At 60.1% G+C, this 42,004-nt stretch carries 31 protein-coding genes; 17 read left to right on the plus strand and 14 right to left on the minus strand.

Annotation, left to right across the window (positions count from 1 at the left end; genetic code table 11):
• Positions 1-243 precede the first annotated feature (243 nt).
• From PLZ73_09940 to PLZ73_09955, 4 genes are all read right to left on the minus strand, one after another.
• On the minus strand, positions 244-765 hold the full coding sequence (locus tag PLZ73_09940) for a hypothetical protein (protein HOO78195.1): 522 nt from the start codon (positions 763-765) through the stop codon (positions 244-246).
• A 107-nt stretch (positions 766-872) separates the two neighbouring features.
• On the minus strand, positions 873-1,127 hold the full coding sequence (locus PLZ73_09945) for an acyl carrier protein (protein HOO78196.1): 255 nt from the start codon (positions 1,125-1,127) through the stop codon (positions 873-875).
• A complete protein-coding gene (locus PLZ73_09950) occupies positions 1,120-2,889 on the minus strand; it encodes an HAD-IIIC family phosphatase (protein ID HOO78197.1) in 1,770 nt (589 codons plus the stop codon). Before PLZ73_09950 ends, PLZ73_09945 begins: the two co-directional genes overlap by 8 nt.
• A 5-nt stretch (positions 2,890-2,894) precedes the next feature.
• Positions 2,895-3,971 carry a GNAT family N-acetyltransferase gene (locus PLZ73_09955; GenBank protein HOO78198.1) on the minus strand — a complete coding sequence of 359 codons (1,077 nt, stop codon included), beginning with the start codon at positions 3,969-3,971 and terminating at the stop codon, positions 2,895-2,897.
• Between the two features lie 98 nt (positions 3,972-4,069).
• Between PLZ73_09955 and PLZ73_09960 the strand changes: the two genes are divergently transcribed.
• Together PLZ73_09960 and PLZ73_09965 are read left to right on the plus strand one after the other, a co-directional pair.
• The gene (locus tag PLZ73_09960; protein ID HOO78199.1) at positions 4,070-5,845 is read left to right on the plus strand and encodes a glycosyltransferase family 39 protein; all 1,776 of its coding nucleotides are present in this window, start codon (positions 4,070-4,072) and stop codon (positions 5,843-5,845) included.
• A 4-nt stretch (positions 5,846-5,849) separates the two neighbouring features.
• Positions 5,850-7,268: a radical SAM protein gene (locus PLZ73_09965; GenBank protein ID HOO78200.1), complete on the plus strand. Its 1,419-nt coding sequence runs from the start codon at positions 5,850-5,852 to the stop codon at positions 7,266-7,268.
• A gap of 1,475 nt (positions 7,269-8,743) precedes the next feature.
• On the opposite strand, the gene PLZ73_09970 is transcribed toward PLZ73_09965, so the two are convergent.
• Positions 8,744-9,064, minus strand: coding sequence for a hypothetical protein (locus tag PLZ73_09970; GenBank protein ID HOO78201.1), 321 nt, complete (start codon positions 9,062-9,064; stop codon positions 8,744-8,746).
• Between the two features lie 259 nt (positions 9,065-9,323).
• Between PLZ73_09970 and PLZ73_09975 the strand changes: the two genes are divergently transcribed.
• From PLZ73_09975 to PLZ73_09990, 4 genes are all read left to right on the plus strand, one after another.
• Positions 9,324-10,211 carry a hypothetical protein gene (locus tag PLZ73_09975; protein HOO78202.1) on the plus strand — a complete coding sequence of 296 codons (888 nt, stop codon included), beginning with the start codon at positions 9,324-9,326 and terminating at the stop codon, positions 10,209-10,211.
• Between the two features lie 121 nt (positions 10,212-10,332).
• On the plus strand, positions 10,333-11,055 hold the full coding sequence (locus PLZ73_09980) for a glycosyltransferase family 2 protein (protein ID HOO78203.1): 723 nt from the start codon (positions 10,333-10,335) through the stop codon (positions 11,053-11,055).
• Positions 11,048-12,250: a hypothetical protein gene (locus PLZ73_09985; protein HOO78204.1), complete on the plus strand. Its 1,203-nt coding sequence runs from the start codon at positions 11,048-11,050 to the stop codon at positions 12,248-12,250. The genes PLZ73_09980 and PLZ73_09985 overlap by 8 nt, the downstream gene beginning before the upstream one ends.
• Complete coding sequence (locus PLZ73_09990; protein ID HOO78205.1) at positions 12,247-13,365, plus strand: radical SAM protein; 1,119 nt, start codon at positions 12,247-12,249, stop codon at positions 13,363-13,365. Before PLZ73_09985 ends, PLZ73_09990 begins: the two co-directional genes overlap by 4 nt.
• Before the next feature lie 63 nt (positions 13,366-13,428).
• On the opposite strand, the gene PLZ73_09995 is transcribed toward PLZ73_09990, so the two are convergent.
• From PLZ73_09995 to PLZ73_10015, 5 genes are read right to left on the minus strand one after another with little or no spacing between them, the layout of a single operon-like run.
• Positions 13,429-14,271, minus strand: coding sequence for a class I SAM-dependent methyltransferase (locus PLZ73_09995; protein HOO78206.1), 843 nt, complete (start codon positions 14,269-14,271; stop codon positions 13,429-13,431).
• A 41-nt stretch (positions 14,272-14,312) separates the two neighbouring features.
• The gene (locus PLZ73_10000; GenBank protein HOO78207.1) at positions 14,313-15,011 is read right to left on the minus strand and encodes a glycosyltransferase family 2 protein; all 699 of its coding nucleotides are present in this window, start codon (positions 15,009-15,011) and stop codon (positions 14,313-14,315) included.
• Positions 15,001-15,849, minus strand: a complete 849-nt coding sequence (locus PLZ73_10005; GenBank protein ID HOO78208.1) for an NAD-dependent epimerase/dehydratase family protein — start codon at positions 15,847-15,849, stop codon at positions 15,001-15,003. Before PLZ73_10005 ends, PLZ73_10000 begins: the two co-directional genes overlap by 11 nt.
• A gap of 16 nt (positions 15,850-15,865) precedes the next feature.
• Positions 15,866-16,864 carry a GDP-mannose 4,6-dehydratase gene (locus PLZ73_10010; GenBank protein ID HOO78209.1) on the minus strand — a complete coding sequence of 333 codons (999 nt, stop codon included), beginning with the start codon at positions 16,862-16,864 and terminating at the stop codon, positions 15,866-15,868.
• Positions 16,864-17,580, minus strand: a complete 717-nt coding sequence (locus tag PLZ73_10015) for a nucleotidyltransferase family protein (protein HOO78210.1) — start codon at positions 17,578-17,580, stop codon at positions 16,864-16,866. The genes PLZ73_10010 and PLZ73_10015 overlap by 1 nt, the downstream gene beginning before the upstream one ends.
• Positions 17,581-17,699: 119 nt before the next feature.
• Between PLZ73_10015 and PLZ73_10020 the strand changes: the two genes are divergently transcribed.
• Positions 17,700-18,674 (plus strand): polysaccharide deacetylase family protein, encoded by a 975-nt coding sequence (locus PLZ73_10020; GenBank protein HOO78211.1) that lies wholly within the window; start codon positions 17,700-17,702, stop codon positions 18,672-18,674.
• 975 nt (positions 18,675-19,649) lie between these two features.
• A complete protein-coding gene (gene budA / locus PLZ73_10025; protein ID HOO78212.1) occupies positions 19,650-20,429 on the plus strand; it encodes an acetolactate decarboxylase in 780 nt (259 codons plus the stop codon).
• A gap of 14 nt (positions 20,430-20,443) precedes the next feature.
• Here budA and pbpC read toward each other — a convergent pair whose 3' ends face one another.
• From pbpC to PLZ73_10045, 4 genes are all read right to left on the minus strand, one after another.
• Positions 20,444-22,609: a penicillin-binding protein 1C gene (pbpC, locus tag PLZ73_10030; protein ID HOO78213.1), complete on the minus strand. Its 2,166-nt coding sequence runs from the start codon at positions 22,607-22,609 to the stop codon at positions 20,444-20,446.
• 8 nt (positions 22,610-22,617) lie between these two features.
• The gene (locus tag PLZ73_10035; GenBank protein ID HOO78214.1) at positions 22,618-28,020 is read right to left on the minus strand and encodes an MG2 domain-containing protein; all 5,403 of its coding nucleotides are present in this window, start codon (positions 28,018-28,020) and stop codon (positions 22,618-22,620) included.
• A gap of 110 nt (positions 28,021-28,130) precedes the next feature.
• Positions 28,131-29,591, minus strand: a complete 1,461-nt coding sequence (locus PLZ73_10040) for an ATP-binding protein (protein HOO78215.1) — start codon at positions 29,589-29,591, stop codon at positions 28,131-28,133.
• 30 nt (positions 29,592-29,621) lie between these two features.
• Positions 29,622-30,368 (minus strand): response regulator transcription factor, encoded by a 747-nt coding sequence (locus tag PLZ73_10045; protein ID HOO78216.1) that lies wholly within the window; start codon positions 30,366-30,368, stop codon positions 29,622-29,624.
• Positions 30,369-30,560: 192 nt separating this feature from the next.
• Between PLZ73_10045 and ilvE the strand changes: the two genes are divergently transcribed.
• From ilvE to lexA, 9 genes are all read left to right on the plus strand, one after another.
• Entirely contained in the window at positions 30,561-31,412 is an 852-nt protein-coding gene (ilvE, locus tag PLZ73_10050) for a branched-chain-amino-acid transaminase (protein HOO78217.1), read from the plus strand.
• A 9-nt stretch (positions 31,413-31,421) separates the two neighbouring features.
• Positions 31,422-31,895: a UvrB/UvrC motif-containing protein gene (locus PLZ73_10055; protein HOO78218.1), complete on the plus strand. Its 474-nt coding sequence runs from the start codon at positions 31,422-31,424 to the stop codon at positions 31,893-31,895.
• Positions 31,892-32,941, plus strand: a complete 1,050-nt coding sequence (locus tag PLZ73_10060) for a protein arginine kinase (protein HOO78219.1) — start codon at positions 31,892-31,894, stop codon at positions 32,939-32,941. Before PLZ73_10055 ends, PLZ73_10060 begins: the two co-directional genes overlap by 4 nt.
• Positions 32,942-33,076: 135 nt before the next feature.
• A complete protein-coding gene (locus PLZ73_10065) occupies positions 33,077-35,527 on the plus strand; it encodes an ATP-dependent Clp protease ATP-binding subunit (protein HOO78220.1) in 2,451 nt (816 codons plus the stop codon).
• Entirely contained in the window at positions 35,490-37,046 is a 1,557-nt protein-coding gene (locus PLZ73_10070) for a tetratricopeptide repeat protein (protein ID HOO78221.1), read from the plus strand. Before PLZ73_10065 ends, PLZ73_10070 begins: the two co-directional genes overlap by 38 nt.
• Before the next feature lie 108 nt (positions 37,047-37,154).
• Complete coding sequence (locus PLZ73_10075; protein HOO78222.1) at positions 37,155-38,861, plus strand: proline--tRNA ligase; 1,707 nt, start codon at positions 37,155-37,157, stop codon at positions 38,859-38,861.
• Between the two features lie 16 nt (positions 38,862-38,877).
• On the plus strand, positions 38,878-39,687 hold the full coding sequence (locus tag PLZ73_10080; protein HOO78223.1) for a BtpA/SgcQ family protein: 810 nt from the start codon (positions 38,878-38,880) through the stop codon (positions 39,685-39,687).
• A gap of 21 nt (positions 39,688-39,708) precedes the next feature.
• Complete coding sequence (locus PLZ73_10085; GenBank protein HOO78224.1) at positions 39,709-40,986, plus strand: hypothetical protein; 1,278 nt, start codon at positions 39,709-39,711, stop codon at positions 40,984-40,986.
• 95 nt (positions 40,987-41,081) lie between these two features.
• A complete protein-coding gene (gene lexA / locus PLZ73_10090) occupies positions 41,082-41,720 on the plus strand; it encodes a transcriptional repressor LexA (GenBank protein ID HOO78225.1) in 639 nt (212 codons plus the stop codon).
• The last annotated feature ends 284 nt before the right edge of the window (positions 41,721-42,004 follow it).

The raw sequence follows: 42,004 nt of genomic DNA on the forward strand, positions 1-42,004 counted from the left end.
TCAGAGTTAAGCAGAGTAATCAGGTGCGATAAGGGTTCAGGGTTCGGGGTTCAGGGTTCAGGGTTCAGGAGGAAAGCATAGAGCATAGGGCATGGCGTGCCCCTCGACCTCACCCTCTTCCGTCCCCCTTCATGATCTTCATGTCCTTCATGGTCCTTTCCCAATGCTTCCCCAATCAGAGTTAATCAGAGTAATCAGGTGCAAAATCTTTCAATTTTTCAATCTGTGAAATCTGTGGACTTCTTATGTCGGCCAGGTGGGTCCGAAAACGATTTTCGAACCTATCCGCGTTTGCCGCAAGCGTCCGACCGGTTCGAACCCGGCCCCCAGGTGAGTCCCCAGGGATTTACGGTTGCGGGGATCGACCGCCGCGTATACCGAAATCCCCCGCGCGGTTTCGTCGCGGAGAAGATGGAGAAGAAAAAATCCATAGAGACCGCGCAGCCTCAGATCTTCGCGGATCACTCCGTTGTAGAGATAAACGGCGTTTTCCTCCAGCGGCATGCTCACATTCATTTCCGGGATGATCGCCTCGCGGCGGTTGAGCCAGGCGTATCCGACCAGGCTTCCTCTGAGCCGGATGCCGATGCCGGCATCTCCCGATTCCAGCCTGCGCCGGAAAACGTCGGGACTTTTTCCCTCGATCCCGGCGCAAGCGGGGATATCTTCCGGAGTGAGGGAGGAGAGTTCGACTTCCGGCAGCTCGGCCGGAATCTCCTCTCCCGGCGCCCGGCAACGCAGAAGCAGGTAATCGACTCGCCGCATCCCCCAACGAGAAAGATTCAGAGAGAGCGATTCCCTCAGGCCTTGAGTATCTCTTCGCCTGAGCAGGTTCCGGAAAGAGCGTTGTTTCCGCCGGAGGACGGAGAGTTTCACTCGGGTGCCTCCGGAAATTCCACGCCCTTATTCCGAAGAAAACATTTGATAGCGGAAACCGAATCCATGGAAAGGATTTCCCCGATCGAGAATGTTACCCCGAATTCCTGTTCCAGGGCGTGGTAGAGGGCCAGATGCGATATCGAATCCCAGGCCGGGACCGATGAAGGGGAGAGGTTGTCGCCGAAGTCCTTTTCGGAGACATGGAGAAGCTCCCGAAAAATCCGGCGCAGTACGGCCTGGTTATCCATCGTGTATCGTCGCGGGTTTGGCAAGCGGCTCCCGCAGTTCCAGTTCATAGACGATTTCGGATTCGGTCTCGCTCACGAGCGCGAACCCGAGCCGGGGATACAATCGAGCCGCAGGGGCATTTCTGGAGGTGGGTCGGAAGATTCCCCGCAGTCGTGAATAACCGCGGTCCAGGCACAGTCGTGAGATTTCCCCAAGCAGATAGTCTTCGGCGCCCCGGCCGATGACGCGGCAGCTCAAAACCAGGGCTTCGACGACGGCGCCGCCGTCTTCGGGAGAGAACCGAAGCAGGGCCAAGCCGGTCAATCCGAGTTCTCCGAAACGATCCCGAAGGGACAATCGGAGAAGGAGAGAACGGGGGTCGTGAAAAGTTTTTTCCAGGTCTTCCCGGGTATAGCGAATCGTGGTCAGATTGAACTGATTCGCGCGCTGGAACAACTGAACCGCCCGCTCGATTTCCTCGGGGACGACCGGACCCACCCGGGCCTCCGTGCGAAGATCGAGGAGAAATTCCTCCAGGGTTTTCGATTTTTTTTTCAGTTCCTCGGCCCGCGTGCGAAAGCGATAGCGCTCGTTTCGGCGGAGGTCCTCTTCGGTGGTTTTCTCGGGGAAACACAGCAAGGCGCCGAGAAAAGCGGGCCGGTCGCGGGGGTCCGCGGGCAACGAAGGCACCAGAACCCGGGGGAGGGCGTTGCGGACCAGGTCCCGTTGCCTGGGATCGTCGTCGATGAACACAAACGATTCCAGCCCCAGCCCGAGTTCGGCGGCCAGCTCGGCGATCATCACGGGCTTCTCCTCCCAGCCGACTTTGACGGCGGCAAAGTCGTCGAGTCGGAGAGGACCGCTTGCGCCTGCGGCCAGCGCCACCCGCGTATCTTCGAAGTTGTTTCGGCTGGCCAGGGCCAGGAGAATCCCCCGCTCCGCCCAGGTCCGCGCCCGGTTTTGGATCCCCATGAATGTTTCCTTCAGGGGGCTCTTGCCGGGGTCGAAGGTTTCCTCCCCGGCAATGCCGTCCCAGAGCGTGTTGTCGGCGTCGAGGATGACGGCTTTACGCCTGGGGCCGGCCACCTCCAGGACGGATTCCAGGCATTCGCCGGCCAGATGGGCGAGAAAATCATGGGAAAACGGAATCCCGGAAATGCTCTCGAGTCTGCGGTCGAAAGCTTGCTTGGCTCCGAATTCCGAAATCATTCGAGGCAGGTCCAGCAGCTTGATATCCCGGCGTTCCCCATGCCACTTTCTGATAACGCCGTTGAGTGGGGAAGGGGAAATCTGTGAAGAATCGGGGGGGAGATCGGTCATCACGATCCGGCACGCGGGGAATCGCTCGCGAAAGAAATCGATTACGTCGAGAAGACACCCGGCTAAAGCGTCAGGATCCGGGTCGGCTCCGGGTCCGACGCTGAGGAAGGCGTTCCCTGCCGTGAAAATGGCTACGGTCGGCCGGAATTCGTGCAGCGGGCTTTCGGGGGCCAGAATTTCGCCGCCTAAGTTGGCGTGTCCGCCCGGATAGACAGCCGCTTCCAACATTCTTTCCCGGGCCAGGACGGCCAGGCATGCCGCCAGCGGTTCCATGGGAAAATCGCTCAACAAGGCGATTCTTTCCGCCGGGTCGGGCGGGGAGAACGCTTCGTCGCCCAAAAGACGGAAACGCCGATAGCATTCGAGAAAATCCCGCGGCCGCCTCCCGCCTTCCTTCCCGTCGTTTTTTTCGAGTAAGGAGGGGAAGCAGAAATTTTTCTTATCGTGCGCCGCCGTCTTCACTGTGGTTATGCCCAGATCTCCCTCAACGACTGGGCTCGGCCGTAAAGCCGGCCGGCCGGCCGGCGATTGATGATCCTGACGGAGGTTATCTTCCTGAACTCGTTGGAAAACCGTCGCTTATAGTCTTCGGCGGCCGCCAGAAAGTCGAACGTGGCGATTCTCTTTCCGATGCATTCTTCGATGATCATGGCGATCAGCGCCTTCATTACCTCGTATTGCCCCAGGCGGGGATCGAATCCCGTCTGATAGAAATAAAGAGTGTTGTTGAAGAGGAAGCAGTACGCCGCGGCCACGGTCTTTCCGTTCAGTTTGAGATCGCGGGCGAAAAGCCATTTCTTCTCGAAAAACCGCCGGGAAATCTCCTGGTGAAATTCCCGGTAGCCCGGGTTGGCGAACTTTCCCGGTTGCCCTTTTTGCCGCCAGCGCCAGGTATGCAGGGACTCGAAAATCTTCAGCCATGAAGGCACTTCGTCCGGAGTTTCGAGGCGGTGGTATTCGACCGTGAATTCCCGTTCGAGCCGCCGCCGGCGATAAAGCAGGGCACGCCGCTTCTTCCGGTCGAGTCCGTCGAGATAATCATCGAACGAAGCGGGGACGTTGATCCGGTAGCAGAGCGACTCGCTCAACACCTGGATAGGCAGACTGGTGGAGGAAGACAGCAGCGAAAAAAGAAGCCGCCGGCGGGCGTCGGTGAGAATCATCGAATGCCAATCGTTCCTGCCTTCCCAAAAAGCCAGAGTCGATTCGACGCAGGAAGAATAGGAATTTTTCGCGGCAATGATATCCATATCTTCGGAGCGGACCGTCGCCCCGGCCCCGACCGGGAGAACTTCCCGGATATTCAATAGCGGGGAGATAGCGCGTCGGCGGATGTAGAGAGGGGCGATTCCGACGATGTCGGAACCTTCGCGAAACACCAGAATCGAAAGGCGATGGCTTTCCCCGAATATGCGCCACCAGGTCGTGAGCCATTCCCTGGTTAGAAAGATGCTGGGAAGAGGCGAGTCGACTACCAGCTTGTTCCAGATTCCTCCCAGGTCGGAGAAGACGTTAGGGGAGTCATATTGTCTGATAGAGGGCATCCGAATTGAAAAAATTGCGCTGTAAAGGGATTTTTGAGATAGTACTATCCTTATCGATCACCGGCCAAACCGTCTCTTACAGGAGAAAACTTTCGTTTATGACATCCCCCGCCCGGAAATTCGCTCATCCCGGGGCCGTCGTCGCCCTAGGAGGCATTCTCCTGCTCGCTTTTTTTGCTCGAATCTGGGGAGTGGATTTCGGTCTTCCCGCCATTTACCACCCCGACGAGGAGCGGTTGGTCCATCACGCCTTAGCGTTCGGATTGGGCGACCTCAACCCCCATTATTTCAACTACCCCTCCTTGGCCATGTACCTTCTCTTTGCTCAATACGCCGGTTTTTACGCCCTCGGCCGATTGTTCGGAATTTTTTCCGGAGTGGGAGATTTCCAATCGCTTTTTTTCTCCGATCCGAGCGCATTTTACCTTATCGGCCGGGGAACATCCGCTTTTTTAGGCGCGGTTACGGTTTATCTGATCTACCGTTGGGGGCGCCGTGCTTACGGTCGCGTCGCCGGCCTGGTCGCGGCGCTTCTTCTGGGAATTTCCTTTCTGCACGTACGCAGCAGCCATTTTATCTGCACCGATATTCTTTTGACCCTGTTTGTGGTCTGGACGTATTTCCAGATCATGGGGATACTAGGCAAGGGCGATCTGAAATATTATGCGTGGGCCGGGCTTCTGGCCGGATTGGGTGCGGGAGCGAAATACAACGCTGCGACCCTGGCGGTCCCGATTATCCTTGCCCATTTCCTGACCCCTTCGCAGAAGGGAAATTGGGTCGCCAGATTCTTTTCCGCGAAACTGCTGGTATGCGGTGGCATGATGCTTGGAGCCTTCCTCCTGACATCTCCGTATATTGTCTTGGATTTTTCGAAATTTCTTAAGGACTTCATAGGCATTTCCACGCATATGCAAATCGGGGTTTATAGCACGGCCGGTGAATCGCAATGGATGGCATATTTCCCCGAATTTTTATTTAATGGAGTCTACTACCGCCCCGTGCGGCTCGATCCCGTTGGATTTCTTCTCGTCGCCGGGTTTGTCTGGGCGGTGCTCAGACACCGGAAACAAGAAATCGTGATCGCCAGCTATCCGATTCTGTATTTCCTGATGATCAGTTCCTGGGGGGTGGCCAACGCCCGTTATCTGATACCGGTATTCCCCGGTTTGATCGTTCTGACGGGCGGAGCTTTCCAGGAACTGTATTGTCAATCCAGAAATAGGGTGCCGCGCATAGTCCTCGTCGGCGGACTATTGGCGATATGCTCCGTCCCGGCATATAACATTGTTCTCCATGACATCATGCTCGACCGGGTCGATACCAGGACTTTGGCCAAACAATGGATAGAACGTCATATTCCGGAAGGAACCGGAATCGCATTGGAATGGGATAATAATTCCACGGTAGTTTTGGTCGAAAGCGATGAGATCATCAAAGACAAAATCGAGGGCTATGAGCGGGGAGAGTTACACACCATCCACCACCCGGCCGGTCAGATGATCGAGATCCATCAAGCCCGGCTTCGAGTCGACCGAGGGCCGAAGTATCGAATCGTCCGTCTGGGCGAGGTAGACGGATTAAAACTGATACCCGCTAATTATGATCTGGAACAATTATATCGTCTTGGGGTTGAATATATCGTATTGAGCCATGAAGTGTACCAATGGATTGAGTCCCCCAAAGGGCGGTCTCTTTATCCGGTTCACGCCGGTTTTTACGATCGGATTTTTTCTGAAGGAAAGCCGCTGATCATATTCAGGGGCGATAATCGCCATCCGCGGCTCCCGGGGCCGGAGATACGCGTATATCGTCTCGGCGATATCCTCTTACCAGGTTTTTCACAATCCGAAACACAAAAGAAATTGGATTAATGCGATGAAAGTTTTGTTGGTTGTTCCTCCGGTCGGGGAAAAGCAACTGTCGGTGCAGACCGACGCGGTACTTTCCCGCTGCGCCGGGATTATTCTCAAATCGCATTATGTTCTTCCCCCGATCGGGCTGATGTATCTCGCCGCTGCCTTGAAGGAATGGAGCCCGGCGGAGGTCGAGGTGCTGGATTGCATGGTGGAGGGCTTGAGGGAGGAAGAATCGATAAAACGGATCGAGGCCAAGGCTCCTCAATTGCTTTTTTTCGTTTTGGGGACCCCATCGGTGAAGTTTATCCGGGGATGGCTGCTGAGGATACGGGCCGCGGTTCCGGGTGTTAAAACCGTTGCCGTCGGGCCCCACGTCACCGCTCTCTCCGGGGAAAGCCTGGAGGCGGTGGGGATGGATTTCGTCGTTCGCGGCGAACCGGAACGTACCGCCGCGGACCTGGCCGCCGCCCTGGTGCGAGGAGGGTCGCTTCGAGATATCCCCGGGTTGGCCTGGCTTGAAAACGGTAAATTGGTGGAGACCGCTCCGCGGGATTTGATTCAGGATATGGATTCGGTCCCGTTTCCCGCCCGGGAACTTTTCGCCAACGAACGCTACAGCGCCCCCTTCGCCAAATCGTCTCCTTTCGCTTTGATTTTGACGTCGCGTGGCTGCCCCTTCCAGTGCATTTATTGTGCCACCCGCGGGTATTACGGCCATTCCTGGCGTCCGCGGGGGGTGGATAACGTTCTCGACGAATTGACGCTGATGGTAGGAAAGTTCGGCCTCAAGGACATCGGTTTCTGGGACGATACCTTCACGGTCGATCGCCGCCGGGTGGTGGATATCTGCCGGGGAATCATCGATCGACGATTGGGGATCCGTTGGATCTGCCTTTCCCGGGTGGATACGGTCGATCCCGAAACGTTGGGCTGGATGAAAAAAGCGGGCTGCTATCAGATCCAATTCGGCGTCGAGTCGGGAGACGAACGCATCCTGAAAAACCTGGGAAAGAACATCACCGTGGCCCAGGTACGGAATGCATTTCGCTGGAGCAAGGAGGCGGGGATCGACCCGGCGGCGTTTTTCATGTTCGGGAATCCGGGGGAGGACGAGGAAAGCGTCCGGCTTACCATCAAACTGGCTTTGGAACTGCCCGCCAGTTTCGCTTCCTTCAACATCAACACGCCCTATCCCGGCAGCGAACTTTTCGGCCGGATGAGAGAGAAACTCGGAGACGATTGGACTGCTCTGGATGCTCGTCATTCGTCTTATCAGGAAGGTTTCGACGGTAAAAGCCTTGAGAAATATATCCGGGAAGCCTACCGCAAATTTTACTATCGCCCTCGTTATCTCCTCCGATCTTTGGGAAGGATCAGATCCACGGACGATCTCAAGCGCTATATGAAAGCCGGTTGGGATGTATTGCGAAGATTCTGACAGCCATGGTTGCGTGATGGGTCTCGGCTATGTAGGGACCATGCCATGAATCTGGTTATCCCCACCGGAGTAGTAGTACTGGTCCAAACGGCGGTTTTGATTTCACGAGTGACGGCCGCTATTCCCGGATACTCGACATACTTCGGCGGTTCCTCCGGAGAGAAAGCGTATGCCGTTACCCTCGATACCGACGGGAATAGTTATATTGTCGGAGAGACTCAGTCCGGCGATTACCCCACAATCGATTGTTATCAAAACCATATTGCCGGCAATACCGATATTTGTTTATCCGTTTTTTCGTCGGACGGTTCTAGCCTGCTTATCTCCGGATATATTGGTGGAATATCCAATGATTACGGCTACGCTATAGCACTCGATGCAGACAGAAATATCTACGTGTCAGGAAGTTCCAATTCCTATAATTTTCCGACCCTGAACTCGATTCAGTCTTATTTGGCAGGAAGCGATGACGCGGTGGTGGTTAAGTTCTTCGCGGACGGGTCCGACGTATCCTACTCGACGTTCTTGGGCGGATCCGGCAGCGATAAAGGGAAGGGGATAACGGTGGATTCAGGCGGAGGGGTTTATATAACCGGCTACACTCAATCTACCGATTTCCCGACGGAGGCGCCTTTTCAGGGAACTTATGGGGGAGGAAGTCAAGACGCTTTTTTGACGGAATTCGATTCTTCCGGTACTGCCCTCCTTTTTTCTTCTTATTTAGGGGGAAGCAACAATGACAGCGCCTGTAGTGTGAAGCTGAATTCGGCCAACTGGGTTTATCTGGCCGGGACTACCGACTCTGAAGATTTTCCGACAAAAGAAGCTTATCAGTCTGCCACCAACGGAATAGATAGCGACGCATTTGTTACTGTTTTTTATTCAAACGGAGCTTCGCTCGTTTATTCAACTTATTTGGGGGGGCAGGTAGGATATCCTCCCTGGGCCGATCCGGTCGATCAGGCGTATGACCTCGCGGTATCGTCCGCCGGCGAAGCATTTGTCACCGGATTGACGTGGTCTTTGGATTTTCCCACGCGGCACCCCTATCAGGCCGGCAAAGGTTATTTAACCAATTTCGACGCCTTTCTCAGCAAGTTCGATTCCACCGGGTGGTTGGAATATTCGACATACTTGGGGGGAGGAGATCGTGATTCGGGAATCGGTGTGGATATTGATTCCTCGGGTTGCGCTTATGTAACCGGTTATACCTATTCTTTCGATTTCCCTACCAAGAACCCTTGGCAAGGGCACCACGCCGGTGGGTTTTATTCCTATGATGCTTTTGTTACCGGTTTCTCCGTCAACGGAACATCCCTGCTGTATTCGACCTATCTGGGCGGAAGCGGCACCGATATCGGTTATGCACTTGCCGCTGATGGTGGTGTCGGCGTGGTGGCGACCGGTTACACCGGTTCTCTGGATTTTCCGACATATAGACCATATCAGGCCGGAATAGCGGGCAGCAGCGATATTTATTTGGTTAAGCTTAACCGGACCGCCCCCACCCCCCCGCCCACCTGTACTCCGAGTCCGAGAGAAGGAAGTTCTCCTACTCCCTCGCCGATATGTTCTCCCAGCCCTTCGAAGACGCCTACCCCTACGCCAACGCCCAGTCCGACCCCCAGTCCGACCCCGAGCCCGACACCAAGTGCGACGCCCAGTCCGACCCCCAGTCCGACCCCCAGTCCGACCCCGAGCCCGACACCAAGTGCGACGCCAAGTGCGACGCCAAGTCCGACCCCCAGTCCGACCCCGAGCCCGACGCCCAGCGCCACGCCGAGCCCGTCCCCCACGCCGAGCCCGACACCCAGCGCGACGCCGAGTACGGCGGCAAGCTCTTCACCGACGCCGTCAGTCGGTGTAACTCCCTCGATTTCCCCTTCTCCCACCCCCTCCATTACCCCGTCCGCCAGTCCGACCCCCACCATCATCAATTGCTTCCATGTCGCTGGAACGGTTTACGGCGAAGATGGGGAAAAACTTTCGTCCGCTTGGGTCAGGCTGGTCTTCCCGGACCGCCGCACCGCCCCGGACGTAACCGATGGCGAGGGAATGTTCGATTTGAGGGGTTGCACCCATTTTCCTTCCCAGTCTCTGCGGGTCGAGGCCAGGAAAGCGGGGTATTACCCCTGGTATTCCCAGACCGACTATTTCGACTGGACGGACGTCGCCGGCATGGAAGTCTCGCTGTGCCGTCTCCCCCGGCCGTTGGGAGGCTCGAACAGCGATTTCGACGGGGACGGCTTCAGCGAGGTTGCCGTTTTCCGTCCTTCCACGGGGATGTGGGCGGTCAGGATGCTCACCCGCGTCTATTTCGGCGGGAATTTCGATCTGCCGCTCCCCGGCGATTATGACGGGAACGGCACCGCCGAATTCGCTCTTTATAAGGAATGGAGCGGAGTTTGGATCGTCCGAAATCTCACCCGTTGTTATTACGGCAATTTTATGGATCTACCGGTTCCGGGAGATTACGACGGCGACGGCACGGACGATCTCGGAGTTTTCCGCCATCCCCGGGGGACGTGGTTCGTCAGGGCAACGACCCGGGTTTATCTGGGCCGCTCCTGGGATTATCCCCTGTCCTGGAAAGAAACCATCGGCATCGTTCCCTGTATTTTTAGACCGGCTTCGGGGCTCTGGCAGACGTCGAATGGGACGCGTTTTTATTTCGGGAAGACGGGGGATGTGCCCATCCCCGGGATCTACGGGGAGAATGGTTGTCTGGGAGGGGTCTTCCGCCCCGGGGGGCCCTGGATCATACGAGGCCTCACCCGGTTTTATTGGGGCGGCAGCGGGGCCGTACCGGTTCCGGGCCTTTATCAGGGAGGCGGCGAAGCCGTTCTCCCCGCTGTTTTCAACCAGCCCGACGCCCGCTGGCGGCTGCGGGGGCTGACCGAGATGAACTACGGCCAACCCGGAGATATCCCGGTTACCCGCTAGACGTGCGCGCCCGCGCCCGGAGCGGTCGCCAGGCAGTGTCAAGTATTTGCATTTGTATTATTTCCCGGGCGGTGCTAACGTCTTTCCCTCATCGATACAACGTACCGCAAGGAGTCTTCGGATGTACAAAGAACAAAAAATATCCATGGTCATTCCCTGTCATAACGAGGAGGAGGGAGTTTCCCAACTGATTCCCCTGCTCAACGACGTTCCCATCGTCGACGAGATAGTCATCGTCGACAATAACTGCACCGACCGAACAGCCGAAATCGCCGCGGACCTCGGAGCCAGGGTGGTCAGGGAAACGATTCCCGGCTACGGGGCCGCCCATCGGGCTGGGATCACGGCGGCGGCGGGGGATATTATCGTGACCATGGACGGCGATTGCACCTATCCGGTGGAAAGCATCTCCCGACTGGTCAAGACCCTGATCGACGGCGGGTTCGACTTCATAACCTGCCGGAGGATGCCCGACCGCTGGCGGAATTTCAACGGTTTGCTCCGCCTGATCGGGAACGTAGTTTTGACCGCGACCACCAAGATCCTGTTTTTCCGCAAGATCATGGATTCCCAATCGGGGATGTGGGTTTTTAAAAAATCGGTTTTTTCCCGCATCGAGCCGATCAGCGATGGAATGGGGTTTTCCGAGGAGATCAAGCTTCGGGCTTTCATTCGCGACGATGTCAAATCGCTGGAGCTGCCGATTTTATATTTCGACCGGGTGGGAATGAGCGCTCTCAACCTTTGGCACGACGGCTTCACCAACTGGATATTTCTTTTTCAGTTGCGCTTCAAGGGGATAACCCGGTGGGAACGCCGCCACGTTGTCTCCAAGGATGCGTAAGCGCCTCCCGCTCAATCTGCTGCTTTTTCTCTTCAGCCTGGGGGCGTCGATCCTGATTCTCGAAGTGGTCTTGCGGGTGGTTTCCCCCGAAGCCTCGGACCTGGGCGCCGTCGCTGGGTCGGAACCCGCCCGTTTTTTTCCCGATTCCGATTCGGCCGACTCGCTCACGGGGTACGATCCCGATATCGGTTGGCGCAATGTCCCCGGGGTTTCCGGAACCTACCGCGGTCCCGATGAAGCGGTTTGGAGGGTGAAGATCAATTCGCGGGGGTATCGCGACCGCGAGCACGACCCGGTCAAGGAAGCGGGAGTCCGCCGGGTGGCCTTTCTCGGAGATTCGTTCGCCTGGGGCTATGGTTTGCGCGATGAAGAACGTTTATCGAATCTGACGGCGGCGGCCTTTCCCGGGATCGAGGTTTTTAACTTGGGATTGGTGGGGACCAGCACCGATCAGCAGTGCCTGATCCTGGAGCGGGCCGCGCCCGCCGTCGCTCCCGACGGTGTCGTGCTTCTGGTGCACGACACCGATATCTGGCATAACGCGCTGTCGGCCAACTACGGCAAACCGAAACCTCATTTTGTGTTCGAGGATGGGCGCCTCGAACTCCGGGGAATTCCGGTGCCGACTTCGCCGTCTCCGGTTGGGGAAACGATCGCCGGCGGAGAAAACGGGGCCAAGGAAGCGGGAGTAGGTATAAAAGGATTTTTAGGGCGGCATTCCCGGCTCTATCGCCTGGTGGCGGAGCGGTTGAAAAGAGTAGGGCCGGTGCGGGATATTCTTGAAGCCGTCGGCGCGGTTGAGCCGGCGCCGGATTCGGAATACAATGTCACTTTAACGGCGGCGATCATCGGCCGGATGAGAGAATCGGCGGAACTGGTGGGCGCGGAGAGCTTCGTAGTGATCTTGATCCCCTCCAAGGAATTGATCGAAAGTTGCTCGGGGCATTATCTGATCAGGGACATGGAACTGATTCGCCGGGAAGAGGAATCCGCGGCCTTGGCCGTCCGTCTCCGAGATGTCGGGTTCGATGTGATCGAATTGGGACCGGAATTCATAGACCATGCCCGGAAAGGGGAAACGTTGTATTTCGACGGGGACAACCACTGGAATGCCCGCGCCAATCAACTGGCTGTCGAACGTTTGATCCCGGTTCTTCAAGAACTCGGTTACGGGGGAACGGGGCGGAAGCGATGATCGGATTGCTCAAGGATATCGTTTTGACCGACCTGGGGATGCGCCTCAAGAACGACCGCCTGCTTAGGCCGGTTATCCTTCATGTCACCACCACCAACCGCTGCAACATGAAGTGCCAGATGTGCAATATCTGGAAACAACAACCGAAAATAGATCTCCCCGAGCAGGCCCTGGTCAACCTGAACCGTTCTCCGCTGTCCCGGGGGCTCCGCGTTCTGGACATCACCGGCGGCGAACCGTTTTTAACCGATATCGAGCGGCTGATCGATCTGGCCGGCGGACCGCGCTACGAGACGGTATTGTTTTCCTCGAACGGCACCTTGACCGACAAGACCCTGGAATGTATCGGGAATCTGGCCAAGCGGTTTAAATTCACCTTGGTCGTCGATATTTCCCTGGACGGCCTTGAGGAAGTTCACGACCGCGTCCGCGGCGTTCCGGGTACCTTCAAGCGGGCCGTCGCCACCCTGCAGGGGCTGGTCGAATTAAGCCGGGCATATCCCCGGCTCAAACCCACGGCCAAATTCACCATCATGCGGGATAATTACGACCAGCTCCTCCCCGTTTACGAACTGGCTCGGGAGATGGGCGTCGAGTTTACGACCAAGCCCGCCAGCGAGTTCGGCTTTACCGATAATCTGGGGGACAAGAGTTACATCTTCACCCCCGGCGAAACCCGGGAAATAATCGATTCCCTGCGCCGGATTACGGCCTCCCAGCAAACGACGCCTCTTCAACATGGCACGTTCATGCACCGGCTCTACCGTCAGGCGGAGATCATTTTCCATACCGAGCTGATCGGCTATATGGACCGGACTTTTATCAAAGGGGAAAAAGTTCCGGCCAGCCGTTGCTTTTCCTCGTCCATATCCATTTTGGTCCATTTCGACGGGAAGGTTTATAACTGCCCCACGTTGTTGCGGCCGATGGGGGATCTGACCGTTCAATCGCTGGATGAAATCTGGTACGGCCCGACCATGAGGAAGATGCGCCGTTTTATCGCCCAGGGCCGTTGTGCCTGTTATTCCCAGTGCGATCTGATGCCGGCGCTGGTTTTAGGGCATAAATTCGATTTGATTCGGGGCTTGATCCGGACTTATCCGAAGCCGAGCTGAGTGGAAACGGTTTCTGCTGAAAACTCCGACCGGTTTCGAATCGTCGGCGAACCGTCCTTCTCGCTAAGCCGTGTCGCCGGTTCGACGGCTCGGGTCGAGCCGCCTGGCGATGTAGTAGCGGATATCGAATAAGTTTAGATAAAACGCCCATCGATCCCAGCCCAACCGATGCAGGACTCGCGGCAGAATGGATGGAAGGCGCTTTTCTCGGGCAAGCATATGCAAAACGAAATCGATGCTGCGGTAGCAACCGCAGGTACGATCGAAAATAATCTCGAACCCCCGCTCTCTCAACAATCTTCCGACGGTCGCCGAGGTGAAATAATGAATATGCGTCGGCGGATAGATCAACCTCCAACGCTGTTTGCTCAGCCGGGCGTTGAGACTGCCGATGTCGCCTGTGGTCAGCGCCAGGAGCGCCCCCGGTTCGGTCGCGGTCGCGATCTTATCGATGATCAGGTCGGGCCGGGGAAGATGTTCGATCGTGTCCCATAGGCAGACCACCTCGTAGCGGTTTTCCGAGAAATCGAGGGAAAGGAAATCCCCGCCGACGGCGTCGAGCCCAAGTGTTTCGCGGGCGTATCGGGTCCCGTCTTCGCAGATATCGATGCCCGCGACCCGTTCGAATCGTTGTTGGGCCAACTCCAGAAAGAAACCGTAGGCGCAGCCTATTTCCAGGAGCGAGCGATGTCTATCCCGCTCAAGAAAGCGGGTCAAGACTTTCAGGCGCAGCTTGAAATTTTTTTGAATGACCCGCTTATCGGAGAGGTAGTCATGATATTCGTCGCCGAAAAAATAACCGCGCTGGTAGAGCGAATGATAGTCGGAAGGTTGCAGGCTTAGATCGGCATAGATATGTCCGCAGGAAGAACATTTCAGCAGACCCGGATAGAAAGGTCGGCCCATCGAGTCGCCGCAGATAACACATCCTGGCCGCTGCTCCGCTATCATGGTTTTTTTATTCGGGCGATCACCAGGTTGGAGACGAACTCTCGGATCGTACGCCAATTCACATTGGATTCTCCGCCTTTTCTGATATTGAGTTGAAAGGGGAAAAATCCCGTTTTCAGGTTCAATCTTTTGGCCTTGATCATCAATTCGGCGTCGATGAACCAGTCGTGCGAGGAAAGACCGAGCGGTCGTAAGAAACGAGAGCGGAAGAGTTTCGGTTTCCCGTTGATTGACCGATACCGGCTCAGGTAAAGCAGGTTGAAAAGCAAAAGAAACATTGCCGAAACCGCCTTTCGCCGACAGGAACGATCGGCGGTGAGAACCTGGCCGCAGCAAAGATCGAGTTCGGCTTCTTGCAGGAAACGGTAGGCGCCGACCACGGTTTCCGGAGGAACTTCGTTATCTCCGTCGATCCATCCGATAATCTCCCCCCGGGCCGCCCGGAGGCCGGTGATAATTCCCCAACCATAGCCCCGGTTAACTGGGACGGCCACCTTTCTGATCGTCGGGAACCGGGAGGTACAGATATCGATCAACCGGTTGGTGTTATCGGAAGAACCGTTGTCGACCAGAATGATTTCATGGTCGGGAACGGACTCGGTCAGGACACGGACAAGTTTGCCGGCGAACTCCTCGACGTTTTCCTGTTCGTTGAAGAGAGGGACCGCCACGGAAAGCGAAAGCTCAGCGGGCATGCGTTTCTTTCTCCCATGTTTTCCGCAGGCCTTCGCCCAGGTCGATTCGGGGGAGCCAGCGGAGTTCCCTTTCCGCTTTTCCGATGTCGGCCCTGACTTCGTAAGCGCCGCCGCCTCCAGGCATCTCGGATATGGGAACGTCGATCCCGCCGACATCCCTCAACCGCCGGGCGATATCGAGGTTGGAAGAAGAAACGCCCGAGGCGATGTTGTAAACCGCGCCCGCCGCCGTATCCGAAAAAAGGGCCCGCGCGATAGCGGAACAGACGTCGTCGATGAATATATAATCGCGTTTCGATTGCGGTTCCTTCAGCTCGATGGGCCGGTTTTCCCGGAGGGAAGCGATGATGGAGGGAATTAAAAACGGTTTTTTCTGCCCCGGCCCGTAGGGATTGAACAGCCTCAGGGAAACGGTCCGGCACCGCCGGCGCCGTCCGAAATCCTTGATCAGTTTTTCCCCGATGTATTTGGAAGCGTGGTAGAGGGAAGCCGGTTGCACGGGGTGCTCCTCGTCGACCGGCAGATAGGCGGGAATGCCGTATACGTTGGTGTTCAGATAGACGAAGATGCGGGGCGCATTCCCCTCCAGGGCCGCGAGCAGATTGAGGGTTATCCGGATATTGGAATCCAGTATTTCAGTTTTCGGTCGGCCGGTATGCGGAGTCAACGCCGCCAGGTGAACGACTCCGTCGATGCCGGCTTCGGGGAGACGCGGTGGCCCCAGGGAGAGATCGAGGGTTTCCGGGAGAGTCATGATTTCGATCCCCTCCGGCGGCAGGGTTTCGAGCAAGCGGTTCCCGATAAAACCAGAATGGCCGGTTACCAAGACGCGAGTCATTTCGCTGCGACCTTCGTCAGACCGAACCGAAGCGGGAGTAATCTCCCAGGCGAATCAGTTTCGACGCCGGATTCTCGAAAACTTCGAGATATTCGCGATACCATTCGATGGTTATCTTCAATCCTTCTTCAAACGATACTTTCGGCTTCCAGTTCAGGATTGAGGCGGCCTTGCGGTTGGCCGCGGCCATTTTCCAGATCTCCGTGGGGCGGTGGGGCAGGGCGCCGATTTCGAGGGCAGAAGACGAGCCGCTCAGCGAGTGGATACGTTTGACGAGATCGCGGATGGCGATATCGCGGCCCGATCCGAGGTTGACGACTTCTCCCACCGCCCGGGGTTCGGCGCCGGCGGCGATTATCCCGTCCACCAGGTTCTCGACGTAGTTGAATTCCCGGGTCTGCAAGCCTTCGGTGGTCCTGATGGGTTTGCCTTTCAGGCAGCGGATGATCAATTCGGGGATGACGGCTTTGGCGCTCTGGTAGGGGCCGAAAGCGTTGAAGGGACGCACGACGGCAATGGGAAGGCCGTGGGCGTGTCGGCGCATGCGGCAGTAGAGTTCGCCCCCGTACTTGCCGATGGAGTAAGGGGAAATGGGAAGAGGGGAGGCCGTTTCCCGGAACGGTATCCCGGGCTGAAGCCCGTAAACCTCGGAAGAAGATATATAGACAAACCGCTGAAACCCACGGCAGGAATCGAGAAGGTTGGCCGTGCCCCGGGCATTGACGTCGAACGATTCGCCGACGTGCGTAAAACTGTCGCCGACGTGGTTATAGGCGGCCAGGTGGAAGATGACGTCGAATTTCTTCCGGCGCAGGGGCAGGCAGGAATCGAGGTTCCTGATATCGGCTTCGATCACCGTAAGTTTATCCCAGATCCCGGCCAAGCGGACATTTTCGAAGATGCTGTTGTACTTGGTGATGACCGCCACCCGAGCTCCCGCGGCGTATAATCTTCGTACCAGGTGAGAGCCGATGAAGCCGGTTCCGCCGGTGACCAGAATAGATGTGCCTTTCATCAGGTGGTCTCTCCTTCGATATATGTATAATAATGCGTCAACTGCTGCTCGGCGGTGGTGTGCTCCAGGGGCGTATTGAACGTGATCTGAAGCCCCTCGAACGAATAGGTGCCGACCTCGCCCCGCTCGATCAGCCGATGGAAGAGTTCCAGGAGCCCCTTGGAGTCGGGGGATCTCAGCATATCCTCGCTCACGAAATTGAAGATTTCCGCGTCGACCGCCAGGGTCCCGATGTAGTAGTCGAACTCGGGTTTCTCCCGGAAACGGGAGATCGTATCCCCTTGTTTCTCGATCAGTCCGAAGGGAATCCGCAACCGGGAAACGACCATGGTCATCAGTTTGTCGCTTCGCCGATGGGCCCGGCAAAGCTCGTTCAGATCCACTTTATTGACGGTGTCTCCATAAACGACGATAAAATCATCGGTCAGTTGGTTGCGCACGGCATGAATACGCTTGAGCATGCTGGCGTCTTCGCCGGCGTTGTCGAACCGACAACGGGCCCCTCTCCAGGACTGGAACTTTTCCCGGATCATCTCCCCGCGGTATCCGACGCAGAAGAGGTAATCGCGGAAACCCTGCGCATAATACTGTTCCAAGGACAGTTCCAGGATCGACTTGTTTCCCAAAGGGATCAGGGGTTTGGGAATATCTCCGGAATAATCGCGAATACGTACGCCCTTACCTCCGCAAAGAACAACTATCGGCGGTTTTTTCATACGGACTCTAAACTACTTGAGGTACTTTCCCGGAGCAAGCAAATAGAGCCGATTGCCGAAGGGGGGGAAGTGGCGGGAAACAGTTTCACAATTAGCGGCAATGGTTCAATAATACGGTCATGAAACGGCTGGGCGCGGCAATCGCTTTTCGAACGGGGATCACGAGGCTATGGGGGGCGTTCGACACGTTCAAACCCGGATTCCGGGTGCTCACCTACCATCACGTTCTCCCCGAGGCTTCTCCGTTTCTGCCCTCGCTGGCCCGGGATGAATTCGAGCGTCAGATCGAATATCTGCGCCGGGCGTACCGGATCATGCCGCTGTCGGAACTGGCGTCTCTTTGTTCGGGAGGCGGGGCGCTTCCGGCGCGGGCTTTGGCTTTGACCTTCGACGACGCTTTTTCCGATTTCCAATCCCAAGTCTGGCCCCTTCTCGCCGGATACGGGATTCCCGTCACCGTGTTCGTTCCCACCGGATTCATCGACACCGATCGGGTCCCCTGGCCCGATGAATTGGGGTATTTGTTTTCGAACGTCGCCGCGGCGGAGTCGGAGATCGAAATCGCCGGCGAAAACATGGCCCTGCGTTGGGATACCCCGGCCGAAGCCGTAGCCGTCATGCAGCGGGTAAAGGAGAGAATCAAAAAGAGGGCTCCGTTGCGGGCGGACGCGCTCGTGGCCGCCATCCGCGGCCGATTGGGGGTTTCGGCTCCCAACCCCATGAGGATTCTCGATCGTTCCGCCATCACGGATCTCGGCCGCCGGGGGGTGGAATTCGGGAGCCATACCGTCTCTCACGCTCTGGTGGGTTCGCTTTCCCCGGAAAGGGTCTGGAGAGAAGTGTCGGATTCCCGGGAGTGTTTGAACGATATCCTGGGTTCCCCGCCGGCGGGATTCTGTTACCCCAACGGGGAACCGGGCGATTTCACCCCCGCGACCCGGGAGTTGGTGAAACGAGCCGGGTATGCTTACGCTTGCACGACGGTGGGGGGGATCAACCGGCCCGGAGGCGATCCGTTCGAGATCAAGCGGTGTTGGACCGGCGGGTTGAGGTTGGAGAGCTTCGCGTTCCGGTTGGCTTTCGGTCGCTTCTAACCGGGGATAAGACAAGAGGGTTCGGGGTTCGGGAAGGGAGGGAGTCCACAGATTTACACAGAGAGTTTTCGGGTTGAGGGCGGGATGAAGTTGTCCCCGGATGGACAGTGGGAGCTATAAGAGTTCGGAGTTCAGGTATCGAGGAGCTTCAGCGACGAAGCAATCTCCGGAGCAGTTCAAATATGTGGAGATTGCTTCGCTCCGTTCGCAATGACGGGAAATCAAAGCGAACGTCGTCCTGCTCTTTGCTTCCCCTGCCTGTAGAAAAAAATGTCACAAAAGTTGTGTGACAACTTTTATGACAAAAAGGAACCAGCGCTCTCGCGGTTCTTCCCTCCCACTTCATGTCCTTCGGGGAAGAATTCAGGAGTCAGAATTCAGTATTCAGTAGCACCCTACCTTGCCCCCCAATTCAAAATCCTCTGTGCCTCTTGTGCCTTTTGTGGCTAACCCTCTCCCCTTCATGGACTTCATGTCCTTCATGGTCCTTTCCCAATTCTTCCCCAATCAGAGTTAAGCAGAGTAATCAGGTGCGATAAGGGTTCAGGGTTCGGGGTTCAGGAGGAAAGCATAGAGCATAGGGCATGGCGTGTCCCTCGACCTCACCCTCTTCCGTCCCCCTTCATGAGCTTCATGTCCTTCATGGTCCTTTCCCAATTCTTCCCCAATCAGAGTTAATCAGAGTAATCAGGTGCGATAAGGGTTCAGGAGGAAAGCATAGAGCATAGGGCATGGCGTGCCCCAGACCTCACCCTCTTCCGTCCCCCTTCATGAGCTTCATGTCCTTCATGGTCCTTTCCCAATTCTTCCCCAATCAGAGTTAATCAGAGTAATCAGGTGCAAAAATCTTTTGGGGGCCGAGGCGGAGGGCTACTGACTACTGAATACTGTATTCTGAATTCTTTTCCTAATCCGTGAAATCTGTGGTTACTTCTTAGAGGCGGATCAAGCATACGCGGGAGGAAAGAGATGGAGATGAAACGCAGATGGCCCACGGCGCTGTTGCTGGCCGCGATCCTGTCGACGTTCGGCTGCGGAACCGGGCACAACGTCAACGCGGTTACGCAGGTTTCGGTGCTGGACGCGCTATTAGCCGGGGACTACGGCGGGAAAATCACCTGCGCGCAATTGCTCGATTATGGGGATATGGGGTTGGGAACACTGGACCATCTGGACGGGGAGATGATCGTTGCCGACGGGGTTGTCTATCAGGCCCGTTCGGACGGGACGGTGGTCCGTCCCGCCCCTTCCGTCACCGTTCCGTTCGCCGCGGTCTGCTTCTTCTCCCCCGTTTCCGAGATCTCCCTGCCCTCAGGGCTCGATTTCGCCGGTTTCCGGAAGTGGCTCGACGAGCGGGAGCCGGAGCGGAACCTTCCCCTCGCCGTGACCGTGAGCGGGCGGTTCGAAAGTATGAAGGTGCGGAGTGTCCCCCGCCAGGACAAGCCGTATCCCCCCTTGGCGGAAGTGACTCCCCATCAATCCGTGTTCGATCACAGCGACATTCCCGGTCGGATCGTGGGGTTTCGCCTGCCCGGGTTCTTGAAGGGGGTCAACGTTTCCGGCTACCACCTGCATTTCATTTCATCGGACGGAAGCGTGGGCGGCCACATTCTCGATTTCAGGAGCGGGAAAGGGACGGTCTCCTCGGCTTTCTGCGACAGTCTCTGCGTCCTGCTGCCGTCGGACGATCCCGATTATCGGAACCTGGACCTTTCCCGGAGCCGCGCCGGGGATATAGCGGCGGTGGAAAAATAGACCCCGCTGGCGGTTCAGCCCGCCGGACTTTCGACGGTGACGCTGACGCGGTCGGCGTATCCCCGGGAATCCGAGCAGGAAATGCGATGGCGCCCGGGCACGGGCCTCCAGCGTAACGGCTCCTCCGGCGCGGTCGTTCCCAGCGGTGTCCCGTCCACGAACCAATAGAGTTTTTCGCCTTCCCCCCCGGTTGCCCGGAGCGGAACGGAATCCGCGCTCCCGGGGATACCCTCGACTAGGCGCAGAACGTCTCCCTCTGCCGGTTCGCTGATCCGCGGGCCCGGCTCCGTCCGCTCGGCGCTCGGGCGGTAATGTTCTCCCCGGCACCGCCGCAGGGGCGAAACGCCGCGGATGATCAGGGAGAGTTTGCGCCCGGGGCAATCCGGCCCCGGGAGAAGCCCCGTGACGGGACAGACCGATACGGCGACGCAGTTTTCGGGACGCCGGTACCAGGGTCCGGATCCTCCCGGGTAGAGGCGGACGAATATCGTCGCGGCCACGGGAGCGATATCGATGCCGGCCAGATCGGGATTGTCGCCTCCCGCGGGATCGCCGGCCCAGACCCCCACTACGTATTCGGGGTTCCAGGCCAGCGTCCAGGCGTCCCGGTGACCGTTCGACGTTCCCGTTTTCCAGGCGAACCGGGGGATATGTTCCGGCGCGGTTGCGGGCAGGAGGGCCCGGGTCCGGGACCCTTCGCTGAGGATGTCGTTGACCAGAAAGACCGCCTCGGAGCCGAACAGTCGTTCGCCGAGAGCGTCTTCGCCCCCTTTGATGGTCCTCCGCGGGAGGTGCAGACCATCCCGGGCGAGAACCGAACAGGCCTCGGCCAGTTCCAGCAGCGACGCCCCGCAGGAGCCTACCGCCAGGGAAAGGCCGGCGTCGGCGTTGCCCCGCAAGGAGGAAATCCCGGCCCGGCTCAGTTTCTGCGCCGTTGTCTTGGGGCCGATCGTCTCCAGGAGCCGGACGGCGGGAAGATTGAGGGACCGCCGCAGGGCATCGGCGGCGCCGACCGCTCCCTGAAACGTCCGATCGTAATTTTCCGGCCGGTAACGGCCGTGGTCCATGGGCGAGTCTTCAAGGAGGGTGTCCGGGGAGCAGATTCCCCGTTCGAAAGCCAGGCAGTAGATGAAAGGTTTGAGGGTCGAACCCGGCGACCGCCGCGCCGCCGCGCAGTTGACCTGCCCCCATCTCGGTTCCGTCCAATCGGGCGAGCCCACCAGCGCTCGGATTTCTCCCGAGGGCACATGGAGGATGACCACGGCCATGGACTCGGCTCCCCGTCGGCGCGCTTCCGGGAAGAAAGAGTCGGTCACGGTTTCGGCCAACGCCTGCAGACGGGGATCGAGAGTGGAGTCCGCTTCCCGAGCCGCGCCGATATTAGCCAGAACCAAGTCGCAGAAATGAGGGGCTTGAAAAGGATAAGCCCGGAGTTTTTCCGGGACCGGCTCTTTTTTCGCCCGTGCCGACTCTTCGGGGGAAATCATTCCCAGCGCCGCCATGCGGTCCAGGATCTTGTCGCGGGCCCGCCGGGCTTCGCGGGGATGGCGATCGGGGCGCAGCCGCTCGGGCAGGCGGGGGAGGGCCGCCAGAAGAGCGGCTTCGGGGAGGGAGAGATGGGCGGGAGTCCGGCCGAAATAACGCAGCGAAGCGGCGCCGACCCCGATCAGGTTGCCGCCGAAAGGCGCCCGGTTGAGGTACTGTTCGAGGATGTCGGATTTGGACATTATCCGCTCGATCTGCAGCGCCCGGAACCCCTCGCTGAGTTTGGCCCCCAGGCCGCGGCCCCGCCGTTCCGTGGCCAGTTTTACCACCAGGGTGGTGATGGTCGAAGCCCCGGAGACAATCCGCATCCGTCGGAGATTGGTGGCAGCCGCCCGCCCCACCGCCGCCGGATCGATTCCGGGGTGGGAAAAAAAACGCCTATCTTCGCCCGCCACGAAAGCGGGGGCGAGCCACGGGCCGATCTCCTCGATGGACACCGGCAGGCAAACGACATCTCCGGGGCCTGTCCGGATGCGGATGATGCCCCCATCCCCGTCTCTGATCACGACCGCGGCCGGATAGGGCCCCAGCAGTCCCCGGGGAGGGGGGACGAACCGGACCGCCGCCCCGATCACCGCCGCCGCCGCCGCCGCGGTCCCGATTCCGATTCCCAGCACCCGGAGCCGCCGCCGCATCCTTGTTTTCACCGCGGGCGGGCCTTATCGGCGGGAAGGACACGGACTCGGCCGCCGCCGCTGACGCTGCAGATTTCCGGTTCGTACATCCCCTCGGCCCGAGACGGGGGCACGGTGTAATCGCCGACCGAAACGGCCCGCAGGCCGTAGTAGTGGGTTTGGACGCCCACGGTGTTTCCGGTGAAGACGATGACGCGGTCGTCGCGTTCCTCCACCCGGGTGACGGGGAGGGTGGAGGCGAACCGGGCGGCGTCGAGAGACCTGGTTCCGGCCAAAGCCGTATTCTCGACCTCGAACCCCGCCGGGAGGAGGTCTTCGATCACCAGGTTTTTCAGGGGTTCCGTCCCCGAATCGAGCCTGAGCGCCGCCACCAGGAAATCTCCCTGCCGGAAACGTCCGTCCGTGACCGTTTCTCCTTCCGGGGTCAGCCAGGTCCGACGCAGGGATATACCGGAATCGCGCCGCTCCAGCCGATCCATCAGAGGCGCTCCTTCCCGGACGTCCCGGACCCGGACTAACCCCGGGCCCCGGTTGGTTACGGCGACTTCCGACAGCGCTGCGCCGGCCTCCCAGGACCACTGCCAGGAGGTTTCGTCATCGAGCGGCCGCTCCGACGCTCCGGCGGCGGTTTCGATCCTCACCAGGGCCGGGCGCCCGGAACCCTCGCGTACGCTCGACCATTTAACCAGCGCCTCGACCGCGGCGGCGTTGTCGGGGGTGTTTCTCCAGTGCCCGGCCTCGCCTTCCCGGACCAGCAGCTCGACCAGGTCCGGCAGCCGGGGATTGCGGGGGTCGCATTCGACCAGAAAAACTATCAAATGACCCAGAGTCCCGATCCTGGAAGCAAGCGGATTGTCCCCCCGCGGGTCGCGCCCCCCGCCTATCAGGGGCGCCGCCCGTTCGAGGACCCCGAGAGCGTCCCCTCGTTCCCCCCGGGCGGCCAAGGCCCCTCCCAATTCGACCCGGGCGGACAGGGGCAGGGTCTCTTCTTCTTCCAGGAGCCGGCGCGTCCACCCCAGATCGCTTTTTCCCGCCATCGCCATGACCAGGCAGGCCGCGGCCTTGCGCGCCTCCTCCCCGTTCTTTCCGCTTCGGGGAGACAGTGTCCGGGAGACGGCTTGCAGCGCGGCTTCCAGGCGTTCCGGCGGGACCTGATAGCCGGCCTTCCCGGCTTCGATCAGAAGTCTGGTCACATAGGGAGTGGCCCATTCGCAGGGGCGGTCGTCTCCCGGCCAATAGGAGAAACTCCCGTCCGGCAATTGCATCACGTAGAGCCGTTTGAGTCCGGCTTCCACCAGTTCCCGGGCTTCGCCTTTCCAGGCATCTCCCCACGGCATCCGGGGAAGATACAGCAGGGGGAACGTGCAGGAAGCCGTTTGTTCCACGCACCCGTAGGGGTAGCGGAAAAGGTATTCCAGGCCTCCTTCCAGATTGACGCCGGGGCCGACCGAACACTGCAGGCGAAGAGTTCCGGTGCCCGGGAGAAATCCGTCAGGGGGAGAGATCCTGGTCTTTTCGCCTTCCTCCAGAACAACGGTGCGGGTTTCGGAGACGGCCGGTACCGGCGGCCTGACCGCGATTTCGACCTCGTCCGTCCGCCGATGGTCCCCGATTCCCGAGTTGATGAGCAACCGGCCGGTTCCGGCCGTTCCGGCGGCCCGCAACCGGATCCGCCAGGACGCCGTTTCACCGTCTTGCATCGGCCGGGAGATCGCGCCCTCCGTTTCCGCCAGAAGCAGGGGGCTTTCGGTCTGGAGTTCGATTCGGGCCATACCCGCGTTCCCGGAAAGGTTGTGGGCCCGGAGAGCGAGTTCGCATTCGTCTCCGGGGGCAAGGAAACGCGGCAGTGAAAATTCGAGTGCCAGCGGCGCTCGGACCTCGACCCCGGTTTCGGCGGCGCCCAGGCAGGTTCCGGTCACGGCCGTAACCGCGATCCGGAGGGCGCCGGAAAAATCCCCGAGCGGAAACCCGTAGGAGATGCGGCCTTGGGCGTCCGTGGAAAGCGCTCCGGAACTGACGGCGAACGGTTTGAACCGGACCGCCGGGACCGGGTTGAGCCGTCCCGCGAGGCCGCAGTCTCCCCCCCCGGGGTCCGGGATCGCGGTCACGCCCGGCGACCGTTCCGGGAGAAGCCGATTGTAGACGTCGAACAGTTCGGCGCTTTCCCGATGAGGCTCGTAGAAAAATATATAGGGATCGGGCAGGCCGAATTCGGTCAGGTCGAGTATTCCCCGGTCGACGGCCGTGATCAGGACTTCGCCCGTCGCCGGCAGTCCGTTTTCGTCCGTGAGCCTGATTTTCACGCAGAGCTCCTCGCCGGGTTCGGCTTGGGCGGGGGCTTCGATCTCGATGCGGGCATGGTGCGCCTCCATCTTCAGGGGGAGTTCCAGGGAGCCGCATGCCCGCCTGGGCCCCGGCGTTTCGCGGTCGGCCAGGGGCCGGAGGACGGAGACGAAACAGCGCGACCCCGGCGGAACGTCGGCGGGTACGGGGAGGGGGACGGCCGCGCAGTTTTCTTCCAGGATCAGCACGTTCCGGTAGAGCAGCCGGTCGGCCTCCACGGTCACCAGCGCCTTTCCGGGAAAAGGAGCGCGGATGCAGAGTTCGGGAGTTTCGCCGGGGGAGAAATCCGCTCGGTCAAAAGAAAGGTCGACTCGTTCCGGTTCCTCCAGCGAAGAGTCCAGGAACTCCCGGTTTTTCCCGATACCGTGGAAGCGGACCGAAACCGGCGCGCCCCCCGCGGGGTCTTGAATCCTCAGCAGGTACCGACCCCATCCCGGCAGCCGCACGGGAAACGAACTGATCCCCCCCCCCAGGTTTATCTCGTAATCGCCCGCCGTCCGCAGCCGGCGTTCGCTGACGTAGCGGTATCGTCCGTCGTCGTCTTTTTTAAGGAGCGATTCCCAGACGATTTCTTCCAGGGTCGCCCGTACCCGGGCGCTTTCCCCCAGGAGTTCTCCCCCGGGGGAGAAGAGGGCGACCTCCAAGTCCAGGTCCGCGCCGGCGTCCAGCGACTCGTTCTCCGCGAGCCCTCGGATGCCGACATAGCGGGGATAGGCACGGATGGTTATCGTTTCGCCGACGGTCAGGCCGCGGCCGCCTTCTTCCATGACGGTGGCTTCACAGTCCGCCGCCAGGCCTTCTCCCGGCCGCAGATCGGCGGGCACGTCGAACGGGAAAGCCGCTTCCCCTTCCGGGTTCAAGCGGTCTTCCCCCTCCCACGCGGGAGGAGGGGTGAAGGAGAGTTCCCGATCCCCGAACCGCCAGTCCTCCCGTCCGGGGATTTCCAGGGGCGTCTCCCGGTAGCTGAAGCGGGTTCGAACCCTGTTCCCCGCGGCGGGTGCGCCGTAAAGGTAGCGGGCCGCGACGGTGAAGGTCGCGGTTTCCCCGGGCCCGACCGGGTTTTTTCCGGCCTCCACCGACGCTTCCAGCCGGGGGGGGACGAAATCGGCCACCAAGATGCGGGTTTCCCCCAGCGCCTCTTTTTCTCCGGGAATGTGCAGGGAAAGGCGGTATCCGCCCGAAGGGGCGGCGGCGGGAAGGAGGATGCCGCCTTCGGCGGTTCCCAGGTCCCCGGTGATACGGACCGCGGCATCCATCTCCCGTCCGTCCGGGTCGGCGAGTTTCACCTGGACCGGAAACGAAGGGGGCAGCTCCGTCCCGTCGGTCCGTACCACCGCATACCAGCGGACGGTCTCTCCCCCCCGGTAGACGCCCCGATCGGTTTCGAGGAAGGATTCCGGTTTTCCCCCCGGCCACGGCCGTTGGCCGTTGGCCTTCTCGGCGCAGGAGACGGGATCTTCGAGCACCAGGCAGGCCAGGTCCCGGTCGGTTTCGGCGAGAAGGAGGAACGGCCGATCCCCGGCCGCGGGATCGAGCGTGACCAGGGCGGTGCCGCGGTCGTCGGTGGTGCCCGTCCCCAGGGCTCGGTTGGCCGTGCTCAGAACCGTTACGCGGGCTCCGGCCATGGGCCGGGCATCGAGGACGGAATTTACCCAAACCAGCACTTCTCCCCCGTAGAGCCTGGCGGAGAGGCCGATATCGGTGATCATGACCAGGCGTTGGTCGGTCCCGGCCCGTTCTTCGGAGGAAGAGAGTTCGCAGACGAAAACGCCCCGGGCCTCGTCCCCCGCCAGGTTTCCCAGGTCGAGATCGATCCGAAGCGGTTGGTTTCGTTCTCCCCCCGCCCGGTATTCCCGGTCGACGGCCGGCGCGCAGATTTCGTTTTCGGGGTCGCCCCACCACCCCGAGTAGTTCCGCTTTTCCCGCATCATGAACTGGACCAGATTGTTCGGGTAGATGCGCTTCAACCGGGCCCGAAACGAAGGGATATTGATCGCTTCCAGCCCCACCAGGCGGGTGCCCGCCGCCGCCAGGATCGAACCCGGGTCCAGGAAACGAATCGAGGGGGGGAGATCGGGGGCGCGCACCCTCCGCGACTGATCCGCTTCGAGCCGTCTTCCGCTGGCGGCGGGCAGGCCTTCTCGAAAACGGATGGTGTAGAGGCGCCCGGGTTCGAAATCTCCCCGGAGAGCCAGAACGTTGTCTCTCCAGCAGTACTTTGATTTTCCCACCGTCACCGGCAGCGGAGGTTCGACCGTGAGGTAGTCGGACGCCTGGGAGAGGGAAGGGATCTGGGAAAAATTCGCCTCGAACACGATTTTTCCGTTTTCTACCGATGGCTCGACCTCCCGCAGAACCATGAGGTGTTCGATGGAGAGACGTCGGACGGAGACGGGTTTCTCATCCGTTTCTCCCGGAAGCGCCGGAGGACGAAAACGCAGTTCCAACTCCTCGCCGCCGGGAGGGATACTTCCGGTGATGATGCGGATTTTGGTGCCGGGCGCTCTGTCCAGAGCGCGCCACTCCAGAGCGGTTTCGCTTCCGGAAACAACCGTCAGGCAGTCGGGAAGATCGCGCGGATCGACGGGGCTGTTGAACCCGAGCAGGAGAGTGGCCCGGTCCCGGGAATCGACTTCGACTTGCCCCGCTTCCTCCAACTCCGTCGGCGCGCTCGAGAATTGCCAGCTTCCCGGTCCTTTCAGATTGCAGCCGGGTGGAAAATCGCGGGGGAAAGCGATGCGGAAGTTCCGGCCGACCGGCCAATCCTGGAGGGGCGAGAAAACGAGAAGTCCGGGAGCGGTCCAGGAGAAGGTTCCAGGGACTTCGTCCCAGGTCGGAAGGGCGAAAGGAGTTTCGGCTTCGAAAAACAGCGGTTTGTCGAAGCGCCAATAGATTTTTTCCCTCCCCCCGACTTCGGCGCCGTTTCCGGGAATGAACGTTGCCCGGACCGCCCATTCTCCGCCTCCGGAAAAGACACGCCAACCGTTGACGGCCAGAATCCCGATCGCGAAAAACGCAGCCAGAAAAAACCAGCGGTTTCCGGTCGGTCTCGATGTATTCGGATTCATTTCCGCCTCCCTGCTCACGGGTTGATTTTTCTCCATGATGGAGGGGGAAGATGGCGCAAATATGGCGGAAATATGGCGAATCGTGTCTGCCCCGCCGGGCGGCGGCCAATTCAGGTCCGTGATTTCGCGGGGGCGAGGGGCAGCCGGAAACGGAATACGCTTCCTTTTCCGGGTGCGCTTTCGACCTCGATCGTTCCGGCGTGCTTTTCGATGATGCGTCTGGCGATGGCCAGGCCCAGCCCGCTGCCGAAGCCGCGCTCGCGGTCCCGGGGGACGGTGGTGAAGAAACGGTCGAAGACCCGTTCCAGATTGGCCGCGGCAATTCCCGAGCCGGTGTCGGCGACTTCGGTAACCACCCATTCGCGGCCGTTTTTCGAGACCGAAACCGTGACCGTCCCTTCGGGGGGGGTGTAACGGAAAGCGTTTTCGAGAAGATTGAGGATCACCTGCTCCATGCGGCCCGGGACGATATCGACCGGGCATTCCTCGGCGGTGATATCCACCTCGATACGTGCCCGGGGACGTTCGAACGCTTCTTCCGCTCTTCCCAGGACTCCCAGCAGGAAATCGGGGTAATTGACGGTTTCCCTGGCCGACTCCATCGATTCGGTGTCAAGCAGCGTCAGTCGGGACAGTTCCCCCACCAGCCGATGCATACGTTCCGCGTCATGGCGGATATTGGAGAGAAACCGCCTCCGGCTATCCGATTCTTCCCCCGCCCGCCCTTCCAGAAGTTCCACCGCCCCGATGATGGAAGTCAGCGGCGTCTTCAGTTCGTGCAGGGTTTCGGAGACGAAATCGCGGTTATAGAGGTTGCGGCGGTCCAATTCCTTGGTCATGGTTTCCAGGGACCTGGCCAGGGCCCCGATCTCGTCTTTCCCCTTGATGCGAGGAATCGCTCCCGTGCCCGTGCCGGCGGTTTTTCCCGCCGCCCGGGTCAGGGTTCTCAGGCGCCGGGTGATGGTGAAGGAGAGCAGGACCGCCACGGCGACGGCCGCGGCCGCCGCCGCGTAAAGAGCGCGGCTCTGATCCGTTTTCATCCGGTCGATGGCCTGGATGATCGGATTGGTGTGGCGGGACACCATCGCCACCGCCAGCACGTTCCCCTCCCGGTCGAGGAGGGGATGGGCTATGTAGTAGTACATGAACTGCCGGTCGTCGGTCAAAGAGCAGCTCGATCCGTATTTGCCCTCGAGCGCCCGGGCGACCTCCGGCCGGGCGGAAAAATCCTTGCCGATGGTGGAATCGTCATGGGAGTCGAAGCGGACGGTTCCCTCCCGGTCGATGATCCGCAACCGGCTGAGGATATCGGGCCCGCACCGGGAAAGAATCCTCTGAAACCGCGCCTCCATTTCGGCGCGCGTTTCCGGGGGGGCTTCCAAGACCATGGATCGGTACTGTTCTCCGATAATGAGGGCGTAGGCGACCATTTCCTGTTCCAGCGCTCCCCGGGTGAAACGGTCGAAAAAATCGAGCGCGTGCCGCCGGAGCAGAAGTATGGGAATGATAACCACGACCAGAAAGGCAACGATCAATTTCCAGCGGATGCTGAACAGGGCATTGCTCTTCAACCGCTCACCCCCGGAGCCGGAAAAAGCAGCTCACCCGGTTTTACGGCTGATTTCATCGGATCCTCCTCCGCCGCCGGCCGGGGAATTGAGTTCGAGCCGTCGGTTGAGGCGGTATCCTTCTCCGTAAACGGTTTCGATCGGGTCGGCCTCCGAGCCGGCGGCTCGAAACTTGGTCCTGATCCGCCTGACCGAGGTGTCGACGCAACGGTCCGAAATAGCGACCGGATCCTGATATATCTTTTCGATCAGGCGTTCTCGCGAGAAGACCCGCGCCGGGAACCGGGCCAGGGTCTCCAACAGCCGGAATTCCAGGCTGGAAAGGGGGACTTCCTCGCCCCGGCACCGTGCGACGAGAGTTTCCGAATCGATCTCGAGGTCTCCCACCAGTATCCGGCGGGAGAGACGGGAATGGTTCCGGCTTCTTCTCAGGACCGCCCGCGCCCGCGCGGCCAGTTCCCGGGGGCTGAAGGGTTTGGTTACGTAATCGTCCGCTCCCATCTCCAACCCCAGGACGCGGTCGACCTCGTCGCCGAGCGAGGTCAGGATGATGATCGGGATCCCGGGATCAAGTTCCCGAAAACGGCCGACCAGATCCATGCCCCAGGTTCCGGGGAGCTTGAGATCGAGAAGCACCAGTTGGGGTCTCAGGGTTGTGAATTCCCGCAAGCCCCGGTCTCCATCGCCGGCGATCCTGACCGTGAACCCATGTTCGCGCATGGCGTACTCGACCACGTCGGCGATGTGGGGATCGTCGTCGATCAGCAGGATATCGGCCATGGCGGTGCCACCTCCGGGGATGTCGGACGTATGACGTATATCGATGGATACTACAATACCACAACCGCCTGTCCGCCCGTAACAGATTGGCCATTCCGGCCCGCGGTTTAAAGTAGCTCCCCGCTTTTCTCGATGTCATAATCCCCTTTCGAGGAGCTATACTATAAATATGGACCGCAGGAGGATACGGGTATGAAGATTTATATCAATGGAGACTACTTCGAAAAAGAAGACGCCAAAATCTCGGTCTACGACCACGGACTGCTGTACGGCGACGGAGTGTTTGAAGGCATCCGCGCCTACAACGGGAAAATTTTCAAACTCCGGGAACACGTCGAAAGGCTCTATGAATCGGCCAAAGCCATCCATCTGCGCGTGCCGATCCCGTTGGAACAGATGGAGAAGGATATCCGGGCCACGCTTAAGGTCAATCAACTGGCCAACGCCTATATCCGGGTGATCATCACCCGGGGAGTCGGGAATCTCGGCCTCAACCCGTTTACGTGCGGAACTCCCCAAGTCATCATCATCAACGATCTGATTTCGCTGTACCCCGAGGACCTCTATGAAAAGGGTTTGGAGATAGTCACCGTCGCCACCCGGCGCAATCTTTCCGAGTCTTTGAGCCCCCGGGTCAAATCGCTCAATTACCTCAACAACATCCTGGCCAAAATCGAGGGTCTCAATGCCGGCTGCGAAGAAGCGATCATGCTGAACTCCTACGGCATGGTGGCGGAATGCACCGGCGACAACATATTCATCGTTAAAAACGGGGAAGTCCTCACTCCGGCTTCGTCCATGGGCATACTGGAGGGCGTAACCCGCAACGTCGTCATCGAGATAGCGCGGCGCCTGGGATACAAGGTCAAGGAAACCACGTTGACCCGTCACGACCTTTTCGTCGCGGACGAATGCTTTTTGACCGGCACCGCCGCCGAAGTGATACCGGTCATCAAAATCGACGGGCGCCCGGTGAGCGACGGCAAACCCGGCAAGATCACCCGGAAACTGATCAAGGAATTCCGGACATTGGCCGGCCTCTGACGAGCCGAGATGCTGTGCGCTAACTGCAAGAAGAACGAAGCCACGGTCCATCTGACCGAGATCGAGGGCAACCAGATCGTCAAGGTTCATCTCTGTCCGGCCTGCGCCCAGCATAAGGGAGTGGCGACGCCGGTAGTGGAGGCCCTGAAGAACCTTCCCGAGGATATATCCAAGCAGCGGGGTTCGGAAGAGACGGGCGAAGTCTGTTCGGTCTGCGGCCTTTCCTTCAAGGAGTTCCGGGAGGTGGGCCGTCTGGGGTGCCCGAACTGTTACCGGGATTTGGGCCGGCCGCTCCGGGAACTGCTGGCCTTTATTCATAAAGGGCCCCGTCACGCCGGCAAGGTCCCCGATGCCGGACGTCGCGAACGGCATCGGCTCCGGCAGGCCCTCGACGCCGCGGTCGCTCGCGAAGATTATGAGGAGGCCTCCCGGATCCGAGATCTTCTCGAAAGAGATTCCACCGGCGCCGGGGATACCGGATGAGCCTCGCCCACCTGTTTCGCGGCCGGGCGGGATGGCTTTCCGGCTCAGGCCCGGATAACGACATCGCCTTCTCCAGCCGCCTGCGCCTCGCCCGCAACCTTCGCGGAGAAAGATTTCCCCAACGCGCCTCCGACGAGGCGCGCCGGCAGGTTTTCGCGCGGGTCGTCGAAGCCGTCAAAAGCTGTCCGGCCCTGGGCAACACCGTCGTCATCCGCATGGAAGAGATTACGAAACAGGAGCGCCAGTTGCTGGTGGAGAGGCGTCTGATCAGTCCCGCCCTCTCTTCGCGTTACCAGGGAGGGGTGGTGATCGGGGAAAAGGAATTGGTCAGCGTCATCGTCAATGAAGAGGATCATCTCCGGATACAGGTGCTTCTCCCCGGATTCGACCTGGGGAACTGCTGGAAAGTGATCGACTTGGTCGAAGGCGAACTTTCCGCCTGCCTCGATTTCGAGTTTTCCCCGGATCTGGGTTACTTGACCGCCTGTCCCAGCAATGTCGGTACCGGGATGAGGGCTTCCGTCATGCTCCACCTTCCGGGGCTGACCATGAGCGACGAATTGAGCCGGGTTTTGCGGGCGGCGGATAAACTGGGGATCACGGTCAGGGGCATGTACGGCGAGGGAAGCGGTGCGGTGGGGCATCTGTTTCAGTTTTCCAACCAATCGACCCTGGGGTGTTCGGAAGAGAGGATCATCTCCGACCTGGAGAGGATCGTGGGCAAGATCATCGCCCACGAGCGCGCGGTTCGGCAGAAGATGCTGGGGGAAAACCGGTTGTTCCTGGAGGACCGGGTGTTCCGTTCCCTGGGGGTGCTCAGCCATGCCCGGCTATTGAATTCCGAGGAATCGCTCAACCTGCTTTCGGGGCTCCGGCTGGGGAGGGAATTGGGGATGCTTCCGGAATTGCCGACGGAAACGGTCAACGACCTCTTCATCGTTACACAGCCCGCGCATCTGCAGGCGCTCGCCGGCCGCGACCTCGAGCCTCCGGCGCGCGATTCATACCGCGCCTCCCTGGTCCGCTCCCGGATCCGGGGCGAATAACCCCGGCTTCGGCAGCCGTTCCGCCGGGACGAAGCGATATACACATTCTTCTCCTCCGTACTATAATGACCGCGGAAAAGCTCCATCGGCGCGGCGTGGCCGCCGTTGCCGGCGGATGGGAAGAAAGGAAGAACCATGTTCGATAGATTTACTCCTCGTGCGCGTCAGGTGATCATCCTGGCTCGGAAAGAAGCGGATCGTTTCAACCACGATTACATCGGGACCGAACATCTGCTTTTGGGGTTGGTGCGCCTCGGTCAAGGGGTGGCGGTCGACGTTCTCAGGGAGATGGAGATCGATTTCGAGACCTTGAGAATAGAGGTGGAGAAAGCGGTGGGCAGCGGCCCGGAGACGAAAGTCGCCGGCGAAGTCCCGTTCACGGTGCATGCCCGCCAGGTCATCGACCTGGCCTTCAAGGAAGCCGCCTCCCTGAAACATACCTACATCGGCACCGAGCATATTCTTCTGGGTTTGATTCGGGAAGGCGAGGGCGTGGCCGCCCTGGTGTTGCGCAACCTCGGCGTCGATCTGACCGAAACCCGGGAGCGGGTAATGGCGAAGCTCAGGGACGAATACGGCCAAGCCCCCTCGGGAGAGGCCGCCCCGTCCCAGGAAGAGAAGAAACCCCCCAAGACGCCCGCGCTCAAAGCGTTCGGCCGCGATCTCACCCTTCTGGCCCGTGCCGGGAAGCTCGACCCCGTGATCGGGAGAGAGTCTGAAATAGAGCGTCTGACGCAGGTGTTGTGCCGCCGCACCAAAAACAATCCGGTTTTGATCGGAGAGGCCGGAGTGGGGAAAACGGCCATTGTCGAGGGCCTGGCTCAGAAGATCGTCACCGGCGATGTCCCCGAAATTTTACGGGACAAACGCGTCATCACCCTCGATCTGACGCTGATGGTGGCGGGAACGAAATACCGAGGCCAGTTCGAGGAACGGATCAAGGCGATTCTCGACGAGATCCGGCGTTCGGGCGACGTCATTCTTTTTCTCGACGAACTGCACACCATCGTGGGAGCGGGCAGCGCCGAGGGGACCCTGGATACCTCGAATATTCTCAAACCGCCTCTTTCCCGGGGCGAACTGCAGTGCATAGGCGCCACCACACTCAACGAGTACCGCAAATATATCGAGAAGGACTCGGCCCTGGAAAGGCGGTTCCAGTCCATCAAGGTCAGGCCCAGCACGGTCGAGGAAACCGTGGACATCCTCAAAGGGCTGCGACCCAAATACGAAGAACACCATAACGCCGCCATCACCGACCGGGCTCTCGCCGCCGCCGCCCGGCTTTCCGACCGCTACCTCTCGGGAAGATTTCTTCCGGACAAAGCCATCGATCTGATCGACGAAGCCGCCGCCCGGGCGCGGATCGAGGTGATAACGCGGCCCGCCTCGATCAGGAACCAGGAAAAGAAGATCGAGAAACTGCAGGAGAAGAAAGAAGGCGCGGTCCGGGAGCAGGACTTCGAAAAAGCCGCACGGCTCAGAGATCAGGAGAAGCATGCCCAGCAGAAATTGGCGGACGATCTGAAAAAGTGGCAGGAGAAACACAGCCGATCCCGGGTCACGGTGGACGAAGAAGGCATCGCTTCGGTCCTTTCCAAATGGACGGGCATTCCCGTCGCCCGCATGGAGGAAGGGGAGAGCGAAAAACTGTTGCGGATGGAGGAAGAACTTCACAAGCGCGTCGTCGGACAGGATGAAGCCCTTGCCGCCGTTTCCCGTGCCCTGCGCCGCTCTCGCGCCCGCCTGAAAAATCCGCGCCGACCGATCGGTTCCTTCATTTTTCTGGGGCCGACGGGGGTGGGGAAGACCCTCCTGGCCCGGGCCCTGGCCGAATTCATGTTCGGGAACGCCGAGGCCCTGATCCAAATCGACATGTCCGAATACATGGAGAAGTTCGCCGCCTCCCGGATGACCGGATCGCCCCCCGGATACGTGGGCTACGAGGAAGGCGGGCAGCTCACGGAGCAGGTTCGTCGGCGTCCTTACTCCGTGGTCCTTTTCGACGAGATGGAAAAGGCCCACCCGGACGTCATGGGGATGCTTCTGCAGATCCTGGAGGAAGGAAAGATGACCGACAGTTGGGGGCGCGTGGTCGATTTCCGCAATACCGTGGTGATCATGACTTCCAACGCCGGCGCCCAGGACCTCAAACGTGAAGCCATGGTCGGTTTCGGATCGCGCGCCGACGACCACGATTACGAGGGAATGAAGAACAAGATCATGGACGAAGTCCGGCATCTTCTGAAACCCGAATTCCTCAACCGGGTCGACGGTATTGTCGTTTTTCATCGCTTGGGGAAAAAGGAGCTGATGAAGATCATCGATCTGGAGCTGGCGGAGATAACGGGTCTCTTGGAGGAGCGGAACATCAAGCTGGGCATAACCGCGCCGGCCAAGGAGCACATACTCTCTTCGGGTTATGACTGGCGTTTCGGCGCGCGCCCTATCCGGCGCGCGCTGGAGCGTTTCATCGAAGATCCTCTGGCCGAAGAGATCTTGAAGGGGAGGATCCCCGACGGCAGCTCGGTGCGGGCGGTGTTGAAAGATGGGAAGATCAATTTCCAGATCCAGACGGAAGACTAGGACAGGACCGGCCCGCGCGGTCGCGGCGGCGGTTTTAACGGCGGTTTGTCTCCCCGCCCGGCTAACGGGGGAGACCCCGCCCCCCACTCCCGAGGCTACTCCATTTTCCTTTCTCGACCGTTCTCAGGTCCGCCAGGGAATCCAACAGGCCCGGATCGAAGTCGCGCACGGGCAGTCCCGGTCCGACAATACGGTGGACCGGTTGGCCCGCATTTACGAGAAGGGGGGGGAGTACGCCAAGGCTCTGGCGGAATACCGGTACGGGTTGGCCGTCAATCCCGATAAAGCCCCATATTATCACCGCAAGATGGCCCAACTTTACCAGAAGCTGGGGTTGCCGATAAAAGCTTCCCACGAACGGGAATTGGCGCGCCGGGCCCAGGAGGAAGCGCGACTGGACCCTGTGCAGCGCCGGCTTCGGGACTGGGAAAAGGAAGGGGAATACGACCTGCTCCTGCAGGAATACCGTTATCTCTATCGACGGCACCCGGACGAGAAGGAGTATTACCTGAGGAAGATAATTCGAACCGCCGAAAAGGCGGGTGACGAACGCCAAGCTGTCGAAGGACGGACCGCCCTGGTCCGTTATTACCGGGAAGAGATTAAGGCGGAGCCGGAGCGGGAATCTCTGCTGCGCTGCCGGTTGGCCTCGGTGTATGCCGATTCCGGCGACTTCGATCAGGCTCTGCGCGAATACGGGCTGGCCGCGGAAGCGGATGTTCCCGCTCAAGCCGGGATCGAATTGAAAAAGGCGGAACTGCTGGCCCGAATCGGGAGAAAAGAGGCGGCGGAAGAGGTGTTGTCGGAACTGGAGGGCGTCGTCCCCCCCGAGGAGGTGGAGTTCCGGACGAGAATGGCCCGCTTGGCCGGGCGCCTGGGAGACGAAGCGCGTGAACTGGACACCTACCGGCAACTGGCGTCCCTGCCGGGAGGCGAAGGTCTGTCCCGCCGTATCGCCGAGCTTCTCTGGGATCAAAAACGTTATGACGAAGCCGCGAAGGCTTACGAAGAGGCTATCGAGGCGTCCGCCGGCGCCGACCGTGCCCGGCTTCTGGAGAGCCTGGGCGATTTGAAAACGGAGACGGGCAACGTCGAAGCGGCCCGGGACCTGTACGCCCGCGCCCTTTACGCCCGGGAGGAGTTCGACGCCACCGGAACCATCACCGGCCCCGGTCTCTCCCAAACGCTGCGGTTGGCCGAAAAAGCGGCCCTTCCCGAAAAAATGCGCGAATATCGCGACCGGTTGGTCAGTTATCAGTTGGATCTGGCCGGCCGCGATCCGGATCAGGCTCCCGGGATATATCGTCGTCTGGGGAATCGGTTCCGCCGGGAAGGACGATTGGACGAGGCGCGCAATATATACCTCATCTGGCACCGAGAATTCGCCGACGATCCGTCCCCGCTTTTCCGGCTTTATCTTCTCTATTCCCGCGATCGGGACGATGCCGAAACCGGCGAATATTATCTCGAGCGGTACCGGGAACTCAAAAAGAGCATGGCGGAGGCCGGGAACGGCTAGGGACGGGCTCGTCCGGCGCTCCGGTTACGGACTTGCTCTCGGCACCGCCTGGTGTTACCGTACCTTCCCGTCGTTGTCTCGAACCCGATTCTGCCGGAGATACGGAAAATGAAATGGAGCCGAACGCTGATCCCTACTCTGCGGGACGACCCCCAGGAAGCCGAAATTCCTTCGCACCGCCTGATGTTGAGAGCGGGGTTGATCAAGAAACTGGCTTCCGGCCTCTATACCTGGTTGCCCCTGGGCTTCCGAGTCCTGAAAAAAGTAGAGGAAATCGTGCGCGAAGAGATGGACCGGGCCGGCGCGATCGAGATATTGATGCCGATCCTTCAGCCCCGAGCGCTCTGGGAGGCCAGCGGCCGCTGGGAGACCATGGAGGAGATCATGCTTCTGGCCCGATCTCATTCGGGAAGGGAATTGGTCTTGGGCCCCACCCATGAGGAGGTTGTGACCGACTTGGTGGCGCACGAGATCAATTCCTACCGGCAGCTTCCGAAAAACATCTATCAGATAAATACCAAATTCAGAGATGAAATCCGCCCGCGTTTCGGAGTGATGCGTTCCCGGGAGTTCATCATGAAGGACGCCTACAGCTTCGACGTCGACGGGGCCGCCGCCGACAGAAGCTATGAGGCTATGTACGAAGCCTACCGGACCATTTTCGCCCGCTGCGGCCTCTCCGCCATGGCGGTCGAGGCCGATACCGGAGTCATGGGGGGACAGCGTTCCCACGAATTCATGGTTCCCGCCGCATCCGGCGAAGACGGCATCGTCTGTTGCGACGCCTGCGGCTACGCGGCCAATGCCGAACAAGCCGAAATGACCCCTCCGGAAATCGGGGCGGAACGCACCGCCGAGGCGCTGGAGGAAGTGGATACCCCCCGGCAAAGGACGGTCGAGGAGTTGTGCGCGTTTTTCGCGACGACTCCCGATCGATTCATCAAGACCCTGATCTATCTGAAGGGGGAAGAACCGGTGGCGGTATTGATCAGGGGGGATAGGGAGGTCAACGAGATCAAATTGGCCAAAATTCTGGGTGGAGCGGTCGAACTCGCCGGCGACGAGGCGGTTCGGGCGGCGACGGGAGCGCCCATCGGCTTTGCCGGCCCGGTCGGTTTGAAGGGGATCCGCATTATCGCCGACCGCACACTCAACACCGTTGTTTCGGGGATCACCGGCGCCAACCGGGCCGACCGTCACCTTAAAAACGTCAACATCGACCGGGACTGCCAGGTCGGCGAGTACTACGATTTGGCTCTCGTCGGCGCCGGTGATGCTTGTCCTCGCTGCGGCCGGCCGCTGCAGCTGCGGCGGGGGATAGAAGTGGGGCACGTATTCAAACTGGGTACCAAATACAGCCGGGCGATGGGCGCGCTTTACAAGGACGAAAACGGGGACGATCGCCCTTGCGTGATGGGATGTTTCGGAATCGGGGTAAGCCGGACCGTGGCGGCCGTGGTCGAACAGTGCAGCGACGAATCGGGGATCGTTTGGCCGGTTTCGATCGCTCCTTACCAGGTCCACATCGTTCTGCTCGGCGGCGGCGACGAAGGGTTGGATCGGGTAGCGGCGGAAGCGCACGATTTATTGGAAGCGGGGGGGGTGGAAGCGCTCCTCGACGATCGGGACGCGGCCGCCGGGGTAAAATTCAACGATGCCGACCTGATCGGGATTCCTCTTCGGGTCACCGTCGGTCGTAAGTTTCTGAAGACGGGGCTGCTGGAAGTCAAGCCTCGCCGCGGGGGCGAAGTTTCTACCTGCCGGCCCGATGAATTACTGGAAAAGATCAGGACGCTGATCGCGGCCGGTTGCTGACGGCGGGAGGAATCGTATGTCCGATACAATCATATCCGGAAAAAACACGGCGATCATCGGCATGGTCCATCTTCCCCCGCTCCCCGGGAGCCCCCGTTTCGGGGGAACGTTCGACGCGATTCTGCGCCGGGCGGTCAGGGACGCGGTTCTCCTCGCGGAAGGCGGAGTGGACGCCGTCATGGTGGAGAATTTCGGCGATGTCCCCTTTTTCCCCGACCGGGTCCCGTCTGAAACCGTGGCGGCGATGGCCGTGGCCGCGTCGGCGGTCCGTCGCGCGGTTCCGCTGCCGATCGGCGTTAATGTCCTCAGGAACGACGGGCTTGCCGCTTTGGGGGTGGCGGCCGTGGTCGGGGCCGCCGCCGTCAGAATCAATATTCTTTCGGGCGCGGCCGTTACGGACCAGGGAGTGATCGAGGGCAGGGCGTGCGAAATCATGCGCAAACGCGCCTTCCTCGGCGGGGGGATCGCGGTCTGGGCCGACGTCATGGTCAAGCATTCCGCCCCCCTGGGGGAATATCCCCTGGCCCAGGCGGCCAAGGACGTGGCTTACCGGGGCCTGGCCGATGCCCTGATCGTCTCGGGGTCGGGCACCGGCGAAGCGGTTTCGCTTGAAGAGCTGCGCGTTGTTCGGGAAGCGGTGCCGGATCGGCCTCTGCTGCTGGGCAGCGGAGTGAACCCCGGCAACCTGGACCGCTATCTCCCTTACGCCGACGGTTTCATCGTCGGCACCGCCTTGAAAAAAGGAGGGGTGTCGGACGCTCCGGTATCGTTATCGAGAGTCAGGCGCTTTGTCGACCGGGTCAAGGCGGCCGGCGGGCGGAGATGATCCGTGGCCTGGGGGAGCCGGTTGAAACGACTCGGCTTCGCGGCGGCGCTTCTGGCTCTGATATGGCTGGCGGTCGAAGCGTCGGTCGCCCTGGTGGCGCCGCGTTTCGGCGGCGGATTCTCGGTCCGGGAATGCCGGGAGCTTCGCCGGGAGTTGACGGTCGATAGCGGAGCGGAAGAAGCCGTTTCCCCGGAAGCGGCGCCCCTTCAGCGGCGGCAGGTTCTCCACCCGTACCTCGGTTACGTTCTGGACCCGCGCTCTTCCCCCGGCATCGACGCCCTGGGGTTTTGGAAACCGCTGGAGCCGGCGGCTCCGCCCGCGAACGGCGACCCGATCGTAGTCGGTATTTTCGGGGGGTCTTTCGCCATGGGAATCGTTTCCCGCGCCGGCGGGGAACTGGCCGCTCTCCTGGAGGAAATCCCCGCCTTTCGCGGCCGCCCCTGCGAAATCCGGCGCGTGGCCTTGGGAGGCTACAAACAACCTCAGCAGCTCATGGCTCTGGTCTATCTTCTGGCCTGGGGGGAGCGGTTCGACGTCGTTATCAACATCGACGGGTTCAACGAACTGGTCCTCCCCGTTACCGACAACATGCTCCGGGGGGTTTCCCCGTTTTATCCCCGCGGATGGGATCGGCGCGTGAACTCGATTCCCGCCGCCGCCGACCTTAAATTGATGGGCGAGCTGGCCTTGATCGAGGCCCGCCGGCGTTCCCTGGCGGAATGTTTCAGCCGGTTCCCCCTAAGCCGCAGCGCCGTCGGCAATATCGTTTGGGCGTTCTGGGACGGCCGCTGCCGGATCCGCCGTGACCGGGTCCGGGAACGGTTGCGCACCGCGGAGGATCTCTCCTCCGGTTCCGTCCCCTATCTGCTTTCGGGGCCGCCGCTCCCTCCGGATTTCGAAGAGGCCCCCTATCGGCGCTTGGCGGAGTTCTGGGGGCGGTGCTCGCGGCTGATGCGGGATATCTGCGAGTCGAACGGGATCGTGTACCTGCACTTCCTGCAGCCCAACCAGTACGTTCCGGGGTCGAAGCCGATGGGGATCGATGAAAAAAGGACGGCTTTCAGGGAAAACCATCCCTACCGGTCGGTGGTGGAACAGGGCTATCCCCAGTTGGTCGAAGAAGGGGAAAAACTCAAGGAAGGCGGGGTCGGTTTCCACGACCTGAGCATGATCTTCGCCGGCGATTCCGCCCCTTACTATGTCGACGACTGTTGTCATCTGGGCGACGCCGGTTCCCGCCTGGTCGTCGCCGCGATCGCGGAAGCGGTCGGAAAAGCCTGGAACGAGCAATCCCGCTGACCGGCCCCCGGCTTCTCTTTTTCGGGGAGAGGTTCGTTTTTCGCTTGATACCATAAAAATATATGGTAGTATCGGCCAGGATGGAAGGGGGAGCGATGAAACGGGAATTGACCGCGCGCCAAGCCCAGGTGCTGCAGTTTATTATCGGCCGCCGGGAATCCGGCGAGCCGCCTCCCACCTTGGAAGAGATCCGCTTGCGCTTCGGGTGGAGCGCCATCGGTACCGTCCAGGATCACCTGGCGGCGTTGGGGAGGAAGGGCTATATCCGCCGCCGCCGCGGCGCCCGCAGGCTGGAGGTCCTTCGTGAAGGCGAAGTCGACCTCCCCGGGGCCGGCCCGGCTCCGGAGACGGAAAGGGTTCCGGTAATCGGGGAGGTCGCCGCCGGGACACCGGTCCTGGCGGTCGAAAACACCGAGGATGAATGGTACCTCGACCGGCGGTTGCTCAGGGGGGAGAGCAATTTTCTGCTCCGGGTCAGGGGGGAAAGCATGCTCGGCGCGCAGATTCGGGACGGCGATTACGTTCTGGTCCGACCCCAGGTCCAGGCCGAGTCCGGGGAGATCGTGGTGGCCCGGATCGGCGACGAAGTGACCGTAAAACGCCTGTACCGGCAGAAGGGAGGGATCGAGCTTCGCCCTCAGAACAGCGGATTTGAAAGCATGTTCTTCAAAAAGGAGGAAGAGGGGGGGATGGAGATAGTGGGGAAGGTGGTGGGGGTGATGCGCCGCTACTGAACCCCTCAACCGTCGATTTCACCATGCAGGCATGTAGGTACTGTAGGGGGAAGGAGGCCCAGGGTTCGGGGGCCAAGGAGGTTGGGTTTTACGCTATGCCCTCCGCCGCGGTCCCTGGAGGTTTTTGCACCTGATTACTCTGATTGACTCTGATGGGGAAGGAAGCGGGAAAGGACCATGAAGGACATGAAGATCATGAAGGGGGACGGAAGAGGGTGAGGTCGAGGGACACGCCATGCCCTATGCTCTATGCTTTCCTCCTGAACCCTGAACCCTGAACCCCG

This window comes from bacterium (genome assembly GCA_035380285.1).
GTDB lineage: Bacteria > Auribacterota > Erginobacteria > Erginobacterales > DAOSXE01 > DAOSXE01.

Coding starts and splice junctions, on each gene's coding strand:
- PLZ73_10000 (HOO78207.1), bottom strand. CDS start 15,011: ATGCCCGCTGAGCTTTCGCTTTCCGTGGCGGTCCCTCTCTTCAACGAA.
- ilvE (HOO78217.1), top strand. CDS start 30,561: ATGAAGATTTATATCAATGGAGACTACTTCGAAAAAGAAGACGCCAAA.
- pbpC (HOO78213.1), bottom strand. CDS start 22,609: ATGCGGCGGCGGCTCCGGGTGCTGGGAATCGGAATCGGGACCGCGGCG.
- PLZ73_09945 (HOO78196.1), bottom strand. CDS start 1,127: ATGGATAACCAGGCCGTACTGCGCCGGATTTTTCGGGAGCTTCTCCAT.
- PLZ73_10045 (HOO78216.1), bottom strand. CDS start 30,368: ATGGCCGATATCCTGCTGATCGACGACGATCCCCACATCGCCGACGTG.
- PLZ73_10080 (HOO78223.1), top strand. CDS start 38,878: ATGTCCGATACAATCATATCCGGAAAAAACACGGCGATCATCGGCATG.
- lexA (HOO78225.1), top strand. CDS start 41,082: ATGAAACGGGAATTGACCGCGCGCCAAGCCCAGGTGCTGCAGTTTATT.
- PLZ73_09980 (HOO78203.1), top strand. CDS start 10,333: ATGTACAAAGAACAAAAAATATCCATGGTCATTCCCTGTCATAACGAG.
- PLZ73_09965 (HOO78200.1), top strand. CDS start 5,850: ATGAAAGTTTTGTTGGTTGTTCCTCCGGTCGGGGAAAAGCAACTGTCG.
- PLZ73_09940 (HOO78195.1), bottom strand. CDS start 765: ATGCGGCGAGTCGATTACCTGCTTCTGCGTTGCCGGGCGCCGGGAGAG.
- PLZ73_10065 (HOO78220.1), top strand. CDS start 33,077: ATGTTCGATAGATTTACTCCTCGTGCGCGTCAGGTGATCATCCTGGCT.
- PLZ73_10070 (HOO78221.1), top strand. CDS start 35,490: ATGGGAAGATCAATTTCCAGATCCAGACGGAAGACTAGGACAGGACCG.
- PLZ73_10010 (HOO78209.1), bottom strand. CDS start 16,864: ATGAAAGGCACATCTATTCTGGTCACCGGCGGAACCGGCTTCATCGGC.
- PLZ73_10005 (HOO78208.1), bottom strand. CDS start 15,849: ATGACTCGCGTCTTGGTAACCGGCCATTCTGGTTTTATCGGGAACCGC.
- PLZ73_09975 (HOO78202.1), top strand. CDS start 9,324: ATGTTCGATTTGAGGGGTTGCACCCATTTTCCTTCCCAGTCTCTGCGG.
- PLZ73_10015 (HOO78210.1), bottom strand. CDS start 17,580: ATGAAAAAACCGCCGATAGTTGTTCTTTGCGGAGGTAAGGGCGTACGT.
- PLZ73_09990 (HOO78205.1), top strand. CDS start 12,247: ATGATCGGATTGCTCAAGGATATCGTTTTGACCGACCTGGGGATGCGC.
- PLZ73_09960 (HOO78199.1), top strand. CDS start 4,070: ATGACATCCCCCGCCCGGAAATTCGCTCATCCCGGGGCCGTCGTCGCC.
- PLZ73_10055 (HOO78218.1), top strand. CDS start 31,422: ATGCTGTGCGCTAACTGCAAGAAGAACGAAGCCACGGTCCATCTGACC.
- PLZ73_09985 (HOO78204.1), top strand. CDS start 11,048: ATGCGTAAGCGCCTCCCGCTCAATCTGCTGCTTTTTCTCTTCAGCCTG.
- PLZ73_10075 (HOO78222.1), top strand. CDS start 37,155: ATGAAATGGAGCCGAACGCTGATCCCTACTCTGCGGGACGACCCCCAG.
- PLZ73_10035 (HOO78214.1), bottom strand. CDS start 28,020: ATGAATCCGAATACATCGAGACCGACCGGAAACCGCTGGTTTTTTCTG.
- budA (HOO78212.1), top strand. CDS start 19,650: ATGAAACGCAGATGGCCCACGGCGCTGTTGCTGGCCGCGATCCTGTCG.
- PLZ73_09955 (HOO78198.1), bottom strand. CDS start 3,971: ATGCCCTCTATCAGACAATATGACTCCCCTAACGTCTTCTCCGACCTG.
- PLZ73_10020 (HOO78211.1), top strand. CDS start 17,700: ATGAAACGGCTGGGCGCGGCAATCGCTTTTCGAACGGGGATCACGAGG.
- PLZ73_09995 (HOO78206.1), bottom strand. CDS start 14,271: ATGGGCCGACCTTTCTATCCGGGTCTGCTGAAATGTTCTTCCTGCGGA.
- PLZ73_10060 (HOO78219.1), top strand. CDS start 31,892: ATGAGCCTCGCCCACCTGTTTCGCGGCCGGGCGGGATGGCTTTCCGGC.